Origin of the sequence: Microbacterium meiriae, from assembly GCF_025143875.1 — a bacterium.
Classification (GTDB): domain Bacteria; phylum Actinomycetota; class Actinomycetes; order Actinomycetales; family Microbacteriaceae; genus Microbacterium; species Microbacterium meiriae.
Genome location: NZ_JAMBDU010000022.1, coordinates 1 through 53,806 on the forward strand (window position 1 = coordinate 1; position 53,806 = coordinate 53,806).

The window sequence follows — 53,806 nt, forward strand, 5'->3', positions numbered from 1 at the left end:
GGGGGGGGGCGCCGCCCCCCCCCCCCCCGGGGGCGGGGGGGGGGGGGGGGGCCCCCCCCCCGGGGACCGGGGGTCGTGCGGTCAGCCCTTCGCGGTGACCTCGCCGTCGCTCCACCACAGGACGCGCCGGCGCACGACCGCGAGGAGCACGAAGAGGAGCACCCCGAGCAGGCAGAGCAGAGCGATGCTCGCCCAGGTCACGGGCAGGTTCGCCTGTGCCGCCGAGGTGGTGACGAGGGAGCCGAGACCGGCCTGCTGACCGGCCGCCACGAACTCGGCCACGGCGGCGCCGACGACGGCGAGGGGCAGTGCGATCCGCAGACCGGCGAACACGTACGGCATGCTGCCGGGGAACCGCAGCTCGCGGAAGATCTCCCACCGCGAGGCGTGCAGCGTCGTGAACACGTCGAACGCCTTCTGGTCCACGTCGCGGAGGCCGGCGAGCGAGTTCACGAGCATCGGGAAGAACACCACGAGGCCGGTGACGATGAACTTCGGCACCATGCCGAACCCGAAGGCGACGACCAGCGCCGGGGCGATCGCGACGATCGGCGTCACCATCACGATGATGACCAGCGGCATGACGGCCCGCTCGATGATCTGGAACTCGGCCATCACGACGGCCAGCAGGAAGCCCGCCAGTATGCCGGCGGAGGCCCCGACGACGACCTCCAGCAGCGTCACGAGGAAGTTCGACCAGTACATGCCCGCGTCCTCGACGAGGCTGGCGCCGATGGCCTCCAGCGTCGGCAGGACGTACGGGTTGGTCCACGCCACGATCTGCCAGAGCAGAGCCGCGATCACGAACGTGATCAGGGTCGGTCCCCACGAGCCCCAGCGGAGCCAGCCGGGGATGCCGCGGCGGGGCTGCGCCTTCAGCCGCGCCGTGGCGAGGGTGGCGGTGGTGTCTCTCATCGTCAGCTCAGACATGGGCCTTCTCCGTCTGCGCGCGCAGCGCACCGCGCACGACTGCCTCCAGGTCGCGGAACTCGTCCGTCGCATACGCCTCCTCGGTCCGGGGCCGCGGAAGGTTCACATCGATCACCTCGGCGATGCGGCCAGGGTGGGCCGCCATCACCACGATCCGGTCGGAGAGCATGATCGCCTCCGGCACCGAGTGCGTGACGAACATCACGGCCTTGCGGTTCGACTGCCAGAAGTCCAGCAGGGCGATGCGCTGCAGGTCGCGGTTCATCTCGTCGAGGGCGGAGAACGGCTCGTCCATCAGCATGATCGCCGGGTCGAACACGAAGGCCCTGGCGATGGCGGCGCGCTGCTGCATACCGCCGGAGAGCTGCCCCGGGTACTTCTTCAGCGCATGGCCGAGCCCGAAGGTCGACAGCAGCTCGGCGGGGTCGCGGAGGGCGCGGTCGCCGTTGGCCCCGCGGTTGATCCGCACGGGGAGCTCGACGTTCTCGCGCACCGTCTTCCACGGCAGGAGCGCCGGGGACTGCGGGACGAGACCGATCTTCTTGTCGCGGGAGGCCGCCGTGACGCTCTCGCCGTCGATCGTGACGGTGCCGGAGTCGGCGTCGAGGAGTCCGGCGACCACCTTGAGCAGCGTGGACTTGCCGCATCCGCTGGGACCGATGACCGACACGAACTCGCCCATGCCGATCGTGAGGCTCACATCGTCGAGCACCGTCACCTGGGCTCCGTCGACACCGAAGGACTTCGAGACGTTCCTGACCTCGACGCCCGCGCCGTGTGCCGCGGTCATCACTTCTCCGCCCAGACGAGGGTGTCGCCGTCGTACAGGTCGGCCACGAGATCCGGGTCCATCATGTCGGCGATGGCGGGGAGGTCCTTGACGTCGCCGTACTCCTGCACGATCTCGTACTCGGGCTGCCACATGTCCTCGGTCTGCACGCCGGGGTTGCCGCCCGCGCTCTCGCGCACCCAGGCCGACTCGACCTCCCACGTACGGGCGAGCTGATCGCGCGGGAACGCCGCACCCTGGCCGTTCTCCTCCGCGAGGGCCGCCAGCATGTCGATGCATTCGTCCGCCTCGTCGAGGCAGAACTGCAGGGCCTTGAGGCTCGCGCGCATGAAGTCGGCGGCGACCTCACGGTGCTCGTCGAGGAAGCGCGAGTTCACCTCCATGACGTTGTACGTGCCCTCGACGCCCAGGTCGGAGGGCAGGAACTCGCTGAACGGGAGGTCCTGTGCCTTGAGGGTCTGCGGCTGGTTGGAGGCGTAGCCGACGATCGCGTCGACCTGCTCGCGCACCACGACGGTCGGGTCGTAGTTGGTCATCTTCACCATCTCGACCTTCGAGACGTCGACCCCGGCCTCATCGAGCATGGCCGAGGCGATGGGCGTGAGGTTGATGAAGTACCCCAGCGAGCCGCCTTCGAGGTCGGTGAGATCGGTGAGCTTCTCGTTGCCGAAGATCGAGAACGGCGGGGTCGTGCCGTAGGTCGCTACCGCGGTGAGGTTCTTGCTGTTCGCCGCGGCGAGCATCACATCGGAGGCGGAGCCGAGAGCGGTGAACTGCGCCTGCCCAGAGGCGACGAGCTGCTGCCCGTTCGCACCGGACGCGTTGATCTCCACGTCGAGGCAGAGGTCGTCGAAGTAGCCCAGCTCCTTCGCCAGGAACACGTCGAGCTGCCCGGCGCTGGCGGAGTAGCCGTAGCCGGAGATGTAGGTGATGGTGCCGGCATCCTGGTTGCGCTGGCAGGCGTCGCTGCCGCCCGCGCTCGTGGGGGCGGTATCGCCGCCGGGCGCCGGCGAGGAGCATGCTCCGAGCGTCAGCGTGGCGGCGAGAACGCACGTCAGGGTGGCAGTGGTGCGGAATCGGGTTTCCGCAGAGGAAGTAGCCATGAGGGTCCCTTCTCGGCCGTTCGTCATTGATGGCTCGATGAAAGTAACATAGTCAATCTTGACTAAGCAAGATCAAACTAACTCCATCCGCACGATCCGGTGACGGATGCACGACTCCCCCGGGCCTCGGCTCGTGCGCGCGCAACACGGTCGTGCATCCGTGGCCCGGGGAGAGAACGAGAAGGAACAGTGTCCAGGACGGAACGGGACGGGACGGGCGGATTCAGACCGGGGTCGAGCGGAGCGGCCAGGCGGGCCACCAGCCGTCGTCGAGCCCGCGAAGCAGGGCGGCCGTGCGCTCTCGCGCCTCCGCGGGCATCTCCGGAGCGGGGCCTGAGCTGCTCTCCCGCCGGTCGCCGTCCGGCGACCGGATCTCGGTGTACAGCCACGCGCGGCGGCCGACGGGATACTTCTCCCGGAAGCCACCGGCGGCGACCGACAGCAGGATCCGCTCCAGCTCGTCCGCCGCCGTCTCGGCGGTCTCGTCGCAGGCATCGCAGATGCACGACGGCACGATCGCGTGGAAGTGGGCGCCCGCCTCGACGCTGACGGAGGGAACGGTCGGCGTGATGACGACTCGCGCACCGCGCGCCGGTTCGAGCACGACGCGCTCCGTCCCGTCCTCCCCCGACTCTCGCCGCGCCTCGACCTCGTACTCGCGGGAGAGGTGCTCGACGAGCGCGTCGACCACGAGAAGCAGCGGTGCGAAGCGCTCCGGGTGGCTCTCCCGAGAGTACGACTCCTCCGGCGCGATGCCATCGGGCCAGCGGCGTCCGTAACGGATGACCTCGCCGCGGTCGTCGTGGAAGGTCAGGGGCGGGAGAGCGGGCCGGACATACGCGCGCGCCGGGACGACGACGACCGCGGGAGCGGAATCCTCCGCGGACAGCGCTCTCATCTCCTCGTCATCGATGTCGTCCTGCTCCCACGACGCGAGCATCTGCAGGAACGCATCCCGCTGGTCGGGCTGCTGCACCATCCCCTGCACGAGACCCGCGACCGGGATGGAGAGGGTGTTCGTCCCGATCTCCGGCTCGCTCGTCATCCGCCAGGTCGCGGCCGGGTGCACGACCGCGATGACGTTGCCGACGAAGCGCGCGGCGGCCGCCGCGAGGTCCGGGCGGTCGAGGATCTCCGGACGCGCTGCCACCACATCCCACGTCGCCGCGAGGTCGTCGGCCAGCAGCGCGGGGTCGATCCCGAGGCCCCGCAGGAAGTCGGCGAACGGCTCGAAACCGTCGACGAAGCGGACCGGCCGCGGGGCCTCCGCCGGCGATGGCATCCACAGGATCGCGGCGGCACCCGCCTCGGGCATCGGGCCGAAGGGGCCGGGGAAGACGGCACTGCTCATCGACCGAGCGTACCGAGCGGGATCACCGGGGCGCGTGGGACTCCAGGAACTCGTACACATCGGTGGTGTCCACGCCGGGGAAGGCACCGGTGGGCAGCGTCGCCAGCAGCGTGCGCGGGGTCTTCACGTTGGGCCAGGAGTTCTCGCGCCACCGCTCCTCCAGCTCGGCGGGAGCCCGACGGCAGCACACCTCGACCGAGTGCTTCGACACACCGCGGTGCGGGGTGTCCCGGCCGACGAACCACTTCGTGTCATCGAACCGCACCCCGACGCTCACCGAGTGCAGACCCTCGCTCGATGCCTCCACACGGGCGGTGCACCAGTAGGTGCCGTTCCCGGTGTCGGTGTACTGGTAGTAGGGGTTGAAGCGGTCGTCCTCGTCGAACACCACCCGGGAGGTCCACCGGCGGCAGCACATCTGCCCCTCGATGGCGCCGAGCCGGTCGGTCGGGAAGTTCACGTCGTCGTTCTCGTACGCCTTGGTGATGGTGCCCGACTCATGCACCTTGAGGAAGTGCACGGGGATGTCGAGGTGCCGCGTCGCGAGGTTCGTGAACCGGTGCGCCGCCGTCTCATACGACACCGAGTATGCGTCACGGAGGTCTTCGATGGAGATCGCCCTCCGCTGCTTGGCATCCTGCAAAGCGGGGACGACGTGCGCCTCCGGGATGAGCAGGGCACCGGTGAGGTAGTTCGTCTCCACCCGCTGCCGGAGGAACTCGGCGTAACTGCGCGGCTCGGAGTGCCCCAGGATGCGGCTCGACAGCGCCTGCAGCACCGCGGTGCGTGCGTCTCCCTTCGCCGGGACGCTGCTCGACAGGTACAGCCGGCCGTTGGCGAGGTCGGCGACGCTGCGGGTCGTCTGCGGCAGGTCGGGAGCGTAGTGGAGGGTGAAGCCGAGATGGGCCGCGATCTCCGAGGCGGTGCGCTGGGTCAGCGGTCCCCCGGGATGGCCGACGGCCGCGAGGATCTCGGCCGCCTTCGCCTCCAGCTCGGCGAAGTGGTTGTCCTGCCGGCGCATCAGATGCCGCAGTTCGACGTTGGCGCGCCGGGCCTCCTCCGGGGTCGCGGCGCGCTCGTCCTTGAGTCGGTCGATCTCCCCCTGCAGCGCCAGCAGCGCCTTCAGCGCCTCCGTCGGCACACTCTTGGCGATGCGGAACGGCGCGATGCCCAGCGCCTGGAACGTCTGCCCCTTCATCGCGCGCTCCAGGGCGATCTCGATCGCGCTGCGCTCGTCAAGCGGCTCCCCCGTGAGCAGCGCGTCGATGGTCACCCCGAGCGCGCGGGCGATCGCCTGGAGTTGCGTGAGCTTGGGCTCGCGCTTGCCCGTCTCGATCATCGACATCTGGCTCGGCGCCCGCTCGACCGCGGCCGCGAGCTCTTCGAGCGTCAGGCCCCGCGCGGTGCGCAGCTGGCGGATGCGCCGCCCGACAGTGAGGGCGTCGGTCTCTTCCGTGGTGTCGTCCATGTCGGCTCCTCTCAGCCCACCGCCGTCCGCGTCGGTGCGGGACGGGAGAAGCTCCGCGCGAGGCCGCGCCGGGGTCTTTCCTGATCCCGCGAGGCCGCGTGAGCGGTGCGTGCGGGCCGAGTCTGTCACGAAAACAGAAATTCAGGCAAACTTCTCCTCGATTCGGCACCGGAGAGGCACAGAACTTCACACACAGTGGAGGCACGCCATCGGCACCGACGCCGATTCCCATCCGAGGAGACACCATGACGAACACCGCAGCGACCCCCACCCCGCGCCCCGCCGGCCTGCGCGCCGGCGATCAGGTCCAGACGGCGGCGGAGCTCCAGGAGATCTGGGACACCGACCCGCGCTGGGACGGTGTCGAGCGCACGTACTCCGCCGAAGACGTCGTCCGCATCCGCGGCTCGGTCCGCGAGGACGCCACCCTCGCCCACCGCGGTGCGGAGAACCTCTGGAACCTCCTGCACACGGAGGACTACATCCGGGCGCTCGGCGCCTACACCGGCGGCCAAGCCGTGCAGCAGGTGCGCGCCGGCCTGAAGGCCATCTACCTCTCCGGATGGCAGGTCGCCGCCGACGGCAACCTCGCCGGACAGACCTACCCCGACCAGTCGCTCTATCCGGCGAACTCGGTCCCGGCGGTCGTGCGTCGCATCAACAACGCCCTGCTCCGGCAGGACCAGCTCGAGCACGCCGAGGGTGAGATCACGCAGGACTGGCTCGCGCCGATCGTCGCCGACGCCGAGGCCGGCTTCGGCGGACCGCTGAACGCGTACGAACTCGCGCAGTCGCTCATCCAGTCCGGTGCCGCCGGCATCCACTGGGAGGACCAGCTCGCGAGCGAGAAGAAGTGCGGCCACCTCGGCGGCAAGGTGCTCGTGCCCACGCAGCAGCACATCCGCACTCTCAACGCGGCCCGTCTCGCGGCGGACGTCGCCGGTGTTCCGACCGTCATCATCGCCCGCACCGACGCCCTCGCCGCCGATCTGCTCACGAGCGACGTCGACGAACGCGACCGGGAGTTCACCACCGGCGAGCGCACGTCCGAGGGCTTCTACCGGGTTCGCCCCGGCATCGAGTCGGTCATCAGCCGCGGCCTCGCCTTCGCCCCGTACGCCGACCTGCTCTGGGTCGAGACCGGAGAGCCGGACATCGAGCTGGCCCGGGAGTTCGCCACGGCAATCCACGCGCAGTTCCCCGGTAAGCTCCTGGCCTACAACTGCTCCCCGAGCTTCAACTGGAAGCGCCACCTGTCGGACGCCGAGATCGCGACGTTCCAGCAGGAGCTGGCAGACCTGGGCTACAAGTTCCAGTTCATCACCCTGGCCGGGTTCCACGCCCTGAACCACTCCATGTTCTACCTCGCCCGCGGTTATGCCGAGCGCGCCATGAGCGCCTACGTCGAGCTGCAGGAGGCCGAGTTCGCCGCCGAGGCCGACGGCTACACCGCCACCAAGCACCAGCGCGAGGCGGGCACCGGCTACTTCGACGTCATCTCCACCGCGCTCAACCCCGACAGCGCGACCCTCGCCCTCGCCGGCTCCACCGAGACCGCCCAGTTCCACTGACCCCCGTTTTCTCCCCCCACTTCCCCCGAGACCCCAGGTTCTCGTCGAGACCCCGCCCCGCACACGCCGGGAGCCCGGGGTCTCGACGACAACCCGGGGGCTCGGCATAAGGCAAAGGACACCATCATGACCACCGCACCGATGCAGACGACCCGACAGGGCCCCGCGATCGAGATCGCCGGGCCCATGCGCGACCGCTACGACGAGATCCTGACCCCGGAGGCGATCGCCTTCCTCACCGAACTCCACCACCGGTTCGCCTCCCGCCGCCACGACCGGCTGGCCGACCGGATGCGTCGCCGCTTCGAGATCGGCAACGGACACGACCCGCAGTTCCGAGAGGACACCGCGCACATCCGCCAGGACACCACCTGGCGGGTCGCCGGCGCCGGACCGGGACTCGAGGACCGCCGCGTCGAGATCACCGGGCCCACCGATCCGAAGATGACCGTCAACGCCCTGAACTCCGGTGCGCGGGTGTGGCTCGCCGATCAGGAGGACGCCACGAGCCCCACCTGGAAGAACGTCATCGAGGGGCAGCTGTCCCTCCGCGACGCAATCCGCGGCGAGCTCTCCTTCACCTCCCCCGAGGGCAAGGAGTACCGGGTCACCGCTGAGCGCACGCCCACGATCGTGATGCGCCCCCGTGGCTGGCATCTGCCGGAGAAGCACCTCACCTTCATCGACCGCGCCGGCCGGCCCACGTCGGCATCCGGCTCCCTGGTCGACTTCGGTCTCTACTTCCTGCACAACGCGCAGGCGCTGATCGAGGCCGGCCGCGGACCGTACTTCTACATCGCCAAGCTCGAGTCCAGCGAAGAGGCGAAGCTGTGGGACGACGTGTTCTCCTTCAGCGAGGAGTACATCGGCATCCCGCACGGCACCATCCGCGCGACCGTGCTGATCGAGACCCTGCCGGCCGCGTTCGAGATGGATGAGATCCTGTACGAGCTGCGCGACCACTGCGCGGGCCTCAACGCCGGACGCTGGGACTACATCTTCTCCATCATCAAGAACTACCGCGGCCGCGGCGCCCGCTTCGTGCTCCCCGACCGCAGCGAGGTCACGATGACGGTGCCCTTCATGCGGGCGTACACCGAGCTCCTCGTGCAGACCTGCCACAAGCGCGGAGCCTTCGCGATCGGCGGCATGAGCGCGTTCATCCCGAACCGCCGCGACCCCGAGGTGACGGCACGCGCGGTCGAGAAGGTGTCGGCTGACAAGAAGCGCGAGGCCGGCGACGGCTTCGACGGCACCTGGGTCGCCCACCCCGACCTGATCCCGACGGCTCAGGCCGAGTTCGACGCCGTGCTCGGCGACCGCCCGGACCAGGTCGACCGTCAGCGCGACGACGTGCACGTGGAGGCGCGCGACCTGCTCGACCTGCACATCGGTCGTCCGATCACCGCGCAGGGCGTGCGGGACAACGTGTCCGTCGCCATCCGCTACCTGGAGGCGTGGCTGCGCGGACTCGGCGCCGTGGCCATCGACAACCTCATGGAGGACGCCGCGACCGCGGAGATCAGCCGCTCGCAGGTGTGGCAGTGGATCCATCAGGACCGCACCACGCAGGACGGCACGGCCATCACGGTCGAGTACGTCGAGGGGCTGATCGCGGACGTGCTCAGCGAGGTCGACAGGCGCGAGCGTGACCGCTTCGACGACGCCGCCGAGATCTTCCGCGAGGTCGCGCTCCGCGAGGAGTTCCCCACCTTCCTCACCCTGGGCGCCTACAGCCGGTTCCTGGTCGACGAGGACTGACGACGCGAGGATGCCGCAGGCCGTGGGGTCTGCGGCATCGCCGCGTCGTGCCCGGCCCGCCCGCTCCCTGCCGGGCGTAGCCTGGAGCCATGAGCGACGTATGGAGCAGCATCGCCGAGGAGTTCCTGCACCTCTATCCGCGCGGACGACGACTGCTCGCGGTCGCCGGTGCGGATGCCGAGCGCTCCCGCGCAGCCGCGGACGACCTCGCGACAGCCCTGACCACGGCGGGCCAGACCGTCGAGCGTGCGCACACCGTTGACGGGGACGAAGCCGCCCTCCGCGCCGACGTGGTGGGCCCCTTCCGTGCCACGGACAGCGGAGCTGTGCTCCTCGTGTCCGGCCCGGGCCCGATCGTGGCTCCGAGTACGCGCGGGATGTGGAACTACGTCCTCTGGCAGCTCGCGGGGGACGAGCCCCCGCACACCGCGGCGAACGCCCTGGTCGACGTGACCGATCCGGCCCATCCCACCCGGCGTTTCGCCGACTACTGCGCAGTCCCCTCCTCGTTCGAGACCTGAGTCGCCGCCCGCCGACTCAGTGGAACGACGCGGCGACCGAGTTGCGGTGGTAATCGAACACGATGCTCGTGCGGGTCGACGCCACGCTGCTCTGCGCGGACAGGTGCTCGAGCACGAACTCGCGCATCTCCGAGGAGTCGGCGACGGCGATGTGCAGGAGGAAGTCGTCGTCACCGCCGAGGAAGAACACCTGGATCACCTGCGGCAGCGCGCGCACCCGATCGGCGAACTCGACGATGCTCTCCCGTCGGGCGGCCGGACGCAGGCTGACGCCGATGATCGCCTGGAGTCCGGCGCCGAGCTCGCGTTCGTCGACGCTCGCATGGAAGCCGGTGATGACCCCGCGCTCGATCAGCCCGCGCAGCCGTGCGTGCGCCGTCGACGGCGCGACTCCCAGTCGCCCGGCGAGCTCCGCGTTCGTCATCCTCCCGTCGGCGGTGAGGAGCTGCACGATCCGCGCGTCGATGGGGTCGAGGGCGGGCGCCCGAACGCTGTTCGGCTCGGACGACGCGGAGGCGGTGGTCATACGAAGCATTATTCAGGATTCGACCCGTCGCCGAAGACTCTTCACTGATTCTGTCCATCTCGCGACGTTTCTGCGATCCTTGTCTGCACCCTGCGCCCCGACACCTGGAGGATCGATGAAGATCGGCGTCCCGACCGAAGTCAAGAACAACGAGAACCGCGTCGCCCTCACCCCGGCCGGCGCCGATCGGCTCGTGCGGGAGGGACACCGCGTGCTCGTGCAGTCGGGTGCCGGCATCGGATCGAGCATCGACGACGACGCGTACCGCGCGGCTGGTGCGGAGATCGTGGACACCGCCGCCGACGCCTGGGGAGAGGCCGACCTGCTCATCAAGGTCAAGGAACCCGTCGCCGAGGAATACGGCTTCCTCCGACCCGACCTCACGCTCTTCACCTACCTCCACCTCGCGGCGGACCGTCCGCTGACCGAGGCCCTCGTCGCCGCAGGGACGACGGCCGTCGCCTACGAGACCGTGCAGCTGCCCGACCGCACGCTGCCCCTGCTCGTGCCGATGAGCGAGATCGCCGGTCGCCTGTCCGTCATCATGGGCTCCCACTCGCTGCTGCGCTCGCAGGGCGGCCGCGGCATGCTGCTGGGCGGCATCGCCGGCACTCCCCGGGCCAAGACCGTGGTCATCGGCGGTGGCGTCGCCGGAGAGCACGCGGCCGCGAACGCGCTCGGACTCGGATCGAAGGTCACCGTCGTCGACGTGGCGCTCCCCCGGCTGCGCGAGCTCGAGCACCGCTACGGCGGCGCTCTGGAGACCCGGGCATCGAGCCGCTACGACATCGCCGAGGAGCTGACGTCGGCGGATCTCGTCATCGGCTCGGTCCTCATCCCCGGTGCCTCGGCCCCCAAGCTGGTGACCGACGACATGGTCGCCGCCATGAAGCCGGGGTCCGTGCTCGTCGACATCGCGATCGACCAGGGCGGGTGCTTCGAGGGCTCCCGTCCGACCACGCACGACGACCCGACCTTCGCGGTGCACGACTCGATCTACTACTGCGTCGCGAACATGCCGGGAGCCGTGCCGACGACCGCGACCCGGGCGCTGACGAACGCCACTCTCCCCTACGTCTCGGCCATCGCCGCCAAGGGCTGGGAGCGGGCGGCCTCCGACGACGCTGCCCTCGCGAAGGGGCTCAACGTGCAGGGCGGGCGCATCACGCTGGACGCCGTCGCGCAGGCCCACGGCCTCTCCACCGACTGACCTGTCGAACCCGAAAGAACCTCGGATCTTGGCGGCATCCCACACCTCATCCGCCGCATCGACCCGAGTACGCTCGTAACCGTGACCGAACGCGCTCCTCTCTCCCGCAAGCTGTCCGCCATCGCCGAGTCCGCGACCCTCAAGGTCGACGCCAAGGCCAAGGCCCTCAAGGCCGAGGGCAAGCCCGTCATCTCGTATGCCGCGGGCGAGCCCGACTTCGCCACCCCCCAGTTCATCGTGGACGCGGCGGCTGAGGCGCTGGCCGACCCGGCGAGCTATCGCTACACCCCTGCTCCCGGCCTCCCGGCGCTGCGCGAGGCGATCGCCGCAAAGACGCTCCGCGACTCCGGACTCGAGGTCTCCCCCGCACAGGTCATCGTCACCAACGGCGGCAAGCAGTCGGTGTACCAGGCGTTCCAGGCGGTCGTGAACCCGGGCGACGAGGTGCTGCTCCCGGCCCCGTACTGGACGACCTACCCGGAGGCGATCCGTCTCGCCGACGGCACCCCGGTCGAGGTCTTCGCGGGCGCCGACCAGGAGTACAAGGTCACCGTCGAGCAGCTCGAGGCCGCCCGGACCGACCGCACCACCGTCCTCGTCTTCGTGTCGCCGTCGAACCCCACCGGTTCCGTGTACACGGCCGAGGAGACGAAGGCCATCGGCGAGTGGGCCGTGGAGCACGGCATCTGGATCATCAGCGACGAGATCTACCAGAACCTCACCTACCCTTCGACGGGCTCAGGGACCGCGGTGACGGCGACCTCGATCGTGGATGCCGTGCCGGAGGCCGCGAACCAGACGATCCTCGTCAACGGCGTGGCCAAGACCTATGCCATGACCGGCTGGCGCGTGGGCTGGATGGTGGGCCCTGCCGACGCCATCAAGATCGCCGGCAACCTGCAGTCGCACCTCACGAGCAACGTCAACAACGTCGCGCAGAAGGCGGCGATCGCGGCGCTCAACGGTCCGCAGGACGAGGCCGAGAAGATGCGCGAGGCCTTCGACCGCCGCCGTCAGCTCATCGTGTCGGAGCTGTCGAAGATCGACGGGCTCGTGGTGCCGAACCCGCTCGGCGCGTTCTACGTCTACCCCGATGTGCAGGGCCTGCTCGGCCGCACCTGGGGCGGCGTGACCCCGACGACGTCCCTCGAGCTCGCCGACCTCATCCTCGACCAGGCCGAGGTCGCCGTCGTCCCCGGAGAGGCGTTCGGTCCGTCCGGCTACATCCGCATGTCGTATGCGCTCGGCGACGACCAGCTCCTCGAGGGCGTCCAGCGCCTCCAGCGCCTGTTCTCCTCCTCTTCCTCCTGACCCCGAGACCCCGCTTTACCGCCGAGACCCCCTCGTACCTGCGCAGGTAGGAGGGGGTCTCGGCGTGAACCCGGGGTCTCGGGTCAGTCTTCGGGGTGGAAGCCGATCAGCCAGCGGATGCCGTAGCGGTCGACGAGGGTGCCGTCGACATCTCCCCACGGGCGCTGCTGCAGCGGGTCGATGACGCGGCCGCCGCCGGAAAGCTCGTCGTACCAGCGGGTCAGCGTTCCGGGGTCGGCTGTTCCGAGGAGCGAGAGGAACATCCCGCTCATCTGGACGGCGTCGTCATCGGCTCCCGCGTCCGCTCCGGCGAGTTCGACCGGACCGCCGAGCTGTCCGTGCGCGACCGCGTCGCCCGGGCCGTCGTGGCGGCCGGCGCTTGCGTAGTCCATCAGCTGGAGCTCACCGCCGAACACATCGCGGTAATGGCCGAGTGCTTCGGCGGCGTTGCCGGGGAACAGCAGGTACGGGATCAGTCCGCTCATCCCGCGAGCGTAGTCCGCGGCGGCTCCGGTCACCACCTGCCGAGAACGACGGACGGCCGCCACCCGGAGGTGACGGCCGTTCGTGCGAGCGCGGTCAGGAGACCGGGATCACCGCGTACAGCACCCAGGTCAGCACGAATCCGGAGACCCCGAGCACCGTCGTCAGAGGCGTCCACGTGCGCAGGCCGTCCTTGACCGAGAGACCGAGGTACCGCGTGACCACCCAGAAGCCGGAGTCGTTCACGTGGCTGAGGCCGAGGCCACCGTAGCCGATGGCGACCGCGAGCAGCGCGGTGTGCACAGTGTCGAGTCCCATCGCGGAGACCGAGGGCAGGAGGAGGCCCGCGGTCGTCGCGATCGCGACGGTGGCCGACCCCTGAGCCGCACGCATGATGAGCGAGATGAGGAAGGCCGCGAGCAGCAGGGGCATCCCGCTGGAGGCGAGCACCTCGGCGACCGCGCTGCCGATCCCGGTCTCGGTGAGGACGCGGCCGAAGGCGCCACCGGCACCGGTGACGAGGATGATGACCGCAGCGGCCGGCAGCGCCGACTCCATGACCTCGCCGAGGTGCGCAGCCGACCAGCCGCGGCGCACGCCGAGCAGGTACATCGCGGCGGCGATCGCGACCATGAGCGCGAAGATCGGCTGGCCGACCATGCTGAGGAATCCGTTCCAGAACGTGCCCGCCTCGAACAGCGGCGCCACGGCGGTGCCGAGCATGATGAGCACGAGCGGCAGGAGGATGAGGCCGAGGACCGTGCCGGCGCCCGGCGCCTTCTCGCCCTCGCCGAGTCCGCCGGTGAGCGTCGACTTCTCCGTGCCGAAGTTGTCGTACATCTCCTTGGTGGCGGCGAGCATCGCGAACTCACGGGTGTTGATCCACTTCGCCACGAGGTAGGACAGGACCGCGAGCGGCACAGAGATCGCGAGCGCGAAGATCGTCACCCAGCCGATGTCGGCGCCGAGGATCGCGGACCCACCGACGATGCCCGGGTGCGGTGGCACCGCGACGTGCACGGCGAGCATGATGCCGGCGACCGGGAGACCGAACTTGATCGGGTTGAGACCGGCCACCTTCGAGAAGGCGAACACGATGGGGATGAGGATGATGAAGCCGGCGTCGAAGAACACCGGGATCGCCAGGATGCCGGCGGCGATGACGAGCGCGATGCCGACGCGCTTCGGGCCCAGCCAGCCGGTGAAGCGCCCCGCGAGCGACTCGGCACCGCCGGACAGCTCGATGATCTTGCCGAGCATCGACCCGAGGGCGACGAGTACCGCGACCGAACCGAGGGTGCCGCCGACACCGGCGATGATCGCCTGGATGACGCCGAGCTGCTCGGGGGTGTCGCCGTCGGCGGGGATCGTGGTCAGCGGCAGGCCTGCCGCGATGCCGACGATGATCGATACGAGGATGAGGGCGTAGAACGCCTGCATCTTGAACCGGATGATGAGCAGGAGCAGCAGGCCGAGGCCCGCCAGGCCGATCAGGATGAGGATCGGAAGAGGAAGCATCTCTGGATCTCTTCTTTCAGTGAGGGCGCGACGTCGCGCTCAGGACAGTCGTTCGGGTGCGACGACGCGGATGACGGCGGAGTCGTCCAGGGCGCCGAGGCCCTGCGCTTCGCCGAGGAGGAACAGCTGCTCGGCCGCGGCGGCGACCGGCGTGGACAGGTGCGCACGGCGCGCGGCGTCGCCGACGATGCCGAGGTCCTTGACGAAGATGTCGAGGCGGCTGAGCACCTCCGCGCCGTCCTCGTCGTACGCCTGCAGGGCGCGCGGGCCGCGGTTGCCGAGCATGAAGGAGTTGGCAGCCCCGGCGGTCAGCGCGTCGAGTGTGCGGGCGCGGTCCAGGCCGAGGGCGTCCGCGAGGGCGAGCGCTTCCGCGGCCGCGGCGATGTGCACGCCGCAGAGGAGCTGGTTGACGGTCTTCAGCGCCTGGCCGTCGCCGGGCTTGTCGCCGACGATGGACAGCGTGGAGGCGAGCTGGTCGAGCACTGGGCGCGCCGTCTCCAGAGCGCTCGGGGTGGCGCCGACGACGATGAGGAGGTCGCCCTCCCCCGCCCGGACCGGACCACCGGAGAGCGGGGCGTCCACGAGCTGCGCACCGTGCGCGGCGAGCTGGGTGGCGATCGCGTCGATGCCGTCCGTCCCCACCGTGCTGGTGAGGATCACGACCGCACCCTCGGCGAGGTGCGGGGCGAGCCCGTCCTCACCGAACAGCAGGGCGTCGAGCTGCGCGCCGGTGCGCACGGCGACGAGCACCGCGTCGGCACCGTCCACGGCGTCGGCTGCGGACGATGCCGGCGTCACGCCCGCCTCCGCCGCGAGAGCGATGCGTTCGGCGGCGATGTCGAAGCCGCGCACGGCGAAGCGCTCGGCGAGGCGGGTGGCCATCGGCAGCCCCATGGCGCCGAGTCCGATGACAGCGACGGTGGATGTCATGAGTGTCCTTCCGGGTTGTTTCCATCGTCGCCTGCGAGAGTGGCGACGACGGTGACGAGGGAGTCCGCGTCGCCGACGTTGCCGGCGAACACGACGTACGGGATGCCGACCGCGGGGCCGGTCTCCGGCTGCCACAGCGACACGAGGCCGGGCAGCATGGGGCCGAGCACGGTGGCCCGGCGGATCTCGAGCGCTTCACTGGCGACGTCGCTCGACGTGATGCCGCCCTTCGCGATGACGAAGCGGGGCGGCGCGATGGCGAGCACTCGACGCACGAGGTCGACCACTCCGCTGGAGATGCGGCGGGCGATCGCGAGGCTCTCGTCACCGTCGGCGCCGGTGACGAGTTCGCGGGTGGTGTGCACGATCACGGTACCCGTGGCGAGGGCGTCGGCGACCGCGTGCGCCTGCGTCTCGAGGTGGGTCTCGCGCTCGGGGCCGATGAGGGCGCGCACGTCGAGCTCGATCGTGCGGGTGTTCGGTCGAGCTGCCGTGAGGGCCTCGAGCTGGGCGGTGGTGAGCGGCACGTGGCTGCCGACGACCACGAGGCCGCCGCGGTCGTGCGCGAAGGGGATGTCCTCCGCGCGTACCGGATCGGCGATCTCCTGCCCGATGTGCGCGCGCACGTAGGGCGGGCCGACCCGGAGGAGCACGTCGCGGTCCCGCAGGCGGTGCAGCGCCAGAGCGACGACGCGCATATCGGATTCCTCGACCACGTCGACCGCGACGACCGTGCCGTCGGTCAGGGTTGCGAGGAAGCCGGCCACGGCGTCCACGCCCGCGCGGATGGTGCGGATGTCGAGGCCCGCGACCGCGGACGCCGGGATGCGGCCACCCGTCTTCTCGGCGACCCATTCGCGCAGGTCTGAGGACGCGTAGCCGAAGGTCGCGTCGGCCGCGAAGGGGGTCTCGCCCACCGGGGTCGCCTCGCCGTCGGTCACCCAGTAGTGCACGGAGTCGACCGTGATCCGGCCGGCGTCGGGGAAGGCGGGGACGAGCAGGGTCAGCGCGGGGGCGCGACCGGAGCGGGAGCCGATCTCCGCGGAGAGGACGTCGGTCTCGAGCGGGAAGTGCCCGCGCAGCGTCGAGTCGCCGCGCGAGACGAACGTGACGCGCCGCCCCTGGGCCTCGGCGGCGGCGAGAGCCACGTCGACGATCTCGCGGTTGCGGATGGCCGCGGCGTCTTCGTCGAGCGACCGGGTGTTCGTGAGCACGTATACCGCGGCGGCGCCGGTGGCGAGCGCCTCGTCCAGGTCGGCACGCTCCCACCGGGTGAGGACGGGGAGGTTCGCGACCGACTGCGTGCCGGTGGGGTCGTCGTCCAGGACGACCAGCACATCCGTGGGATCGACCTCTGCACGGACGTCGGCGGCGGTGACGGCGACAGGTGCAGGCAGGGGGGCCAGCAGGGCGTCGATGTGCACACGAACTCCTTCGTTCCGGGAGATGGTCCGTGGTGGGGGCCACGGACCAGGGGAATCTGCATCGTTATCCGATATCAGATAACGACGAGCGTACCTCACGATCATCGCGGCTCCAAACCGACGGGGAGCGCGCGGATCAGCGACCGTGGACGAAGTGCAGCAGGTCGTCGCGGGTCTGGCGCATGTGACTGCGCATGGCCTGACGAGCGGCCGCGCCGGAGCCGGTTCGCATCGCCTCCAGCACCGCCGCATGCTCGGCCAGCGCGTGCTCGCGGATCTCCGGGATGGCGCTCGTCTCACTGCGGGTCGCCTGGAGCATCGTCGTGAGGGGACGCATCGAGGCGACGAGGATGCGGTTCTCCGCCGCGCGGATGATCACGTCGTGGAAGGCGAGGTCCGCCGCGACGAACGCATCCACGTCGGCCCGCTCGTGGGCCGCCTGCATCTCCTCGAGGAGTGCGGCCATCTCGGCGAGGTGCTCCTCGGTGCGCCGACCCGCCGCGAACTCCGCTGCTCCGGTCTCGAACATCATGCGCATCTCGAGCATCTCCAGCGACGAGCGCTCACGAGCGCCCGCGCTCTGGGCGTGCCGGACGACCGCGTCGAGGCCCGTCCACTCGTCGGTCGGCGCGATGCGGTGCCGGGTGCCCGGAACGGCGACGATCACGCCCTGCGCCTGCAGGAGACGGACACCCTCGCGCATCGTGAGACGGGAGACCCCGAACTGCTCCGCCAGCTCCCCCTCGGGAGGCAGCGGCTGCCCGGCCTCGAGCCGGCCCGCGATGATGGCGTCGAGCAGTCCGTCCACGACCGCCTGCGTCCGCGACACCCGCTCGACCTTCGTCACAGGTCGACGCCCACCAGCACGGGCTCCGGCTGCAGCACGAGGCCGAACTCGGCGTGCACGCGGTTCTGGATGAAACGGGCGAGCTCGGCGACCTCGGCCGCCGTGGCACCACCCCGGTTGGTGAGCGCCAGGGCGTGCTTGGTCGAGACGGACGCCCGCGAGCGGGGCAGCTTGAACCCCTTGCGGATGCCCGCCTGCTCGATGAGCCACGCGGCGCTCACCTTCACGTCGGGGGCCTCGGTCTTCGTCGGCGGCACGTGCCCGTCGTACGAGGCGAGGGGGATGACGGTGACCGCGTCGAGGTCGGGGGCCACCGGCCACCGCGGGCACTCCGGCGGGAGGGACCGGGCCTGAGCGGCCGTGACGATCGCGTTCTGGAAGAAGGAGCCGACGCCATGCGTGTCCGGGTCGTCCGCATCGAGCAGCATGCCCTTCGATGCGCGGGTGGCGAGGATGCGCTCGCGCACCCAGGTCAGCGGCACCGGGGTGTCGTCGGTCAGGCCGAGGGCGCGACGCAGCTGCTCCCCGCGCACCACGCGCTCGCGGGCGACCAGCAGATCGACCGTGACGGACAGGATCACGGCACGACGCTGCGGCTCGCTGCCGTGGTGATGCTTGAGCACCGAGGTGCGGAATCCGAGCCCGAGCTCCGTCGCCGGCACGGTGGAGATCTCGTCGGAGCCCTCATCGATCAGCTCGACCTCGACGAGGGTCTCCTGGATCTCCTGGCCGTAGGCGCCGATGTTCTGCACGGGTGACGCGCCGACCGTGCCGGGGATGCCGCTCATCGCCTCCAGCCCGGCGTACCCGCGCTCGACCGCGTACGACACCAGGTCGTCCCAGCTGTGTCCGGCCTGCACACGCAGACGGACGCGACCGGGATGCGGCGACGGAAGCTCCTCGACGCCCCGGGTCCGGATGCGGATGACGGTGCCCTCGAACGGCTCGTCGCCGACGAAGAGGTTCGAGCCCCCTCCGAGCACCAGCCAGGGGTCGCCCTCCGCCCAGGTCTCGCGGAGGACCGAGACGAGCTCCGCCGTCGTCGTCGCCTCGCGCATGTGCGCAGGCGCAGCGCCGGTGCGGAGCGTGGTGAGCTCGGCCAGGCGGATCGGCTCGACCTCGCTCATCGGACGGCGACGCGCAGCTGCGCCTTGACGAGCACGGTGGTGTCGCCGGTCGTGACCTTGAGGTCGATGCGCGCGGACTCCTCGTCCACGGCGCCGACCGTCGCGACGACGTGCACATCGGCGCCGGTCTCGGGGTCGACCACCACCGGCTTCGTGAAGCGCACGCCGTAATCGAGGATCCGGGTCTGCGGGTCGAGCGCGGCCACGACCACCGACGAGGCGATGCCCATGGTCAGCATGCCGTGCGCGAGCACGCCGGGAAGGCCCACCGCGGCGGCGACGTCGTCGCGGTAGTGGATCGGGTTGAAGTCGCCGGAGGCTCCGGCGTAGCGGACGAGCGACTCCCTCGTCAGGTGCACGGTGCGCTCGGCGAGCACGTCTCCCACGGTGAACGCGCTCATGCGGTCTCCTCCTCGGCGCCGACGAGCAGGACGCTGGTGGCGGTCACCACGTGCGCGCCCGCTTCGTCGGTGATCTCGGCCTCGCTCGTGATCATGGCGTTCCCGCCCATCATGCGGATGCCGGTGACACGCAGCTGCGCCGTCAGCTCGTCTCCCGCGACGATCGGCCTGGTGTAGCGGAATCGCTGCTCCGCGTGGATCGTGCGCGCCAGCACGATGCCGGAGTCCGGCTCGGCCAGCAGCTGCTGGAGCGTGAGGTCCTGCAGGACCATCGCGAAGGTCGGCGGCGCGACGACGTCGGCGAAGCCGGCTGTACGGGCGGCCTCGACGTCGGTGTGCTGGGGGGCGTCGGCGAAGACGGCGCGCGCGAACTCGCGCACCTTCTCCCGCCCGACGAGGTAGGGGGCGGTCGGCGGGAACTCCCGGCCGACGAGTTCTTGGTTCACTGCCACCCGTCGATCCTACCGAGGCCCGCCGACGGCCCGCCGTGCGCGGGCCGTCCGAAACCCGGATGATATGCCACATCGCGGGGACCGGCGGGCCTCACCCCTGGGAGCGGACCACCATGTTCAACGTCATCCGACTCGGAACGACCTTCACCCGTGAGGTGTGAACGACCTCGCCGGCCCGGTCTAGCGCGCGCTTGCGGACGACGATGAGCGGATCGTGCTCCGGGCGGGCCAGCCACTCCGCGGTCTGGGCGGTGGTGAAGCCGACGTCGATCTCCCGGTACATCTCCGAGAACTCCACGCCATACACGTCGCGAAGCACCTGGTATGTGGAGGTGTCGTGGTCGATGTGCCGGTCGAAATCAGGGAAGCGCGTCAGTGAATACCGGCTGTCGTCGATGGAGAGGGGGATGCCGTCGAGAGCGAAGACGCGTACCAACCGGAAGACCGGGTCGCCGACCGGGACGCCGAGGCGCCGGGCGCGCTTCTCGTCGGCGGGGGTCGTCTCGGCGCGCATGATCCGTCGGGATTTGACCCCGTCCGCCACCACGGTGTCTGCGAAGCCACCCAGGGTCATGGCACCGATCACCTCGCGTCGCGGAGCGACGAAGGTCCCGCGGCCCTGCTGTCGGCGCACGATGCCGAGTCCTTCCAGATCGGCCACCGCCCGCCGCACGGTGATGCGGCTGACGCCGAAGCGCTCACACAACTCGGGTTCGGACGGAAGCCGTTCGCCTTCGGCATAGGTCCCGGCGTCGATCTCCCGCATCAGCAGGCTTCGCACCTGTTCGTGCAGCGGGGTCGAGCCGACGGCGGACGACAGCTGAGTCACGTCGGAGCCCTCCTCTACGTCGCCGGGTATCGTCGCAGCATCTGCGCGCGTGCGTCGTCCCCCGCATGCACAGGGTATCCGAACGCCCCGCGCAACGTGCAGGCGAGCGCTCCGCTGACGGCGGCCACATCGAGGCATCCGGCGAGATCGGCCCCACCCGCCCGTGCCGCGAGGAACCCGGTGAGGAAGGCGTCCCCGGCCCCGAGCGCATCGACGGCGTCGACCTCCCGGATACCGGTGCGCCGCACGGAAGTGGCGTCGAAGCCCACGGAGCCGCGGGCACCCCGCGTCACCACGGCCGATCCCATGCCGCAGGCCACGGCGAAGCGGCCGAGGTCGTCGATCTCGGAATCGCTGCGGTCCCCTCCCGAGAAGAACCCCACGTCGACGTGCGGAGCGGTCGCCCGGATCACGTCCGGCGACGCGTCGTCGGAATAGTCGTACGACACGCGGCTCCCCCGTTCCGCGATGGCCGGGAGCTCCGGCTCCAACGACGAATAGACCGAGGTGTGCACCCGGTCGAAGCCGGAGAGGTATTCATGATCGGCCTCGCTCAGCCGCAGCCTCAGCTCGGCCTGGACTCCCCCGCGATTCGAGGCGACGAAGCGCCGGTCGCCGTCCTCGTCCAGCGCGACGAAAGCCATGCCGTTCGCGCCGCGCACGCGTCTGACGCGGGCGCCGTCCACTCCGATCTCGTCGAGGACGCCCCGCACGTGTTCTGCGAAGCGGTCGTCCCCCATGATCCCGACGAATCCGGCGGTGCCGCCGAAGAAGAGCCTGCTGTACGCGGCGACGTTCAGTGCGTTACCCCCGGGATAGGCCAGGTCCTCATGCAGATAGCAGTCGAGCACGTTGTCCCCGACGCCGACGAGCGAGGGGGGCGGCACCGCGGCGAGTGCGGCCCTGAGCTGACCCGTATCCATCGTCATCCCTTCACACTCCCCGCCGCGACTCCGGCGACGAAGTACCGCTGCAGCGCGAGGAACACGACCACGATGGGCAGGGCCGCGATGGTCAATCCTGCCAGGAGCACACCCCACTCGGTGGAGAGCGAGTCGCGGAACGACATCAGTCCCGCGGGGATGGTGCGTAGCGCATCGGCGTCGATGTAGACGATCGCGAACAGGAACTCGTTCCAGGCGAAGTAACCGGTGAGGACGGCAGCGGTCGTCAGCACGGACGCGCTCAACGGCAGGTAGACGTGCCGGAAGACTCCGAACGAGCGGCAGCCGTCGATGGTCGCCGCGTCCTCGAGCTCACGGGGGATGCCGAGGAACACCGAACGGATCAGCAGGATCGCCATGGGCAGACGGAAGGCCACGTAAGGGAGGATCATCGCCCAGTACGTGTTCAGCAGCCCCATCGTGTCGAGAAGCCGGTAGAGCGGGATGAGGCTCACCTGGGGCGCCACCACCAGCCCGCCCATCGCCACGATCAGCACGATGTTCGCGACCCGGCTCGACAGCCTCACCATGCCGTAGGCGCACAGGGCCGCGATCGCGACGGTCGCGACGGTGGAGATGATCGTGACGATGACGGAGTTGACGAAGTAGTCGGAGATCCCGCGGTCCCAGGCGGCGGCGTAGTTCTGGACGAGCCAGACCGACGGCAGGCCCCACGGATCGGCGAAGATCTCGGACGAGGATTTGAAAGAGGAGATCACCATCCAGAGCAGGGGGTAGGCGATCACGACGGCGTAGACGGCCAGGATCACCTGGACCGGGGCACGGCGGACACGTTCCGCCGGACGAAGCCGGGTACTGCTCATGTCATTGCCTCCCGCTTCGGAACGAGACCATCTGCACGACGGACAGCACGAGGGTGATCACGAAGATCAGGCTCGCGATGGCTGAGGCGTAGCCCATCTCGTTCTGGAAGAAACCCTGGTTGTACATATAGGTCGCGAGGACCTGGGTGGTGTTTCCCGGACCGCCCTTGGTCAGGATGTAAGGCTCGTTGAACACCGTGAAAGCGCCGGAGACGGTGAGGATCATCGCGACGAAGATCATCTCCTTGGCCTGCGGGACGGTGATGCTGAAGAACTGGCGAACCCGTCCGGCGCCGTCCAGCGACGCGGCTTCGTAGTATTCCTCCGGGATCTGCTGCAGTGCGACGACGTAGAGCATGCAGACGTAGCCGATGCTCTGCCACTGGGAGACGCCGATGACCGCTCCCATCGCCGTGTCGACATCAGCCAGCCACGCCGTCTGCAGGCTGCCGAGTCCGATCGCCTCCAGCAGAGCGTTGAGGAGTCCGCCGCGGGCGTTGTACACGAACGTGAACAGCAGCGCGATCACGGTCATCGAGATCACGGCGGGAAGGAAGTACACGCTGCGCAGGAACGCGCCCATGCGCGGTCCGAGCAGCCGGGTCAGCCAGGCGGCGATCACGAGGGAGCCACCCACCTGGCAGACGATCGAGAGGACCGCGTACAGGATGTTGTTGCCCAGGGCCGTCGCGATGATCGGATCGCCGAAGAGCCGCGCGAAGTTGTCGAGGCCGACGAAGCGCATCTCCCCGCTGCCGGCGCTGAAGGAGAAGAAGCCGAAGGCCGCATTGGCGACCAGCGGGTAGTACACGAACACCCCGATCAGGATGATCGCGGGAAGCACGTAGAGCAGGTTCGACCAGGCTCGGGAGCGTGTTCTCATCACGGTGTCTCTTCCGAAGGTGGGAGGGGCTGCCGGCCACGGGTGCCGGCAGCCCCGGTGCGGATCAGGAGGCGTCGCGCACGCGCTTCGCCGCTTCCTGCACGGCGGCCATGACCCCCTCGGGGGTCTGCTGGCCGCTGAGCATCAGCTGGGTCTCGGACAGATACGCCTGCACGATCTGCGGATCGTAGGCGTTGTCGAGCCAGGTCGTCATCGCCGAGGCGTCGACGATCCCCTGGGCGAGCTCCCGTGAGATCTCGGGCACATCCGCCTCTTCCACGGCCCCCTTGACCGGGCTCAGCTCGCCCGCTCGTTCCGCGTAGGCGATACCGCTCTGCTTGCTGAGCAGGAACTCGAGGAACCGCTGGGCCTCCTCGGGATGCTCCGTGGTCTTCGAGATCGCGAAGCCCTCCGGCGCTCCGGTCAGTTCCGCCGGATCGCCCTTGCCACCCGTGACGGCGGGGAAGTTGAACGTGCCGTACTCGAACTGCGCGTCGCCGAAGTACCCCACCTCGGCGCTCTGCATGTACATGATCGGCGCCTCCCCCGCGATCCAGGCGTTGCGCGCGATCTCATGCCCGACGGCCGTGAGGTCGTCGTTCATGTACTCGGCGAGTTCCTGGAAGCGCTCCAGTGCCCGGACATATCCCTCGTCCGTGAACTCGCCGGTCGCCGGATCCTGATCCGCTGCGAACACCTCCGGATCGACGACACGCTGATTCAGCGTGCCGACGTAGTGCGCGATCGTCCACTGCTCCTGCGCACCGTACTCGATCGGGGTCATACCGGCGTCCTGGATCGTCTCCAGGACGTCGATGAACTCGTCCCACGTCGCCGGCGCCTCAAGTCCCAGCTCCTCGAAGACGTCCCTGTTGTAGAAGAACAGCTTCGACTGCATCCCCACCGGCAGGCCGTAGGAGGTGCCGTCGACCTCGAAGGCCTCCAGCTGACTCGGGTAGAAGCTGTCCCGGAAGTCCGCGTCCTCCTCGAGCCACGGCCCGAGGTCGAGCAGGGCGTCATTGGAGACGAGCTCGTCCACGAACGAACCGCTCCAGGTGAACAGGACGTCAGGAGCATTGGCGGAGCCCGCGACGACCTTCACCTTGTCCTTGTAGGCGTCGTTGAGCACGCTCTCGACGGAGACCTTGATGTCGGGGTTCTCCTTCTCGAACTCCGCCACCATGTCGTTGTAGTACGAGTTCTTCGGCTCGTTGGGCCAGCGGTGGAAGAAGCTGATCTCCACCTGGCCGTCCGACGCCTCGCTCTCGCCTCCGGCGCACGAGGCCAGGGGTAGGACGAGGGCTGCGGCGGCCGCAGCCGCCAGGCCGATCCGGGCTGATGTTCGCATCGTTGCGATCCTTTCGTTCCTAGTACTCCATGCGCCACATGTAGCGGCGCACGCTGAGGGGGTGTCCTCGGTGGTCGGCGAGTGCATCCGCGTACGCGCGGAGCACGACGTTGAAGAGGAGGTGGGCGAAGACGCCGCGCACCTCCGGAGCGACGACGTCCAGGCCGAACTCCTGGGCGTCGAGGACGAGCACCCGATCCGAGTGCTTCGTGACGAAGTCCACCGCGCGCTGCTCGACGGCCCGCGTCTCGTCGAGTCCGAGGAGGGCGATGAACGGCACGTCCTCCTCGGTGATCTCGAAGGGGCCGTGGAAGTACTCGCCGGCATGGATGGCGGCGGAGTGCACCCACTGCATCTCCTGCAGCAGGCAGATGGCGAACGAGTAGGCGGAGCCGTAGTTGGAGCCTGCCGCCATCGTGTAAATCAGGGGCTCGCGACGGTGGCGGTACCCCCAGGCATCGGCGGCAGCGGAGTGCGCTTCGCGCGCTGCCGGCACGAGGGCCGGCAGCTGGGCGACGGCCTCGTCGACTGCGCCGGCGATGCCGGCCTGTTCACGGTCGTCCAGGATGCCGGCCGCCAGGCGCAGCAGCAGCGCGGGACCGACGTGGGCCTCGCTCTTCCCCTCACCGTGCTGATACGCCACCACGTGCTCCGATGCCTCGGCGAGCGGCGACGTCGGGTCGAACGTGAAGGCGACCGTGAGCGCACCGCGCTCGCGTGCGTGCTTCGCCGCGGCCACCGTCTCCGGCGTGGTTCCGGAGTGCGAGCAGAGCAGGACGAGGGTGTCGGCGTCGACGCGCGACGAGGCGCGGCTGGTGAACTCGGCCGCATTGAGCGCGGTCGCCTCGAGCGACACCGCCTTGGTGCCGAACAGGTACTCGATGGGCTGCATGACGGCAAAGGAGCCGCCGCAGGCGGTGAGCACGACGCGCGAGATGGTGTCCCGGGTCGCGATCGCCTGGCGGGCCGCAGCGAGCTGGTTCTCGATAGCGGCGGAGTCGACGAACAGAGCGGTGGCAGACAAGATGGTCCCTTCTGATGACCTTCGATCAAACATCATGACTCGTTATATAACGTCATGTGATGACTGACGATAGCGAGCACGAAGACGCCTGTAAAGAGGTACGGCGAAAATCGTTCGGCGGAGTCACCGAAAGAGCGGGCCTCGCGCGCTTCTTCCGGCGGCGCACACCGGGTGTCCGGCGGCCGCGGGATCAGCCGCGCCGGCGGCCGCGGACGGCCTTGAGGGCCATCTGCACGGCGATCACCATGAGATACGCGGCGAAGAGGAGGTTCCCGACGGTCGGGTCGACGATGGTCGCCAGCCACGCGCCGAGGGCCGTGGTGGTGCACGCCGAGACGCCGATGAGAAGTGCGGCCAGGAGGTCGACGTTGCGGTTGCGGAGGTTGCCGACTGTGCCGGAGAGAGCCGTCGGGATCATCATGAGCAGCGAGGTGCCCTTCGCGACGAGGTCGCTCGTCCCGAACGCGAGCATGAGCACCGGGACGACGATGACGCCGCCGCCGACGCCGATGAGGCCGGCCAGGACGCCGGTGCCGATTCCGACGACCACCAGGGCGATCCCGGTCAGCCAGGTGAGCTCGAAGACGGCGTCGCGCGACGGGATCACGAGGAAGAGGCTCACGATCACGACGACGAGGAAGCCGACGAAGCCCCAGCGGAGGGCGGTCTGCGAGATCCGCGGGAGCAGGCGGGTGCCGATCTGCGCGCCGACCACGGCCCCGGCGGCGAGGATCAGCGCCGGGATCCAGGCGACGGAGCCCGATGCGGCGTAGGAGATGACGCCGACGGTCGCCGTCGGGACGATCGCCGCCAGCGAGGTTCCGGCTGCCAGCCGCTGGTCGAACGCGAGCAGGAGCACCAGCAGCGGGACGATGACCGTGCCGCCGCCGACGCCGAAGAGACCGGAGAGGAGGCCGGCGAGGAGGCCGATGCCGATGAATGCCGCGTAGGCGCGAGGCCCGCGTTTCAGGACCGTCGCATCGTTCACCGGATCAGCCTACTCCCGGCCTCTCCCCCGCTCGAATCGGTGCCGGGTCAGACCTCCGAGTCCGCTGTGACGGGCACCGCGATGGACTCCGTGAGCGCCTGCTCGTAGCGTCGCTGCCGGCGCCGCAGCCACAGCCCGCCGGCGATGAGCAGCGCGAGGATGACGTAGGCGACCGCGGAGAACGGCTGCGCGATGAGCGTCGTCAGGTCGCCCTGGCTGAGCTGCAGCGCACGACGGAGCTGCTCCTCCCCCATCGGCCCCAGGATCATGCCCACCACCAGCGGCGCCACCGGGAATCCGTACCGCCGCAGGAAGTAGCCCAGGACGCCGATGATGAGCAGGATGAGGATGTCCACGACCGCGAAGTTCAGCGCGTACGCCCCGAAGGCGGCGAACAGGAGGATGCCGGCGTACAGGTACGGCCGCGGGATCTGCAGGAGCTTCACCCACATGCCCACCAGGGGCAGATTCAGCACGAGCAGGATCACGTTGCCGATGTAGAGGCTCGCCACCAGCGCCCAGACGAGGTCCGCCTGTCCGGTGAACAGCTGCGGCCCGGGCTGCAGGCCGTAGGTCTGGAACGCGGTGAGGATGATCGCCGCCGTCGCCGTCGTCGGCAGGCCCAGCGTCAGCAGCGGCACGAGCACGCCCGCGGCGGCCGCGTTGTTCGCCGACTCCGGGCCCGCGACACCCTCGATGGCCCCGCGGCCGAACTCGTCCTTGCGGCGCGAGAGCTTGCGCTCGGCGGCGTAGGACAGGAAGGTCGCCACGTCGGCCCCGCCAGCCGGGATCGTGCCGATCGGGAAGCCGATGGCGGTGCCGCGGAGCCAGGGCTTCCACGACCGACGCCAGTCGTCCTTCGTCATCCAGCTGCGCCACCCACGGGAGACGGGGATCACGTCGATCGCGCCGTGACGCAGCCGGGCCGCGACGTAGAGCGTCTCGCCGACGGCGAAGAGCCCGACCGCCACGAGCACCACGTCGATGCCGTCCGCCAACGGGAGCAGGCCGAGCGTGTAGCGCTGCTGCCCCGAGAGCCAGTCGGTGCCGACCAGGCCGAGGAACAGACCGACGCCGAGCGACAGCAGGCCACGCGACACGGAGGACCCCATGAGCGCACCGACCGTGACGAAGGCCACGACGATGAGGGCGACGTAGTCGGCCGGCCCGAGGTTCACGGCGAACTGCGCGAGTACCGGGGCGAGCAGCGTCAGGCCGACGGTCGCCAGGGTGCCCGCGACGAACGACCCGAGCGCCGCGGTGGCCAGGGCCGCCGCTCCCCTCCCGAGCTTGGCCATCTTGTTGCCCTCGATCGCCGTCACAATCGACGACGACTCCCCCGGCGTGTTCAGGAGGATGCTCGTGGTCGACCCCCCGTACATCCCGCCGTAGTAGATCCCCGCGAACGTGATCAGCGCTGCGGCGGGTTCCAGCGTGTAGGTGAGCGGGAGGAGCAGGGCGACCGTCATCGCCGGCCCGATCCCGGGAAGGACGCCCACGGCGGTGCCGATCAGCACGCCGAAGAAGGCGAAGACGAGGTATTGGGGCTGCAGCGCGGTCGCGAACCCCTCGAGGAGCAGACTCCAGCTGTCCATCAGAACATCCTTCCCAGCCAGCCGAGCGCCGGTCCCCACGGGAGCGACAGCCCGAGCAGACCGCCGAACACGACCTGCACGACCAGCGCGACGATCACGCCGATGAGGAGCGCCGTCCACCAGCGCCGCGCACCGAGCGCCCAGGCGACGCCGCCGAACAGCAGGGCCGCGGCGGGTGCCCAGCCGAGCGGTTCGATGAGGAGCAGGTGCGCGACCACCAGCGCCACGATCTTCACGAGCGTCAGCCAGTCGGTCGGGAGGCTCTGATCGACGTCCTCTCCGTCCTCCGGCACACCGCGGTGTCCGCGGAAGATGCTCACGACGACGGCGAGCGACGAACCGAGCAGCAGCACGGAGACGAACAGCGGGAAGACCGTGGGCCCCACCTGGCCGCCTGCGGGCACATGGATGGTGAAGACACCGGCGAACGCGAACACGCCGAGGGCCACCATGAGCAGGGCGAAGACGAGCTCCCCCCGCGGGAGGGACGCGGCGAGGCGTGCGGACCGACGGGCATCGGTCCGCACCTCCTCGCCGGGTCCGGAAGACCCGGTCGTCATCTCAGCCGACCAGCCCGATGTTCTGCAGCGTCGTGGTGACCTCGGCGATGTTGCCGTCCAGGAACTCGTCGAACTCCGCGCCCGTGAGGAACGCGTCCGCCCACCCCCGCGTCCCCAGCTCGTCCTTCCACGCGTCGGACGCCTCCAGCTCGGTGACGAGGCGCTCGAGCTCCGAGCGCTCGGCGTCGCTGATCCCGCCCGGGGCGATCACACCGCGCCAGTTGGTGAGCACGACGTCGTATCCGGAGTCGGTGATCGTGTCGACGTCCGGCAGCTGTGTGACCGGCTCCTCCGACGAGACGGCGAGGGCCTTCATGGTCCCGGCCTCGATGTGCTGCAGGAACTCGCCGACACCGGAGATGCCCGCCGAGACCTTGCCGCCGAGGATCAGCGACGTCGCCTCGCCGCCGCCCGAGTTGGGCGTGTAGTTCAGCTTCTCGGCGATCTCCGCGCCGTCGAGCCCTGCCTCCTCGAGCAGCAACCCGGCGAGGATGTGATCGGCTCCTCCCGCGGAACCGCCGGTGATCGTGACCTCCTGGCCCTTGTCCACGACATCCTCGACGAGGTCTTCCAGCGTGTCGTACTCCGAGTCGGCGGGCACGACCACGACGAGCGGTTCATCCGTGAGCCGGGCGATCGGTGTCATGTCCTCGATGCGCACGGCGGAGGTGTTGGTCTCCACCGCTCCCACCATCACGAGGCCCATGACCATGAGCGTGGCCGGGTCCTTCTCGTTGGCGAGCTGTGCGAGGCCGACCGTGCCGCCCGCGCCGCCGACGTTGGTGACGGGCGCCGAGCCGACGATGTCCTCCTGCGTGAGCAGCTGCGACAGGGCCCGGCCCGTCTGGTCCCACCCTCCGCCCGGGTCGGCGGGGACGACGATGTTCACGTCGGTGATGGCGACCGCCTCATCGCCGCCGTCTGAGCCGGCGGCTCCGCCGTCGGTCGTCGAGCACGAGGTGAGGACGAGGGCGGTCGCGGCGACGGCCGCGGCGAGGGTCCCGATGCGGGCATGATTCATGGCGCTCCTCCTTGAGCGTTCGGATGCAATCCGTCCACTGTCGAGGCGCAGATGCGCACGCTCAACCTTCGGAAACCATTGGTCGCGTTCCGTAACTATTGGTCGCGAACACCTCTGCCGGCGGCTCGCGGCCCGGGAACCCAGCCGGGAGAATGGACCCGTGGCCTCGAAGATGACGCTCCGCGTGCAGCTGCTCGCGCTGCAGGCGCTGATCGTGTTCCTGGTGACCCTCGGCACCGGCATCGCCGCCGGAGCGTTCCAGGAGAACGCGCTCCGCGAGGCCTACAAGGACCGCATGCAGGCGGTCGCCCAGTCCGTCGCCGCACTCCCCGTCGTCCTCGATGCGTTCGACGACGAGGATCCGGCCGCCGCCATCCAGCCGGTCGCCGAGGTCATCCGCGAGGCCTCCGACCTCGCCTACGTGGTGGTCGCCAACGACGAGGGCATCCGATACTCGCATCCGAACACCGACCGCATCGGGGAGCGGGTGTCCACCGACCCGTCGATCCCGCTGGGCGGGGAGATCTTCGTGGGCACGCAGACCGGCACGCTCGGGACGTCGTGGCGGGTGAAGGTGCCCATCCGCGACGAGGACGGCGCGGTGATCGGCACAGCCTCGGTCGGCATCCTGGAGTCGGAGCTGAACGAGGAGTTCACCAGCAACCTCGTGGGACTCATCTCCGCCATGCTCGCTGCGGCGGTGCTCGGGGTCTTCGGCGCCGCGTGGGTGACGTCGTTCATCCGTCGCCGCATCTACCGTCTCGAGCCGCACCAGATCGCGGCGCTCGTCAAGAACCAGGAGACGACCCTGCACGGGCTGAGCGAAGGCGTCGTGACGGTGGACGGGGCCGGGCGGATCACCCTGGTCAACGACGCGGCCGCACGATTCCTCGGTCGCGATGCCGCCGACCTCGACGGCGCTCCCGCGGACGAGGTCCTCGGCACCGAGCTCGCCACGGTGCTCCGCGAGGGCGAGGCCGCGGGACGCCCCGTGATCGTCGGCTCGCATGTGCTCGTCGCCCGGAGCACGGCGTCCGGGAACGGCTCCGCCGATGTGGGGGCGACGCTCCTGCTCCGCGACCACACCGAGCTGCACGACGTCGTTCGCCGGGTCGAGGCGGCCGACGCCATCATCGCCTTCCGGGAGCGCTACGGCCTCCCGAAGGGTCTGAGCGCGGAGACGCTGGAGCGGGTCTCTGCGGCCCTCGCGGCCCGGCCCGACGCCTCGGCGACCGAGATCGGCGACGACCTGGCCATCTCCCGCGTCAGTGCCCGCCGCTACCTGGAGCACCTCGCGGCGACCGGACAGGCGGTGCGCTCGCTGGACTACTCCACGAAGGGACGGCCGGGGGCACGCTACCGGATCACCGCCCCTCGATGAACGACGAAGCCCGCCACCCCGGAAGGGGCGGCGGGCTTCGTGGGGAGAGAGGTCCTTACTCGGACTTCTTCTCGACAGCGTCCTCGGCGGCGGCCTCAGCGGCCTCGCCCTCGGCCTGCGACTCGGCGCCGGCCTCGGCAGCCGTGTCGTCGGCAGCGGTCTCGTCCGCGGGAGCCTCGACGGTCTCCTCGGCGGGAGCCTCCTCGGCGGCGGGCTTCTCGTCCTTCGGAGCCGCGGCGGCCTTCTTGGTCGACTTCGCCTTCGGGGTGACAGGCTCGAGGACGAGCTCGATCACGGCCATGGGAGCGTTGTCGCCCTTGCGGTTGCCGACCTTGGTGATGCGCGTGTAGCCACCCTCGCGGTCCGCGACGAGCGGAGCGATCTCGTTGAACAGGACGTGCACGACTTCCTTGTCACCGATGACCGACAGCACGCGACGGCGGGCGTGCAGGTCGCCGCGCTTGGCGAAGGTGATGAGGCGCTCGGCGAGCGGACGCAGGCGCTTGGCCTTCGTCTCGGTCGTCTTGATCGACTTGTGGGTGTACAGCGCAGCGGCGAGGTTGGCAAGCAGCAGGCGCTCGTGGGCGGGGCCGCCTCCGAGGCGGGGACCCTTGGTGGGCTTGGGCATAATCGTCTAACTCCTGGTCAGAAAGGGTCGGGTATCAGAAGGACTCGTCTTCGCTGCCGCCGTAGAAGTGGGCGCCGTCGAAACCGGGCACCGAATCCTTGAGCGACAGACCGAGCGAGATGAGCTTGTCGCGCACCTCGTCGACCGACTTCTGGCCGAAATTGCGGATGTTCATGAGCTGCGTCTCCGACAGGGCGACGAGCTCAGAAACGGTGTTGATGCCCTCACGCTTCAGGCAGTTGTACGAGCGGACCGACAGGTCGAGGTCCTCGATCGGCATCGACAGCTCGCTGGAGTTCACAGCCTCCACCGGCGCCGGGCCGATCTCGATGCCCTCGGCCTCGACGTTCAGCTCGCGGGCGAGACCGAACAGCTCGGTGAGCGTCTTGGCAGCCGAGGCGACGGCGTCGCGCGGGCTGATCGCCGACTTGGTCTCGACGTCGAGGATGAGCTTGTCGAAGTCGGTGCGCTCACCGGCACGGGTGGCGTCGACGCGGTAGCTGACCTTGAGCACGGGCGAGTAGATCGAGTCGATCGGGATCTGACCGGCCTCGGCGTACTCGTTGCGGTTCTGCGTCGCGGAGACGTAGCCACGGCCGCGCTCGATGGTGAGCTCGAGCTCGAACTTGGCGGTGTCGTTGAGCGTCGCGATGACGAGCTCGGGGTTGTGCACCTCGACACCGGCCGGAGCCGAGATGTCGGCGGCGGTCACTTCACCGGCACCGGTCTTGCGGAGGTACGCGGTGATGGGCTCGTCGCGCTCGCTGGAGACGACCAGCTGCTTGATGTTGAGGATGATCTCGGTGACATCCTCCTTCACGCCGGGGATCGTGCTGAACTCGTGCAGCACACCGTCGATGCGGACGCTGGTGACAGCGGCACCGGGGATCGACGACAGCAGGCTGCGGCGCAGCGCGTTGCCGATCGTGTAGCCGAAGCCGGGCTCCAGAGGCTCGATGATGAACCGGCTCCGGTTCTCGACGATCTTTTCCTCGGTCAGTGTGGGACGCTGTGCAATAAGCACTCTGTGTTCCTTTCGATCACATGCCCGCTATATGACATGTGGTGGGGTGAGGTCTTGAGTTGTGGAAGTCGATGCCCCACGCGGGGCGCCGAGCCGCTCGACCCGAAGGACGAGCGGCTCGGCACACGCATCAGACGCGGCGGCGCTTCGGCGGACGGCAGCCGTTGTGCGCCTGCGGGGTGACGTCCTGGATCGAACCCACCTCGAGGCCGGCGGCCTGCAGCGAGCGGATCGCGGTCTCGCGGCCGGAGCCCGGACCCTTCACGAGGACGTCGACCTTCTTCACGCCGTGCTCCGCAGCCTGGCGGGCAGCGGACTCCGCTGCCATGCCGGCGGCGTACGGGGTCGACTTGCGGGAGCCCTTGAAGCCCACGCCACCCGACGAGGCCCAGGCGATGACGGCGCCGGACGGGTCGGTGATCGAAACGATGGTGTTGTTGAACGTCGACTTGATGTGGGCCTGGCCCAGCGCGATGTTCTTCTTTTCCTTGCGGCGCGGCTTGCGCGCGGCGGCCTTGGGTGCAGCCATGAAAGTGTTCTCCTAGTCCCTGGCCGCTGCTTAGCGGGCCTTCTTCTTGCCGGCGACGGTGCGCTTCGGGCCCTTGCGGGTACGGGCGTTGGTCTTGGTGCGCTGACCGCGGACCGGGAGACCACGACGGTGGCGGATGCCCTCGTAGGAGCCGATCTCGACCTTGCGGCGGATGTCTGCGGCCACCTCGCGGCGCAGGTCACCCTCCACCTTGTAGTTGCCTTCGATGTAGTCGCGGAGGGCGACGAGCTGGTCGTCGCTGAGGTCCTTCACGCGGATGCTCTCGTCGATGTCGGTCGCCTTGAGGATCTCGACGGAGCGGGTACGGCCGACGCCGTAGATGTAGGTAAGGGCGATCACCACGCGCTTGTCGCGCGGGATGTCAACGCCGGCAAGACGTGCCATGCGGTTCTCCTGGGTGTTGTGGAGGTGTGGAGCAGGATCGGTGCCCGGGCCTCCGCCCCGAGGTGTCAGCTCCGCGTCGTCCGACAGGCGGGAACCTGGGTTCCTGAGCCTGTCGAAGGATCGAAGCGTCTGATCCTGCCGTTTCGTGTTGAGTTATGAGATTGCGAGAGCGGCGCTCACGCAGCGGGGGCGCTCAGCCCTGGCGCTGCTTGTGACGCGGGTTGCTCTTGCAGATCACCATGACGCGGCCGTGGCGGCGGATCACCTTGCAGTGGTCGCAGATCGGCTTGACGCTGGGGTTGACCTTCATGATGTTTCCTGTTCGCTGTCTTCACCGGGCAGGCGCGAAGCCTGGGGTGTTACTTCTCGACCGATCAGCGGTAGCGGTAGACGATGCGGCCGCGGGTCAGGTCGTAGGGGCTGAGTTCCACGACCACACGGTCCTCGGGGATGATGCGGATGTAGTTCTGCCGCATCTTTCCGGAGATCGTTGCCAGGACCTTGTGTCCGTTGCTGAGCTCAACGCGGAACATCGCGTTGGGGAGAGCCTCGGAGATCACGCCCTCGATCTCGATGACACCGTCTTTCTTAGCCATAGCCTCGCTGACGCTTCTGCAGATCGGTCGATCTGCGGTGGGTGGGTGGTGTGCGGTACCGGGCCGGATCGGACACGCCGAACGCATGGCACAAGGCACCAAAGATCTATGTTATCCGACGACGCCCCATCCGGCAACTTGGCCGGACGGGGCGTCGAGCGGATGGGCGGGTGTCAGCCGAGCAGGTCGGTGAACCGCTTCATGTCTTCCTGGTTCTGCAGGTCGAGGCGCTCTCCGTCGATCTCGACGGTCGGCGTGCCCTGGATGTCGTTGCTCTTCGCCTGTGCGGCGCCGAACTTGCGGTACGTCTCGTCCGTGATGCAGGACACGACGTCGTCGCCCGCGCCGACCTGGGTGGCGAACTCGGCGAGCTGTTCGTTCGTCAGGCCGGGGGTGTTCTCCGCCGGCTGGTTCTCGAACAGGACCTTGGCGTAGTCGAAGTACAGGTCGGAGTCCGACTCGGCGACGCAGAACGCCGCGCCGGCCGAACGGGAGGAGAACTCGGTGCCCTGCGAGAAGCGGTCGAGGATCGCGATGGGGTGCTGCTCGAGCGTGATCTCCCCGCTCTGGGCCTTCGCCTCGAGCGCCGCACCGAACTGGTCCTCGAAGGACTTGCAGACCGGGCACTGGAAGTCGAGGAAGACCGACACGGTCGTGTCGCCGTCGCCCATGGAGACGGAGCCGGCCTCGGCGTCGAAGTTGTCGCTGGCGGACGGGGTGGCGCCGGGAGACGTCGCCTGGTTGTTGAGGAACACCACGAGTCCGCCGAGGGCCACCAGGACCACGACGACGGCGATGGAGACGCCGATCGCGAACCAGTTGGTGTTGCTCTTCGCCGCTGCCATTACTTTCCGATCTCTCGAGGCTCGACCCCGAACGGGGCGAGTCCGGCTCTTCCACCATCGGGCGCGGTGAGCACCCAGATGCCCCCATCATGCAGGGCGACGCTATGTTCCCAATGTGAGCCGTCGGTGCCGTCGACCGTGGTGACCGTCCAGTCGTCGTCCTCCACGAACGTCGCCTCACCCCCGGCGGTGACCATCGGCTCGATGGCGAGCACGAGTCCTGGCTTCACGTCCGCGCCGCGGTCTGGTGTCCGGTAGTTGAAGACGCTGGGCGCCTCGTGCATCTTCCGACCGATGCCGTGACCGACGTACTCGCGGAGGATGCCGTAGGGCTCGCCGCTCACGGCGGACGGCCCCTGCGCCTCGATGTAGTCCTGGATCGCGGCGCCGATCTCGTCGATCGAGGACGCCGAGGCCATCGCGGCGATCCCCGCCCACATCGACCCCTCCGTCACACGCGAGAGCTCCTCACGGCGGGCCACGAGCTCAGGGTGTTCGGGATCCGGGACGACGACGGTGATCGCGCTGTCGCCGTTCCAGCCCTCGAACTGGGCTCCGCAGTCGACCGAGACGATGTCGCCGGGCTGGAGGACCCGCTCCCCCGGGATGCCGTGCACGACCTGCTCGTTGACCGAGACGCAGATCGTGTGGTGATAGCCCTTGACGAGCTGGAAGTTCGACTCCGCACCCCGCTGCAGGATGGCGCGGTTCGCGGCGGCGTCGAGCTCGATCGTCTTCACCCCCGGCTTGATGAGGGCGCGGACGGCGTCCAGGGCCTCGGCGGTGATGAGGCCGGGTTCGACCATGGCTCGTAGCTGAGCCGGGGTCTTGTAGATCGAGCGGCGGAACATCTCAGGCGGCGGAGGCGGGGGAACGCAGCCCGCGAGCGGCCAGAGCGGCGGCGATGCGCTCCGTGATCTCCTCGAGCGAGCCCACACCGTCGATGCGGTCGACGATGCCGCGGCTGCTGTAGACCTCGATGATCGGCGCCGTCTCCTTCTCGTAGATGTCGAGTCGGTGCGCGATGGCTTCGTCGGTGTCGTCGGAACGCCCCTGCTCCGCAGCGCGAAGGGCGAGGCGGGCGATGCTCTCCTCCCGCGGGACGTCGAGGAGGATCACCGCGTCCAGCGCCTCGCCGCGTCCTTCGAGGAACGCATCGAGGTGCGCCACCTGCGCGGTGTTGCGGGGGTAGCCGTCGAGGAGGAAGCCGTTCTCCGCGTCCTCCTGGCTCAGCCGGTCGCGCACGATCTCGCTGGTCAGCTCGTCCGGCACCAGGTCGCCCTTGTCGAGGATCGCGGTGACCTGCTGGCCGAGCGGCGTCCCCTCCTTGATGTTCGCGCGGAAGATGTCGCCGGTCGAGACGACCGGGATGCCGTAGGACTCGGCGATGCGCACACCCTGGGTGCCCTTGCCGGAACCCTGGGGGCCGACGATGAGCAAACGGGCAGTGGGTCGGTGCCCTTCGACGGGCTCAGGGACCAGGTGGGGCACTGTCATCGGAGAAGTCCTTCGTAGTGTCGCTGCTGCAGCTGGGCGTCGATCTGCTTGACCGTCTCGAGACCCACGCCGACGATGATGAGGATCGACGCGCCACCGAACGGGAAGTTCTGGTTGGCACCGACCGTCGCGAGCGCGATGAGCGGGATCAGGGCGATCAGGCCCAGGTAGAGGGAACCGGGGAGCGTGATGCGGGTGAGCACGTAGTCCAGGTACTCCGCGGTCGGACGGCCGGCCCGGATCCCGGGGATGAAGCCGCCGTACTTCTTCATGTTGTCGGCGACCTCGACCGGGTTGAACGTGATCGCGACGTAGAAGTAGGTGAACCCGATGATCAGCAGGAAGTATGCCGCCATGTAGATCGGGCTGTTGCCGGTGGTGAAGTTCGCGCTGACCCAGCTGACCCACGCGGGCGGGGTGGAGCCGTCCTGCGGGGTGTTGAACTGGGCGATGAGCGCGGGGATGTACAGCAGCGACGAGGCGAAGATGACGGGGATCACACCGGCCATGTTCACCTTGATCGGGATGTACGTGTTCGTGCCGCCGTAGGTGCGACGGCCCACCATGCGCTTCGCGTACTGCACGGGGATGCGCCGCTGCGACTGCTCGACGAACACCACGAGTCCCATCACGATGATGCCGACGAGCAGCACGAGGAGGAAGACCTCGAAGCCCCGGGTCTGCCAGATGATCGACATCGCGCCGGGGAACGTCGCGGCGATCGAGGTGAAGATCAGCAGCGACATGCCGTTGCCGATGCCGCGCTCGGTGACGAGTTCGGCGAACCACATGATCAGACCGGTACCGGCCGTCATCGCCATGATGATGAGCACCTGCGCCCACCAGACGTCGTTCGTGAGGAGCTGGGTACACGCGCCGATGTCGGTCGTACCGAAGAGCTGGCCGGTGCGGGCCACGGTGACGAGCGTCGTGGACTGCAGGAGCGCGAGGGCGATCGTGAGGTACCGCGTGTACTGGGTCAGCTTGGCCTGCCCGGCCTGGCCTTCCTTGTGCAGCGCCTCGAAGTGCGGGATGACGACGCGCAGGAGCTGGGTGATGATCGTCGCGGTGATGTACGGCATGACGCCGAGCGCGAAGATCGACAGCTGCAGCAGCGCGCCTCCGGAGAAGAGGTTGACGAGTCCGAGCAGACCCTCGGTGCCGGCGTTGGCCGCGAGACACTGCTCGACGTTCGGGAAGTTGACGAACGGCGCGGGGACGTTCGAGCCGAGGCGGTAGATCGCGATGATCGCGAGAGTGAAACCGATCTTCCGACGCAGGTCGGGCGTGCGGAAGATCCGCGCGATGGCGCTAAACAAGAACGTTCCTCCTGAAAAGGTGGCCGAACCCCCGAGGGGCGGCTGAAACACCAGGGTAACCCACTCCGAGGCCGGGGGAATGCGTGCGGTCGGCTTCTCCCCCGCCGAACCAGAAGAGGGGCCGGAGAATCTCCGACCCCTCTTCCTCAGTGGTTACTTGACGGATCCGCCCGCAGCCACGATCTTCTGCTCGGCAGAACCCGAGACCTTGTCGACCGCGACGGTGAGCTTCACGGCGATGTCGCCGTTGCCGAGAACCTTGACCTTCTCGTTCTTGCGAACCGCACCCTTGGCGACCAGGTCGCTGACGGTGACGTCGCCACCCTGGGGGTAGAGCTCCGCGAGCTTCTCCAGGTTCACGACCTGGTACTCGACGCGGAACGGGTTCTTGAAGCCACGCAGCTTCGGCGTGCGCATGTGCAGCGGCATCTGGCCACCCTCGAAGCCGACGCGCACGGTGTTGCGGGCCTTGGTGCCCTTCGTGCCGCGACCGGCCGTCTTGCCCTTCGAGCCCTCACCGCGACCGACACGGGTCTTCGCGGTGTTGGACCCGGGGACGGGACGCAGGTGGTGGACCTTCAGCACACCGGGGCGGGACGCCGGGGCGTCCTTCTTCGGCGCAGCCTTCGCGGAGCCGTCAGCCTTGGCGTCGGCGGCACTGGTCTTGGCCGGTGCCTTCTTCGCGGCGGGCTTCTTGGCAGCGTCGGCCTTGGGAGCCGCCGCCTTCTTGGTGGCCTTCTCGGCCTCGACGGCCTCGTTCTTCTCAGCCATTAGTCGATCTCCTCAACCTTGACGAGGTGGGCGACGGTCTTGACGTAGCCGCGCGTCTGCGCGTCGTCGGGGCGGACGGTGGTGTCACCGATCCGCTTGAGACCGAGGCTGCGCAGCGTGTCGCGCTGGTTCTGCTTCTCGCTCACCTTGGACTTGATCTGCGTGACCTTGAGTCGCGCGGCCATCAGGCACCTACCTTCTGTGCGGCGATGGCCTCGGCCTCGGCGCGGACGAGCCGGGCCGGGGCGACCTGGTCGAACTCGAGACCACGGCGTGCGGCGACGGCGCGGGGCTCCTCGAGCTCCTTCAGGGCGGTGACCGTCGCGTGCACGATGTTGATCGTGTTCGACGAGCCGAGCGACTTGGACAGCACGTCGTGGATGCCGGCGCACTCGAGCACGGCGCGGACCGGACCACCGGCGATGACACCGGTACCGGCGGCGGCGGGGCGCAGGAGCACCACACCGGCGGCCGACTCACCCTGCACGGGGTGCGGGATGGTGCTGCCGACGCGCGGGACGCGGAAGAAGTTGCGCTTGGCCTCTTCGACACCCTTCGAGATCGCCAGGGGGACCTCACGGGCCTTGCCGTAGCCGACGCCCACCAGACCGTTGCCGTCACCGACGACCACGAGAGCGGTGAAGCTGAAGCGACGACCACCCTTCACGACCTTCGAGACGCGGTTGATGGTGACGACGCGCTCCAGGAACTGGTTGTCGCCGCGGTCGCGCGAGTTGCGGTCGCGGCCGCCCTGGTTACGGTCACGTCCGCCGCGGCGGCCGTCCCGCTGGTCGCGAGAGGGCTCAGCCTGCGTGGTGCCGGCGGCCGTCTCGGAAGTGGCAGCAGCCGCTTCGGTCACTTCGTTCTCCTTGTTGTCACTCACAGTGCCAGACCCCCTTCACGGGCGCCGTCGGCGATGGCGGCGACACGACCCGCGTAGCGGTTGCCGCCACGGTCGAACACTGCCTCGGAAACGCCTGCGGCCTTCGCGCGCTCGGCGAGGAGCTCGCCGACCTTGCGAGCCTTGGCGGTCTTGTCGCCATCCAGCGAACGCAGGTCGGTCTCGAGCGTCGAGGCCGAGGCGACCGTGTGGCCCTTGCTGTCGTCGACGAGCTGCACGAAGACGTGACGCGCCGAACGGTTGACGACGAGGCGCGGACGCACCTCGGTGCCCACGATCTTCTTGCGAAGACGGGCGTGACGACGCGCGCGGGCGTCAGACTTTGACTTGAGAGCCATGGTTACTTACCACTCTTTCCGGCCTTGCGACGCACGTTCTCGCCGGCGTAGCGCACACCCTTGCCCTTGTACGGTTCGGGCTTGCGGATCTTGCGGATGTTCGCAGCCGCCTCACCGACGGCCTGCTTGTCGATCCCGCTGACGGTGAGCTTGTTCGTGCCCTCGACCGTGAGCGTGATGCCGGCGGGCGGGTCGATCAGGACCGGGTGCGAGAAGCCGAGGGCGAACTCGACCGAGTTCCCCTTCTGCTGCACGCGGTAACCGGTGCCGACGACCTCGAGACCCTTGGTGTAGCCCTGGGTCACGCCGATGATGTTGTTGTTGATGAGCGTGCGGGTCAGGCCGTGGAGAGACCGGGACTCGCGCTCGTCGTCGGGGCGGGTGACGAGAACCTGGTTCTCCTCGACCGACACCTCGATGGGGCTGGCCACCGTGAGGGTGAGCTCACCCTTGGGGCCCTTCACCGCGACCTCACGGCCGTCGACCGAAACGGTCACGCCCGCGGGAACGTCGATGGGAAGTCGTCCAATACGCGACATTTCGGATTACCACACGTAGGCGAGAACTTCTCCGCCCACGCCCTTCTGCTCAGCCTGGCGGTCCGTGAGGAGACCGGAGGAGGTGGACAGGATGGCCACGCCGAGGCCGCCGAGGACCGTGGGGATCTCGGTCGACTTCGCGTACACGCGCAGGCCGGGCTTCGACACGCGCTTGATGCCCGCGATCGAGCGCTCGCGGTTCGGACCGTACTTCAGCGTCAGCGTGAGGTTCTTGCCCACGCGAGCGTCGGAGGTCTCCCAACCGGCGATGTAGCCCTCCTGCTGGAGGATCTCTGCGATGTGCGTCTTGAGCTTGCTCGACGGCAGCGTCACGGTGTCGTGGTGCGCCGAGTTCGCGTTGCGCAGACGGGTCAGCATGTCTGCGACCGGGTCTGTCATTGTCATTGTTGTCTACTTTCGATCATGAGGTTCCGGCTGCCGTTACACGACAGACGGCCTGCGATGAGCACGCAATCTTCAATTGTACGTGCACATCGACGGGCTCAGTGACACGGAGACCACTGAGCCCGTCGAAGGGTCACGCCTGGGCGTCGTCCGCGCGGAACGGGAAGCCGAGGTGACGCAGCAGCGCGCGTCCCTCGTCGTCCGTCTTCGCCGAGGTCACGACAGTGATGTCGAAACCACGGACGCGGTCGATCTTGTCCTGATCGATCTCGTGGAACACGCTCTGCTCCTGGAGACCGAAGGTGTAGTTGCCGTTGCCGTCGAACTGCTTGCCCGACAGACCGCGGAAGTCGCGGATGCGGGGCAGCGCGAGCGACACCAGGCGGTCCACGAACTCCCACGCACGGTCGCCACGGAGGGTGACGTGCGCGCCGATGGCCTGGCCCTCACGCAGCTTGAACTGCGCGATGGACTTGCGGGCCTTGGTGACGATCGGCTTCTGGCCGGTGATCTTGGTGAGGTCGTCGACCGCCCCATCGATCACCTTGCTGTCGCGAGCAGCCTCGCCGACACCGGTGTTCACGACGACCTTGACCAGGCCGGGGATCTGCATGACGTTCTCGTAGCCGAACTCGTCCTGCAGAGCCTTCTTGATCTCGGCGTTGTACTTCGCCTTCAGGCGGGGCTGGATCTTGCCAGCCACCGCAGCGTCGGTCGTTGCCATCAGAGGTCCTTACCGCTCTTCTTCGCGAAGCGCACGCGGACGGTGCGCTTCACGCCGTCCTTGGTCTGCTCCTCGACCCGGTGGCCGACCTTGGTCGGCTTCTTGGTCGAGGGGTCGACGAGTGCGACGTTCGAGATGTGGATGGGCGCCTCGACGGTCTCGAGGCCACCCGTCTTGGTGCCACGCTGCGTCTGACCGACGCGCGTGTGCTTGGTGACGTAGTTGACGCCTTCGACGACGACACGGTTCTGCCCGACGAGGACGTCGAGGACCTTGCCCTGCTTGCCGCGGTCGCCACCACGCTCGGGCTTGGCGCCCGAGATGACCTGAACCAGGTCGCCCTTCTTGATCTTCGCCATGATCAGATGACCTCCGGTGCCAGCGAGACGATCTTCATGAACTTCTTGTCGCGAAGCTCACGGCCGACCGGCCCGAAGATACGGGTGCCGCGGGGCTCCCCGTCGTTCTTCAGGATGACGGCGGCGTTCTCGTCGAACTTGATGTAGGAGCCGTCGGGACGACGGGTCTCCTTCTTGGTGCGGACGATGACCGCCTTGACGACGTCGCCCTTCTTGACGTTGCCACCGGGGATCGCGTCCTTGACGGTCGCGACGATGGTGTCGCCCAGACCGGCGTAGCGGCGGCGCGAGCCACCGAGGACGCGGATCGTGAGCAGCTCCTTGGCGCCGGTGTTGTCGGCGACCTTGAGGCGGGACTCCTGCTGAATCACTTGGCCTTCTCCAGAATCTCCACCAGACGCCAGCGCTTGGTGGCGCTCAGCGGGCGGGTCTCGTTGATCAGGACCAGGTCGCCGATGCCGGCGGAGTTCGCCTCATCGTGCGCCTTGACCTTCGACGTCCGGCGGATGACCTTGCCGTAAAGCGGGTGCTTCACGCGGTCCTCGACCTCGACGACGATCGTCTTGTCCATCTTGTCGCTGACGACATAGCCACGGCGGGCCTTGCGGTAGCCGCGGGCAGCGGAGTCGCGGACGTCGTGCTCGGACGACTCGTGTCCTGCGGCCTGCGTCTCCACAGTCGCTTCCTTCTTGGTGGCCATCACTCAGCCTCTTCCTTCGGGGCGTCCTCGGCGGCGTCCGCCTTCTTCGCCTTCGACTTGGTCGCCTTCTTCGCGGGAGCCTCGACCGGAGCGGGCGTCGCACGGATGCCCAGCTCGCGCTCGCGGATCACCGTGTAGAGGCGCGCGATGTCGCGCTTGACGGCGCGGATGCGGCCGTGGCTCTCCAGCTGGCCGGTGGCCGACTGGAAACGGAGGTTGAACAGCTCCTCCTTGGCCTTGCGCAGCTCCTCAACGAGGCGCTGGTCTTCGAACGTGTCGAGCTCTGCCGGAGCGAGCTCCTTGGTGCCGATCGCCATTACGCGTCGCCCTCCTCGCGCTTGATGATGCGTGCCTTGAGCGGCAGCTTGTGGATTGCACGGGTCAGTGCCTCGCGAGCGAGCTGCTCGTCGACACCCGCGACCTCGAAGAGGACGCGGCCCGGCTTGACGTTGGCGACCCACCACTCGGGGGAACCCTTACCGGAACCCATGCGGGTCTCGGCCGGCTTCTTCGTGAGCGGACGGTCCGGGTAGATGTTGATCCACACCTTGCCGCCACGCTTGATGTGACGGGTCATCGCGATACGAGCGGACTCGATCTGACGGTTCGTCACGTACGCGGGGGTGAGGGCCTGGATACCGTACTCGCCGAAGGAGACCTTCGTGCCGCCGGTGGCCTGACCCGAGCGCCCCGGGTGGTGCTGCTTGCGGTACTTGACCTTACGGGGGATGAGCATTATGCCGACGCTCCTTCTGCAACAGGTGCCTCGTTGCGCGGGGCACGGCGGCGGTCACCACGGTCGTCACGGCGCGACTTCGGCGCGTTGGCCTGCTCGCGCGCGAGCTCCTTGGCGGTGAGGTCGCCCTTGTAGATCCACACCTTCACGCCGATGCGGCCGAAGGTGGTCTTGGCCTCGTAGAAGCCGTAGTCGATGTTCGCGCGCAGCGTGTGCAGCGGCACACGACCCTCGCGGTAGAACTCCGACCGGCTCATCTCGGCGCCGCCGAGACGGCCCGAGACCTGGATGCGGATGCCCTTGGCGCCGGCGCGCTGCGCGCCCTGCAGACCCTTGCGCATCGCGCGGCGGAACGCCACACGAGCCGAGAGCTGCTCGGCGATGCCCTGGGCGACCAGCTGAGCGTCGGCCTCGGGGTTCTTGACCTCGAGGATGTTCAGCTGGATCTGCTTGCCCGTGAGCTTCTCGAGGTCGCCGCGGATGCGCTCGGCCTCTGCACCACGACGACCGATCACGATGCCCGGACGGGCGGTGTGGATGTCGACGCGGACGCGGTCACGGGTGCGCTCGATCTCGATGTTCGAGACGCCGGCACGGTCGAGCTGCGTCTGCAGCAGGCGACGGATCTTGATGTCCTCGGCCACGTAGTCGGCGTAACGCTGACCCGGCTTCGTCGAGTCGGAGAACCAGCGCGACACGTGGTCCGTGGTGATGCCGAGGCGGAAGCCGTACGGGTTGACCTTCTGTCCCATTACTTGCTCGCCTTCTTGTTGCTGTCGCCGGCCGCGGCAGGAGCCGCCTCCGGCGTCGAGAGCACGACCGTGATGTGGCTCGTGCGCTTCTTGATCTGGAAAGCGCGACCCTGTGCACGGGGCTGGAAACGCTTGAGCGTCGTGCCCTCGTCGACGTAGGCGTTAGCCACGTACAGGTCCTGCTCGTCGAGGTACTCGCCGTCACGATCCGCCTTGACCTGCGCGTTGGCCATGGCCGACGCGACAAGCTTGTAGATCGGCTCACTGGCGGACTGCTGAGCGAACTTCAGGATCGCCAGAGCCTCCTGGGCCTGCTTGCCCTTGATGAGCGCGACGACACGACGAGCCTTCTGAGGGGTCACGCGGATGTGTCGCACGCGTGCGATGGACTCCACCATTTCTCTCTCCTCTATCGCCACCGCGTCAGCGGCGGCGGCCCTTCTTGTCGTCCTTCTCGTGGCCGCGGAAGGTGCGGGTGGGCGCGAACTCGCCCAGCTTGTGACCGACCATGGTCTCGGAGACAAACACAGGGATGTGCTTGCGACCGTCGTGGACCGCGATCGTGTGACCCAGCATGGCCGGGATGATCATGGACCGGCGGGACCAGGTCTTGATGACGTTCTTCGTGCCGGCTTCGTTCTGCACGACCACCTTGCGAAGCAGGTGCTCGTCGACGAAGGGGCCCTTCTTGAGACTGCGAGGCATCTTCTCTTACTCCTACTTGCGCTTCTTGCCGGCGTTGCGACGACGCACGATGTACTTGTCGCTTTCCTTGTTGGCGTGGCGGGTGCGGCCCTCGGCCTGACCCCACGGGGAGACGGGGTGACGTCCACCGGACGTCTTGCCCTCACCACCACCGTGCGGGTGGTCGACCGGGTTCATCGCGACACCGCGGACGGTCGGGCGGACGCCCTTCCAGCGCATGCGGCCGGCCTTGCCCCAGTTGATGTTCGACTGCTCGGCGTTGCCGACCTCGCCGATGGTCGCGCGGCAGCGCGCATCGACGTTGCGGATCTCACCGGAGGGCAGACGCAGCTGGGCGTAGGGGCCGTCCTTGGCGACGAGGCGGACCGATGCACCGGCCGAGCGCGCCATCTTCGCGCCGCCGCCGGGGCGGAGCTCGATGGCGTGGATGACGGTACCCGTGGGGATGTTCTTCAGCGGGAGGTTGTTTCCCGGCTTGATGTCCGCCGCGGGGCCCGACTCGACGATGTCGCCCTGCTTCAGCTTCGCCGGCGCGAGGATGTAGCGCTTCTCGCCGTCGAAGTAGTGCAGCAGCGCGATGCGCGCGGTGCGGTTGGGGTCGTACTCGATGTGAGCGACCTTGGCGTTCACGCCGTCCTTGTCATTGCGACGGAAGTCGATGACGCGGTACTGGCGCTTGTGGCCACCACCGATGTGACGGGTCGTGATGCGGCCCTGGTTGTTGCGACCACCGGTCTTCGAGATCGGGCGCAGCAGCGACTTCTCCGGCGTCGATCGGGTGATCTCGGCGAAGTCAGCCACCGACGAGCCGCGACGGCCCGGGGTCGTGGGCTTGTACTTGCGAATAGCCATGATTGTCCTTTATCCCCCGGATCAGCCGATTGCCGTGAAGATGTCGATGGTGCCCGACTTCAGGCTCACGATGGCGCGCTTGGTGTCCTTGCGCTTACCGGTGCCGAAGCGGGTGCGACGGGCCTTGCCGACGCGGTTGATCGTGTTGACGGACGCGACCTTGACGCCGAAGATCTTCTCGATGGCGAGCTTGATCTCGGTCTTCGAAGCGCGCGGGTCGACGAGGAAGGTGTACTTGCCCTCGTCGATCAGGCCGTAGCTCTTCTCGGACACGACCGGCTTCAGGATGATGTCGCGCGGGTCCTTGTTCAGGGCCGTCTGGAGAACAGATGCCTGCTCGCTCATGCGGAGACCTCCTGGTTGGCGCCGGACTTGGAGGCGATGAAGCCCTCGAGCGCGGCCTGGGTGAAGACGATGTCGTCGGAGACGAGCACGTCGTAGGCGTTGAGCTGGTCGTACGACAGCAGGTGCACGTTGCCGAGGTTGCGCAGGCTCTTGAGCGCGAGCTCGTCGCCGCGCTCGATGACCACGAGGACGTTCTTCGACGTGGCGACCTGGGCGAGGAAGCCCGCAGCAGCCTTGGTCGACGGCGCGCCGTCGGTGCCGAACGTGTCGATCGCGTGCAGGCGGTCGCCGCGGAAGCGGTCGCTGAGCGCGCCCAGCAGGGCGGCCGCGATCATCTTCTTGGGGGTGCGCTGCGAGTAGTCGCGCGGCTTCGGGCCGTGCACGATGCCACCGCCGGTCATGTGCGGCGCGCGGATCGAGCCCTGACGGGCGTTACCCGTGCCCTTCTGCTTGAAGGGCTTGCGGCCGGCACCGGAGACCTCACCACGACGCTTGGTCGAGTGCGTGCCCTGGCGAGCCGCCGCGAGCTGCGCGACGACGACCTGGTGGATGAGCGGGATGTTCGTCTTGACGTCGAACAGAGCGGCGGGAAGCTCGACGGAGCCTGCCTTCTTGCCGTCTGCCTTGAGGACGTCGAGCGCGAGAGTGGAGTCAGCCATGATCAGGCACCCTTCACTGCGTTGCGGACGTAGACGATGCGGCCGCGAGCACCGGGGACGGCGCCCTTGACGAGCATGAGTCCCTTCTCGATGTCGATGGCGTGCACCGTGAGGTTGAGGACGGTCACGCGCTCGCCACCCATACGGCCGGCCATGCGCATGCCCTTGAAGACGCGGCTCGGGGTCGACGATGCGCCGATGGAGCCGGGCTTGCGGTGGTTGCGGTGTGCACCGTGCGATGCCGAGACGCCCTTGAAGTTGTGGCGCTTCATGACACCGGCGGTGCCCTTGCCCTTGCTCGTGCCGACGACGTCGACGAGCTGGCCGGCCTCGAACGTGCCGTCCACCGTGAGCTCCTGGCCCAGGGTGTAGTCGGCGGCGTCGGCCGTGCGGACCTCGGTCACGTGGCGACGCGGCGTGACGCCGGCAGCCTCGAAGTGAGCCGAAAGGGGCTTGTTCACCTTGCGGGGGTCGATCTGGCCGTACGCGATCTGCACGGCGTTGTAGCCGTCCTTCTCGGGGGTACGGATCTGGGTGACCACGTTCGGGGCGAGCTCGATGACGGTGACGGGAACGAGCTTGCCGTTCTCGTTCCAGACCTGGGTCATGCCGAGCTTGGTGCCGAGCATGCCCTTGGAAACCTTGGAGTTGATGTCAACCATGGCGGACCTCAGAGCTTGATCTCGATGTTGACGTCAGCCGGCAGGTCGAGACGCATCAGCGAGTCGACGGCCTTGGGCGTCGGGTCGACGATGTCGATCAGACGCTTGTGGGTGCGCATCTCGAAGTGCTCGCGGCTGTCCTTGTACTTGTGGGGCGACCGGATGACGCACACGACGTTCTTCTCGGTCGGAAGGGGCACGGGGCCGACGACGGTCGCGCCCGCACGGGTCACGGTGTCGACGATCTTGCGTGCGGACGTGTCGATGACCTCGTGGTCATACGACTTCAGGCGAATGCGGATCTTCTGTCCCGCCATTGTCTGCTCTCTCTCTTTCAGCGTCTTACCGTCCTGGACCGGGTGGCCCTGGGGCATTGGACGCACGTCGGCGCTGTTCGCGCCTCGGCACTCGTCTTCTCGGACTCCTCGACCTCGCGGCCCGGGAGCCTGTCGAAGAGGCTGCACCACTGTTCTGCTGTCAGCCGCCCACCCGAAGGTGAACGGATGTCCGACCCCCGCCGCGCACGGCAGTGCCCTCGATGATGAAGGTGTCGGATTGTGTTCTGCTACCCGCGGCCTAGAACCCTGCAGCCTCCCGGAGGAGGCGCCGTCTATGCACTGCCCTGGCAGTGATCCGGCGCACGCACAGCGGCGACGGAATATCGAACCTGTCTATTCTGCCACGGCGGATTTCACTTCTGCAAACCCGGGCGTGTCGCGCTCACCGGACTCCCAGCGAACCTCGTCGCCGCGGGGCCTCAGCGCGCAGAGGAGCGCGGGGCGAGGCATCCCCATGCCTCGCCCCGCTTGGGGAGGGCGTCCGGTGCGAGGGGGCACACCGAACGCGAGGAATCCGGCGTGAAGGGACGCCGGACGCCTCGACCGAGGGCACGGCGGAAGACCCGCCGCGCAGGCGGGGAGACGCTCAGGCGCACGGAGTGCGCGCGTCGCACGATGATCCCCAAGATCGCTTTCCCCAGTGTGAACGCGGAAGACCCGCGTGATTCGGAAGCCGAACCCCTTCGGCGCCCCGACCGCAAGATCCCCAGGCGGTCGAGACGATCCTACTCGATCCCTCGGAGAATCCGCCACATCCGAGGGCGCCGCGCTTCTCCCCGACGCGGAAGAGCGGCGGTCCCGGGTGCGGGGACCGCCGCTCTTCGCGGAGACGTCCGGCTCTACTCGTTGCCGATGCTCTTGTCAGCGCTCTCGCGGATCTCGTCGATCTTGTCGGCGGCGCCGGGTGCGATCTTCTTCGCGAAGTCGGCGACGCCGTCGAGGACCTTGTCGCTGATGTCCTCGGCCTGCTCGCTCTTGACCGCTTCGGCGAGCTTGTCCTTGTTCTGCTCGTACAGGCCCTTGCCCTTGTTGACGGCGTCCTCGATACCCATGTGAATCCCCTTCGGAGGTGTGTGCGTCCGGCGATCCCGCCGGACCACCTCATTGTGCAGGGCAGAGCCGAGCGACGGAACCCTCGATGCGGAAAACGACAGAGGGGCCGAGCCCGAAGGCTCGACCCCTCTGCGAGGAAGCGGATGCTTACTTGATGATCTTCGTCACCGTACCGGCGCCGACCGTACGACCACCCTCACGGATGGCGAAGCCGAGGCCCTCCTCCATGGCGATCGGCTGGATCAGCTCGACCGTCATGTCGGTGGTGTCGCCGGGCATGACCATCTCGGTGCCCTCGGGCAGCGAGATGACGCCGGTGACGTCCGTGGTGCGGAAGTAGAACTGCGGACGGTAGTTCGTGTAGAAGGGGTTGTGGCGGCCACCCTCGTCCTTGGACAGGATGTAGGCCGTGCCCTCGAAGTTGGTGTGCGGCGTGACCGAACCCGGCTTCACGATGACCTGACCGCGCTCCACGTCCTCGCGCTTGGTGCCGCGGAGGAGCAGACCACAGTTCTCGCCGGCCCATGCCTCGTCGAGCTGCTTGTGGAACATCTCGATACCGGTGACGGTCGTCTTCTGCGTCGGGCGCAGACCCACGATCTCGACCTCGGAGTTGATGGCCAGGGTGCCACGCTCGGCGCGACCCGTGACGACGGTGCCACGACCGGTGATCGTGAAGACGTCCTCGACGGGCATGAGGAACGGCTTGTCGCGGTCACGCTCCGGGTCCGGAACGCTGTCGTCGACAGCCTGCATGAGCTCGAGGATCGCGTCGACCCACTTCTCGTCGCCCTCGAGGGCCTTGAGAGCGGAGACACGGACGACGGGAGCGTTGTCGCCGTCGAAGCCCTGGCTCGAGAGCAGCTCGCGGACCTCGAGCTCGACGAGCTCCAGGATCTCCTCGTCGTCGACCGCGTCGGACTTGTTCAGCGCGACGAGCAGGTAGGGGACGCCGACCTGCTTGGCGAGCAGAACGTGCTCGCGCGTCTGCGCCATCGGGCCGTCGGTGGCCGCGACGACGAGGATCGCGCCGTCCATCTGCGCCGCACCCGTGATCATGTTCTTGACGTAGTCGGCGTGGCCGGGGGCGTCGACGTGTGCGTAGTGGCGCTTCGGGGTCTCGTACTCGATGTGCGAGATGTTGATCGTGATACCGCGCTGGCGCTCTTCCGGCGCCGAGTCGATGGAAGCGAAGTCGCGCTGCACGTTCGTGTCGGACGGGTACTTGTCGGCAAGCACCTTCGAGATCGCTGCGGAGAGCGTGGTCTTGCCGTGGTCGACGTGACCGATCGTTCCGATGTTGACGTGCGGCTTGGTCCGCTCGAACTTGGCCTTAGCCACTGGGTCCTCCTCAGGACGTCGTTGTAGAGGTGCCGGGCACTGGTTTGCGACCGGTTCTCTACGGGTTAGGTTCTCAGTTTAGTAGAGAGGGAATGTGAAGTTGTAGGTGACCTGGGAACCCCGGGTGCGTCGACAGGCTCAGCGACCCAGGGCTCCCAGAAGAATTACTCGCCCTTGGCCTTCTGGACGATCTCGTCGGCCACCGCGCGCGGGACCTCGGCGTAGCTGTCGAACTCCATGGAGTAGACGGCACGGCCCGAGGTCTTCGAGCGCAGGTCGCCGATGTAGCCGAACATCTCGGACAGCGGCACCGCGGCGCGCACGACCTTGACGCCGGCGGCGTCCTCCATCGACTGGATCTGGCCACGACGCGAGTTCAGGTCGCCGATGACGTCGCCCATGTACTCCTCCGGAGTACGGACCTCGACGGCCATCAGCGGCTCGAGCAGCACGGGGTTGGCACGGCGAGCGGCCTCCTTGAAGCCCATGGAGCCCGCGATCTTGAACGCCATCTCCGAGGAGTCGACGTCGTGCGCCGCACCGTCGACGATGGTCGCCTTGACGCCCACCATCGGGTAGCCCGCGAGGACACCGACGTTCATGGCGTCCTGGAAACCGGCGTCGATCGAGCCGATGTACTCGCGCGGGATACGGCCACCGGTGACCGCGTTCACGAACTCGTACGTCTTCTCGCCGTCGAGCTCGAGCGGCTCGATGTTGAACTGGATCTTGGCGAACTGGCCCGATCCACCGGTCTGCTTCTTGTGCGTGTAGTCGTGCTTCTCGACGGCCTTGCGGATCGTCTCGCGGTACGCGACCTGCGGCTTGCCGACGTTCGCCTCGACGCGGAACTCGCGCTTCATGCGGTCCACGAGGATGTCGAGGTGCAGCTCGCCCATACCCTTGATGGTCGTCTGACCGGTCTCGGGGTTGAGCTCCGTGCGGAAGGTCGGGTCCTCCTCAGCGAGCTTCTGGATCGCGAGACCCAGCTTCTCCTGGTCGGCCTTGGTCTTCGGCTCGATGGCGACCTCGATCACCGGCTCCGGGAACGTCATCGACTCGAGGACGACCGGCTGCGCGATGTCGGCGAGGGTGTCACCGGTGGTGGTGTCCTTCAGGCCGATGACGGCGTAGATGTTGCCGGCGGTCAGCTTGTCGACCGGGTTCTCCTTGTTGGCGTGCATCTGGAAGATCTTCCCGATGCGCTCCTTCTTGCCCTTGGTCGAGTTGATGACCTGGGCACCCGACTCGAGCTCGCCCGAGTAGACGCGCACGTACGTCAGACGACCGAAGAACGGGTGCACGGCGACCTTGAAGGCCAGGGCCGCGAACGGGTCCTTCGCGTCGGGGTGACGCTCGATGATCTTCTCCTCGTCCTTCGGGTCGTGCGCCTCGATGGCGGGCACGTCCAGCGGGGACGGGAGGTAGTCGACGACGGCGTCCAGCATCGGCTGCACACCGCGGTTCTTGAAGGCGGAGCCGCAGAGGACCGGGTAGATCTCGCTGGCGACGACCATCTTGCGGATGGCGCCCTTGATCTCCGCGACGGTGAGCTCCTCGCCGCCGAAGAACTTCTCGAGAAGCTCCTCGTCGGTCTCGGCGACCGTCTCCAGCAGCTGCTGGCGGTAGTCCTCGGCCTTGTCCTTGAGGTCGGCCGGGATCTCCTGCACCTCGTAGGAGGCGCCCATGGTCACGTCACCCTTGGCGTCGCCGGGCCAGACCAGAGCACGCATCTCGACGAGGTCGATGACGCCGACGAAGTCGTTCTCGGCACCGATCGGGAGCTGCAGCACCAGCGGCTTCGCGCCGAGGCGGTTGATGATCGTGTCGACCGTGAAGTAGAAGTCCGCGCCGAGCTTGTCCATCTTGTTGACGAAGCAGATGCGGGGGACGTTGTACTTGTCGGCCTGACGCCACACGGTCTCGGACTGGGGCTCGACGCCCTCCTTGCCGTCGAACACGGCGACCGCGCCGTCGAGGACGCGGAGCGAGCGCTCCACCTCGACCGTGAAGTCCACGTGACCGGGGGTGTCGATGATGTTGATCTGGTTCTTGTTCCAGAAGCAGGTCACGGCGGCAGACGTGATCGTGATGCCGCGCTCCTTCTCCTGCTCCATCCAGTCGGTGGTCGACGCGCCGTCGTGCGTCTCGCCGAGCTTGTGGTTGACGCCCGTGTAGAACAGGATGCGCTCGGTCGTCGTGGTCTTGCCGGCATCGATGTGCGCCATGATGCCGATGTTGCGGACCTTGCTCAGGTCCGTGAGCACGTCTTGTGCCACAGGAGTGTCCTTATCTATTGGAGCAGCAGGTGTACTGCGAAGAGGGGGTGCGACGGGCCCAGGAACGCGGAAGGGTCCCTGAGCCCGTCGAAGGGGTTACCAGCGGTAGTGAGCGAACGCGCGGTTCGACTCGGCCATCTTGTGGGTGTCCTCACGGCGCTTGACCGCGGCACCCAGGCCGTTCGACGCGTCCAGGATCTCGTTCTGGAGACGCTCGGTCATCGTCTTCTCACGACGACCCTTGGCGTAGCTCACGAGCCAGCGCAGCGCGAGGGTGTTCGCACGGTGCGGCTTGACCTCGACCGGAACCTGGTAGGTCGAGCCACCGACACGGCGGCTGCGGACCTCGAGCGTGGGGCGCACGTTGTCGAGCGCCTTCTTCAGGGTGGCGACGGCGTCCTGGCCGTTCTTCGCCTCGACGCCGCGGAGGGCGCCGTAGACGATCGACTCGGCCAGCGACTTCTTGCCGTCGACGAGGATCTTGTTCACCAGCGAGGTGACGATCGGTGCGCCGTAGACCGGGTCGTTGACGACGGGGCGCTTGGGGGCGGGACCCTTACGAGGCATCTAACTCAACCCTTCTTCGCGCCGTAGCGGGAACGAGCCTGCTTACGGTTCTTGACGGCCTGGGTGTCCAGGGCACCACGGACGATCTTGTAACGCACACCGGGGAGGTCCTTCACACGACCGCCGCGGACGAGCACCAGGGAGTGCTCCTGCAGGTTGTGGCCCTCACCGGGGATGTACGCGGTGACCTCGGTCCCGTTGCGGAGCTTCACACGAGCGACCTTGCGCATCGCCGAGTTCGGCTTCTTCGGGGTGGTGGTGTAGACGCGGGTGCAGACCCCGGCCTGCTGCGGGTTCGCCTTGAGCGCGGGTGCCTTGGTCTTCGTGACCTTGGGCGAGCGACCCTTGCGAACCAACTGCTGAATGGTTGGCACGTTCTCTCCTCATAGTGCTGCACGGTGACAGCGTGATGGGTTTCACATCATGACCCACCGGCACGCCGGAACCGACGAGCTTTTGGTGTGGTGGGTATGCCGTGGGGGCGGACCGGCGAGGTGCCGACGCCCAGCGCGCACGTCAGGACGTGCACACACCTGATCAAGTGTAATGCCGCGTAACCTGACGGTCAAATGACGGTCGCGCTCCGCGGCGCCGCCTGAAGTCAGGGGATGTCGGGGTCGAACGGCGAGTCCAGCGACTCCGTGAGCTCGGCCAGGAGCGCTTCGATCTGCGGCTCGACGTGCCGCGACACCGCCGCCTGGATCGTGATCCGGTGTCGGAGCAGGATCCCGCAGATCTCGCGCCCGACGAGGTTCGCGTATTCGTCCGCCAAGGCGACTTCCTGTCGCAGAGCGGTCTTCGCCTCGTCCGACAGCG

General features: G+C 68.3%; 66 protein-coding genes (1 of these 66 cut by a window edge). 6 read left to right on the forward strand and 60 right to left on the reverse strand.

What is annotated here, in order from left to right; translation table 11 throughout:
• Positions 1–81: 81 nt before the first annotated feature.
• From M4D53_RS13010 to M4D53_RS13030, 5 genes are all read right to left on the reverse strand, one after another.
• Entirely contained in the window at positions 82–930 is an 849-nt protein-coding gene (locus M4D53_RS13010; protein WP_259954411.1) for an ABC transporter permease, read from the reverse strand.
• Complete coding sequence (locus M4D53_RS13015) at positions 923–1,720, reverse strand: ABC transporter ATP-binding protein (protein WP_187662214.1); 798 nt, start codon at positions 1,718–1,720, stop codon at positions 923–925. The genes M4D53_RS13010 and M4D53_RS13015 overlap by 8 nt, the downstream gene beginning before the upstream one ends.
• Positions 1,720–2,823: an ABC transporter substrate-binding protein gene (locus M4D53_RS13020; RefSeq protein ID WP_259954413.1), complete on the reverse strand. Its 1,104-nt coding sequence runs from the start codon at positions 2,821–2,823 to the stop codon at positions 1,720–1,722. The genes M4D53_RS13015 and M4D53_RS13020 overlap by 1 nt, the downstream gene beginning before the upstream one ends.
• Positions 2,824–3,046: 223 nt before the next feature.
• Positions 3,047–4,174, reverse strand: a complete 1,128-nt coding sequence (locus tag M4D53_RS13025) for a DUF6226 family protein (protein WP_259954415.1) — start codon at positions 4,172–4,174, stop codon at positions 3,047–3,049.
• 22 nt (positions 4,175–4,196) lie between these two features.
• Positions 4,197–5,642: a helix-turn-helix transcriptional regulator gene (locus M4D53_RS13030; RefSeq protein ID WP_259954416.1), complete on the reverse strand. Its 1,446-nt coding sequence runs from the start codon at positions 5,640–5,642 to the stop codon at positions 4,197–4,199.
• A gap of 245 nt (positions 5,643–5,887) precedes the next feature.
• On the opposite strand from M4D53_RS13030, the gene aceA reads away from it, so the two are divergent.
• The 3 genes from aceA (at position 5,888) to M4D53_RS13045 (ending at position 9,495) form a co-directional block, all read left to right on the forward strand.
• Complete coding sequence (aceA, locus tag M4D53_RS13035; protein WP_259954417.1) at positions 5,888–7,213, forward strand: isocitrate lyase; 1,326 nt, start codon at positions 5,888–5,890, stop codon at positions 7,211–7,213.
• Positions 7,214–7,339: 126 nt separating this feature from the next.
• Positions 7,340–8,974, forward strand: a complete 1,635-nt coding sequence (aceB, locus tag M4D53_RS13040; RefSeq protein ID WP_259954418.1) for a malate synthase A — start codon at positions 7,340–7,342, stop codon at positions 8,972–8,974.
• Positions 8,975–9,063: 89 nt separating this feature from the next.
• Positions 9,064–9,495 (forward strand): hypothetical protein, encoded by a 432-nt coding sequence (locus M4D53_RS13045; protein WP_259954419.1) that lies wholly within the window; start codon positions 9,064–9,066, stop codon positions 9,493–9,495.
• A 16-nt stretch (positions 9,496–9,511) separates the two neighbouring features.
• Here the strand turns inward: M4D53_RS13045 and M4D53_RS13050 are convergent, their stop codons facing one another.
• Positions 9,512–10,030, reverse strand: coding sequence for an Lrp/AsnC family transcriptional regulator (locus tag M4D53_RS13050; protein ID WP_187662221.1), 519 nt, complete (start codon positions 10,028–10,030; stop codon positions 9,512–9,514).
• Between the two features lie 106 nt (positions 10,031–10,136).
• Here M4D53_RS13050 and ald point away from each other — a divergent pair, with 106 nt between their 5' ends.
• Both ald and M4D53_RS13060 read left to right on the forward strand, forming a co-directional pair.
• Positions 10,137–11,231, forward strand: coding sequence for an alanine dehydrogenase (gene ald / locus M4D53_RS13055; protein ID WP_259954420.1), 1,095 nt, complete (start codon positions 10,137–10,139; stop codon positions 11,229–11,231).
• An 81-nt stretch (positions 11,232–11,312) separates the two neighbouring features.
• The gene (locus tag M4D53_RS13060) at positions 11,313–12,542 is read left to right on the forward strand and encodes a pyridoxal phosphate-dependent aminotransferase (RefSeq protein ID WP_259954421.1); all 1,230 of its coding nucleotides are present in this window, start codon (positions 11,313–11,315) and stop codon (positions 12,540–12,542) included.
• A gap of 83 nt (positions 12,543–12,625) precedes the next feature.
• On the opposite strand, the gene M4D53_RS13065 is transcribed toward M4D53_RS13060, so the two are convergent.
• The 18 genes from M4D53_RS13065 to M4D53_RS13150 all read right to left on the reverse strand — a co-directional run bounded on the left by M4D53_RS13065 (position 12,626) and on the right by M4D53_RS13150 (position 29,740).
• Positions 12,626–13,027 carry a VOC family protein gene (locus M4D53_RS13065; protein ID WP_187662224.1) on the reverse strand — a complete coding sequence of 134 codons (402 nt, stop codon included), beginning with the start codon at positions 13,025–13,027 and terminating at the stop codon, positions 12,626–12,628.
• 94 nt (positions 13,028–13,121) lie between these two features.
• The gene (locus M4D53_RS13070; protein WP_187662225.1) at positions 13,122–14,543 is read right to left on the reverse strand and encodes a GntP family transporter; all 1,422 of its coding nucleotides are present in this window, start codon (positions 14,541–14,543) and stop codon (positions 13,122–13,124) included.
• Between the two features lie 39 nt (positions 14,544–14,582).
• Positions 14,583–15,473 carry an NAD(P)-dependent oxidoreductase gene (locus M4D53_RS13075; protein WP_259954422.1) on the reverse strand — a complete coding sequence of 297 codons (891 nt, stop codon included), beginning with the start codon at positions 15,471–15,473 and terminating at the stop codon, positions 14,583–14,585.
• Positions 15,470–16,897, reverse strand: a complete 1,428-nt coding sequence (locus M4D53_RS13080; protein WP_259954424.1) for a four-carbon acid sugar kinase family protein — start codon at positions 16,895–16,897, stop codon at positions 15,470–15,472. The genes M4D53_RS13075 and M4D53_RS13080 overlap by 4 nt, the downstream gene beginning before the upstream one ends.
• A 136-nt stretch (positions 16,898–17,033) precedes the next feature.
• Positions 17,034–17,744 carry a FadR/GntR family transcriptional regulator gene (locus M4D53_RS13085; protein WP_187662228.1) on the reverse strand — a complete coding sequence of 237 codons (711 nt, stop codon included), beginning with the start codon at positions 17,742–17,744 and terminating at the stop codon, positions 17,034–17,036.
• Entirely contained in the window at positions 17,741–18,871 is a 1,131-nt protein-coding gene (locus tag M4D53_RS13090) for a UDP-N-acetylmuramate dehydrogenase (RefSeq protein WP_187662229.1), read from the reverse strand. The genes M4D53_RS13085 and M4D53_RS13090 overlap by 4 nt, the downstream gene beginning before the upstream one ends.
• A complete protein-coding gene (locus M4D53_RS13095) occupies positions 18,868–19,272 on the reverse strand; it encodes a MaoC/PaaZ C-terminal domain-containing protein (protein WP_062632840.1) in 405 nt (134 codons plus the stop codon). Before M4D53_RS13095 ends, M4D53_RS13090 begins: the two co-directional genes overlap by 4 nt.
• On the reverse strand, positions 19,269–19,724 hold the full coding sequence (locus M4D53_RS13100) for an FAS1-like dehydratase domain-containing protein (protein WP_259954427.1): 456 nt from the start codon (positions 19,722–19,724) through the stop codon (positions 19,269–19,271). Before M4D53_RS13100 ends, M4D53_RS13095 begins: the two co-directional genes overlap by 4 nt.
• Before the next feature lie 91 nt (positions 19,725–19,815).
• On the reverse strand, positions 19,816–20,553 hold the full coding sequence (locus M4D53_RS13105) for a GntR family transcriptional regulator (protein ID WP_025102374.1): 738 nt from the start codon (positions 20,551–20,553) through the stop codon (positions 19,816–19,818).
• A 14-nt stretch (positions 20,554–20,567) separates the two neighbouring features.
• Positions 20,568–21,482, reverse strand: a complete 915-nt coding sequence (locus M4D53_RS13110; protein WP_259954429.1) for a PfkB family carbohydrate kinase — start codon at positions 21,480–21,482, stop codon at positions 20,568–20,570.
• Positions 21,479–22,321, reverse strand: coding sequence for a carbohydrate ABC transporter permease (locus M4D53_RS13115; RefSeq protein WP_187662232.1), 843 nt, complete (start codon positions 22,319–22,321; stop codon positions 21,479–21,481). Before M4D53_RS13115 ends, M4D53_RS13110 begins: the two co-directional genes overlap by 4 nt.
• Before the next feature lies 1 nt (position 22,322).
• On the reverse strand, positions 22,323–23,204 hold the full coding sequence (locus M4D53_RS13120) for a carbohydrate ABC transporter permease (RefSeq protein ID WP_259954431.1): 882 nt from the start codon (positions 23,202–23,204) through the stop codon (positions 22,323–22,325).
• A 64-nt stretch (positions 23,205–23,268) separates the two neighbouring features.
• Positions 23,269–24,552 (reverse strand): ABC transporter substrate-binding protein, encoded by a 1,284-nt coding sequence (locus M4D53_RS13125; RefSeq protein WP_187662234.1) that lies wholly within the window; start codon positions 24,550–24,552, stop codon positions 23,269–23,271.
• Between the two features lie 19 nt (positions 24,553–24,571).
• Positions 24,572–25,576, reverse strand: coding sequence for an SIS domain-containing protein (locus M4D53_RS13130; protein ID WP_259954432.1), 1,005 nt, complete (start codon positions 25,574–25,576; stop codon positions 24,572–24,574).
• Positions 25,577–25,766: 190 nt separating this feature from the next.
• Positions 25,767–26,564, reverse strand: a complete 798-nt coding sequence (locus M4D53_RS13135; protein ID WP_259954433.1) for a sulfite exporter TauE/SafE family protein — start codon at positions 26,562–26,564, stop codon at positions 25,767–25,769.
• Between the two features lie 47 nt (positions 26,565–26,611).
• A complete protein-coding gene (locus tag M4D53_RS13140) occupies positions 26,612–28,159 on the reverse strand; it encodes a tripartite tricarboxylate transporter permease (protein WP_259954434.1) in 1,548 nt (515 codons plus the stop codon).
• A complete protein-coding gene (locus tag M4D53_RS13145) occupies positions 28,159–28,719 on the reverse strand; it encodes a tripartite tricarboxylate transporter TctB family protein (RefSeq protein ID WP_259954435.1) in 561 nt (186 codons plus the stop codon). Before M4D53_RS13145 ends, M4D53_RS13140 begins: the two co-directional genes overlap by 1 nt.
• A gap of 1 nt (position 28,720) precedes the next feature.
• A complete protein-coding gene (locus tag M4D53_RS13150) occupies positions 28,721–29,740 on the reverse strand; it encodes a Bug family tripartite tricarboxylate transporter substrate binding protein (RefSeq protein ID WP_259954436.1) in 1,020 nt (339 codons plus the stop codon).
• 160 nt (positions 29,741–29,900) lie between these two features.
• Here M4D53_RS13150 and M4D53_RS13155 point away from each other — a divergent pair, with 160 nt between their 5' ends.
• Positions 29,901–31,121 (forward strand): PAS domain-containing protein, encoded by a 1,221-nt coding sequence (locus M4D53_RS13155; protein ID WP_259954437.1) that lies wholly within the window; start codon positions 29,901–29,903, stop codon positions 31,119–31,121.
• 55 nt (positions 31,122–31,176) lie between these two features.
• Here M4D53_RS13155 and rplQ read toward each other — a convergent pair whose 3' ends face one another.
• The 36 genes from rplQ to M4D53_RS13335 all read right to left on the reverse strand — a co-directional run.
• Complete coding sequence (rplQ, locus tag M4D53_RS13160) at positions 31,177–31,749, reverse strand: 50S ribosomal protein L17 (protein WP_071328950.1); 573 nt, start codon at positions 31,747–31,749, stop codon at positions 31,177–31,179.
• 34 nt (positions 31,750–31,783) lie between these two features.
• Complete coding sequence (locus tag M4D53_RS13165; RefSeq protein ID WP_025102386.1) at positions 31,784–32,773, reverse strand: DNA-directed RNA polymerase subunit alpha; 990 nt, start codon at positions 32,771–32,773, stop codon at positions 31,784–31,786.
• A 130-nt stretch (positions 32,774–32,903) separates the two neighbouring features.
• Positions 32,904–33,302, reverse strand: a complete 399-nt coding sequence (rpsK, locus tag M4D53_RS13170) for a 30S ribosomal protein S11 (RefSeq protein ID WP_017829189.1) — start codon at positions 33,300–33,302, stop codon at positions 32,904–32,906.
• A gap of 30 nt (positions 33,303–33,332) precedes the next feature.
• Positions 33,333–33,707 carry a 30S ribosomal protein S13 gene (rpsM, locus tag M4D53_RS13175; protein WP_187662242.1) on the reverse strand — a complete coding sequence of 125 codons (375 nt, stop codon included), beginning with the start codon at positions 33,705–33,707 and terminating at the stop codon, positions 33,333–33,335.
• Between the two features lie 193 nt (positions 33,708–33,900).
• The gene (rpmJ, locus tag M4D53_RS13180; RefSeq protein WP_005050492.1) at positions 33,901–34,017 is read right to left on the reverse strand and encodes a 50S ribosomal protein L36; all 117 of its coding nucleotides are present in this window, start codon (positions 34,015–34,017) and stop codon (positions 33,901–33,903) included.
• Positions 34,018–34,081: 64 nt separating this feature from the next.
• A complete protein-coding gene (infA, locus tag M4D53_RS13185) occupies positions 34,082–34,303 on the reverse strand; it encodes a translation initiation factor IF-1 (RefSeq protein ID WP_017201569.1) in 222 nt (73 codons plus the stop codon).
• 173 nt (positions 34,304–34,476) lie between these two features.
• Positions 34,477–35,148: a DsbA family protein gene (locus M4D53_RS13190; RefSeq protein WP_187662243.1), complete on the reverse strand. Its 672-nt coding sequence runs from the start codon at positions 35,146–35,148 to the stop codon at positions 34,477–34,479.
• A complete protein-coding gene (gene map / locus M4D53_RS13195) occupies positions 35,148–35,999 on the reverse strand; it encodes a type I methionyl aminopeptidase (RefSeq protein WP_187662244.1) in 852 nt (283 codons plus the stop codon). Before map ends, M4D53_RS13190 begins: the two co-directional genes overlap by 1 nt.
• 1 nt (position 36,000) lies before the next feature.
• The gene (locus M4D53_RS13200) at positions 36,001–36,645 is read right to left on the reverse strand and encodes an adenylate kinase (protein WP_187662245.1); all 645 of its coding nucleotides are present in this window, start codon (positions 36,643–36,645) and stop codon (positions 36,001–36,003) included.
• Positions 36,642–37,964 (reverse strand): preprotein translocase subunit SecY, encoded by a 1,323-nt coding sequence (secY, locus tag M4D53_RS13205; RefSeq protein ID WP_187662246.1) that lies wholly within the window; start codon positions 37,962–37,964, stop codon positions 36,642–36,644. Before secY ends, M4D53_RS13200 begins: the two co-directional genes overlap by 4 nt.
• Positions 37,965–38,117: 153 nt before the next feature.
• The gene (rplO, locus tag M4D53_RS13210; protein ID WP_259954467.1) at positions 38,118–38,735 is read right to left on the reverse strand and encodes a 50S ribosomal protein L15; all 618 of its coding nucleotides are present in this window, start codon (positions 38,733–38,735) and stop codon (positions 38,118–38,120) included.
• Positions 38,735–38,920: a 50S ribosomal protein L30 gene (gene rpmD, locus M4D53_RS13215; RefSeq protein WP_017201575.1), complete on the reverse strand. Its 186-nt coding sequence runs from the start codon at positions 38,918–38,920 to the stop codon at positions 38,735–38,737. Before rpmD ends, rplO begins: the two co-directional genes overlap by 1 nt.
• Complete coding sequence (gene rpsE / locus M4D53_RS13220) at positions 38,920–39,594, reverse strand: 30S ribosomal protein S5 (protein ID WP_269474805.1); 675 nt, start codon at positions 39,592–39,594, stop codon at positions 38,920–38,922. Before rpsE ends, rpmD begins: the two co-directional genes overlap by 1 nt.
• A 20-nt stretch (positions 39,595–39,614) precedes the next feature.
• Entirely contained in the window at positions 39,615–39,974 is a 360-nt protein-coding gene (rplR, locus tag M4D53_RS13225; protein ID WP_187662248.1) for a 50S ribosomal protein L18, read from the reverse strand.
• A 2-nt stretch (positions 39,975–39,976) separates the two neighbouring features.
• The gene (gene rplF, locus M4D53_RS13230; protein ID WP_187662249.1) at positions 39,977–40,513 is read right to left on the reverse strand and encodes a 50S ribosomal protein L6; all 537 of its coding nucleotides are present in this window, start codon (positions 40,511–40,513) and stop codon (positions 39,977–39,979) included.
• 6 nt (positions 40,514–40,519) lie between these two features.
• The gene (rpsH, locus tag M4D53_RS13235; RefSeq protein WP_025102396.1) at positions 40,520–40,918 is read right to left on the reverse strand and encodes a 30S ribosomal protein S8; all 399 of its coding nucleotides are present in this window, start codon (positions 40,916–40,918) and stop codon (positions 40,520–40,522) included.
• 133 nt (positions 40,919–41,051) lie between these two features.
• Positions 41,052–41,642, reverse strand: coding sequence for a 50S ribosomal protein L5 (gene rplE, locus M4D53_RS13240; RefSeq protein WP_187662250.1), 591 nt, complete (start codon positions 41,640–41,642; stop codon positions 41,052–41,054).
• Complete coding sequence (gene rplX, locus M4D53_RS13245; RefSeq protein WP_187662251.1) at positions 41,642–42,001, reverse strand: 50S ribosomal protein L24; 360 nt, start codon at positions 41,999–42,001, stop codon at positions 41,642–41,644. The genes rplE and rplX overlap by 1 nt, the downstream gene beginning before the upstream one ends.
• Before the next feature lie 2 nt (positions 42,002–42,003).
• The gene (rplN, locus tag M4D53_RS13250; protein WP_025102399.1) at positions 42,004–42,372 is read right to left on the reverse strand and encodes a 50S ribosomal protein L14; all 369 of its coding nucleotides are present in this window, start codon (positions 42,370–42,372) and stop codon (positions 42,004–42,006) included.
• Complete coding sequence (gene rpsQ, locus M4D53_RS13255; RefSeq protein ID WP_021201120.1) at positions 42,369–42,701, reverse strand: 30S ribosomal protein S17; 333 nt, start codon at positions 42,699–42,701, stop codon at positions 42,369–42,371. The genes rplN and rpsQ overlap by 4 nt, the downstream gene beginning before the upstream one ends.
• Positions 42,701–43,018: a 50S ribosomal protein L29 gene (gene rpmC / locus M4D53_RS13260; protein WP_025102401.1), complete on the reverse strand. Its 318-nt coding sequence runs from the start codon at positions 43,016–43,018 to the stop codon at positions 42,701–42,703. The genes rpsQ and rpmC overlap by 1 nt, the downstream gene beginning before the upstream one ends.
• Positions 43,018–43,437: a 50S ribosomal protein L16 gene (gene rplP / locus M4D53_RS13265; protein ID WP_187662252.1), complete on the reverse strand. Its 420-nt coding sequence runs from the start codon at positions 43,435–43,437 to the stop codon at positions 43,018–43,020. Before rplP ends, rpmC begins: the two co-directional genes overlap by 1 nt.
• A complete protein-coding gene (rpsC, locus tag M4D53_RS13270) occupies positions 43,437–44,189 on the reverse strand; it encodes a 30S ribosomal protein S3 (protein WP_025102403.1) in 753 nt (250 codons plus the stop codon). The genes rplP and rpsC overlap by 1 nt, the downstream gene beginning before the upstream one ends.
• Entirely contained in the window at positions 44,189–44,587 is a 399-nt protein-coding gene (gene rplV / locus M4D53_RS13275) for a 50S ribosomal protein L22 (protein WP_060927232.1), read from the reverse strand. The genes rpsC and rplV overlap by 1 nt, the downstream gene beginning before the upstream one ends.
• A 25-nt stretch (positions 44,588–44,612) precedes the next feature.
• Positions 44,613–44,894, reverse strand: a complete 282-nt coding sequence (gene rpsS, locus M4D53_RS13280) for a 30S ribosomal protein S19 (protein ID WP_017201589.1) — start codon at positions 44,892–44,894, stop codon at positions 44,613–44,615.
• A gap of 12 nt (positions 44,895–44,906) precedes the next feature.
• On the reverse strand, positions 44,907–45,746 hold the full coding sequence (gene rplB, locus M4D53_RS13285; RefSeq protein ID WP_025102405.1) for a 50S ribosomal protein L2: 840 nt from the start codon (positions 45,744–45,746) through the stop codon (positions 44,907–44,909).
• Positions 45,747–45,767: 21 nt separating this feature from the next.
• The gene (rplW, locus tag M4D53_RS13290) at positions 45,768–46,091 is read right to left on the reverse strand and encodes a 50S ribosomal protein L23 (protein WP_025102406.1); all 324 of its coding nucleotides are present in this window, start codon (positions 46,089–46,091) and stop codon (positions 45,768–45,770) included.
• On the reverse strand, positions 46,088–46,750 hold the full coding sequence (gene rplD, locus M4D53_RS13295; protein WP_187662253.1) for a 50S ribosomal protein L4: 663 nt from the start codon (positions 46,748–46,750) through the stop codon (positions 46,088–46,090). The genes rplW and rplD overlap by 4 nt, the downstream gene beginning before the upstream one ends.
• 2 nt (positions 46,751–46,752) lie before the next feature.
• Entirely contained in the window at positions 46,753–47,412 is a 660-nt protein-coding gene (gene rplC, locus M4D53_RS13300) for a 50S ribosomal protein L3 (protein WP_025102408.1), read from the reverse strand.
• Positions 47,413–47,420: 8 nt separating this feature from the next.
• On the reverse strand, positions 47,421–47,729 hold the full coding sequence (gene rpsJ / locus M4D53_RS13305) for a 30S ribosomal protein S10 (RefSeq protein WP_017201594.1): 309 nt from the start codon (positions 47,727–47,729) through the stop codon (positions 47,421–47,423).
• 860 nt (positions 47,730–48,589) lie between these two features.
• Positions 48,590–48,802: a hypothetical protein gene (locus M4D53_RS13310; RefSeq protein WP_259954476.1), complete on the reverse strand. Its 213-nt coding sequence runs from the start codon at positions 48,800–48,802 to the stop codon at positions 48,590–48,592.
• Between the two features lie 148 nt (positions 48,803–48,950).
• Positions 48,951–50,144: an elongation factor Tu gene (tuf, locus tag M4D53_RS13315; protein ID WP_025102410.1), complete on the reverse strand. Its 1,194-nt coding sequence runs from the start codon at positions 50,142–50,144 to the stop codon at positions 48,951–48,953.
• Between the two features lie 164 nt (positions 50,145–50,308).
• A complete protein-coding gene (gene fusA / locus M4D53_RS13320; RefSeq protein ID WP_025102411.1) occupies positions 50,309–52,423 on the reverse strand; it encodes an elongation factor G in 2,115 nt (704 codons plus the stop codon).
• 96 nt (positions 52,424–52,519) lie between these two features.
• The gene (gene rpsG / locus M4D53_RS13325) at positions 52,520–52,990 is read right to left on the reverse strand and encodes a 30S ribosomal protein S7 (protein WP_017201608.1); all 471 of its coding nucleotides are present in this window, start codon (positions 52,988–52,990) and stop codon (positions 52,520–52,522) included.
• A 5-nt stretch (positions 52,991–52,995) separates the two neighbouring features.
• The gene (gene rpsL / locus M4D53_RS13330; RefSeq protein WP_018187369.1) at positions 52,996–53,364 is read right to left on the reverse strand and encodes a 30S ribosomal protein S12; all 369 of its coding nucleotides are present in this window, start codon (positions 53,362–53,364) and stop codon (positions 52,996–52,998) included.
• 227 nt (positions 53,365–53,591) lie between these two features.
• A protein-coding gene (locus M4D53_RS13335) for a hypothetical protein (RefSeq protein WP_062765222.1) crosses the window boundary here: on the reverse strand, positions 53,592–53,806 show its end. 433 nt of this gene lie beyond the right edge of the window; 215 of the gene's 648 nt are visible here — the last part of the coding sequence; the start codon falls outside the window, past its right edge; it ends in the stop codon at positions 53,592–53,594.

What these genes read in the sequence shown, in the direction of transcription:
- rpsM (WP_187662242.1), bottom strand. Translation starts at nt 33,707, where the DNA reads ATGGCACGTCTTGCCGGCGTTGACATCCCGCGCGACAAGCGCGTGGTG.
- M4D53_RS13070 (WP_187662225.1), bottom strand. Translation starts at nt 14,543, where the DNA reads ATGCTTCCTCTTCCGATCCTCATCCTGATCGGCCTGGCGGGCCTCGGC.
- rplX (WP_187662251.1), bottom strand. Translation starts at nt 42,001, where the DNA reads ATGGCGAAGATCAAGAAGGGCGACCTGGTTCAGGTCATCTCGGGCGCC.
- rpsQ (WP_021201120.1), bottom strand. Translation starts at nt 42,701, where the DNA reads ATGGCCACCAAGAAGGAAGCGACTGTGGAGACGCAGGCCGCAGGACAC.
- M4D53_RS13125 (WP_187662234.1), bottom strand. Translation starts at nt 24,552, where the DNA reads ATGCGAACATCAGCCCGGATCGGCCTGGCGGCTGCGGCCGCCGCAGCC.
- rpsG (WP_017201608.1), bottom strand. Translation starts at nt 52,990, where the DNA reads ATGCCTCGTAAGGGTCCCGCCCCCAAGCGCCCCGTCGTCAACGACCCG.
- M4D53_RS13050 (WP_187662221.1), bottom strand. Translation starts at nt 10,030, where the DNA reads ATGCTTCGTATGACCACCGCCTCCGCGTCGTCCGAGCCGAACAGCGTT.
- rplC (WP_025102408.1), bottom strand. Translation starts at nt 47,412, where the DNA reads ATGGTTGACATCAACTCCAAGGTTTCCAAGGGCATGCTCGGCACCAAG.
- M4D53_RS13010 (WP_259954411.1), bottom strand. Translation starts at nt 930, where the DNA reads ATGTCTGAGCTGACGATGAGAGACACCACCGCCACCCTCGCCACGGCG.
- M4D53_RS13045 (WP_259954419.1), top strand. Translation starts at nt 9,064, where the DNA reads ATGAGCGACGTATGGAGCAGCATCGCCGAGGAGTTCCTGCACCTCTAT.
- rplP (WP_187662252.1), bottom strand. Translation starts at nt 43,437, where the DNA reads ATGCTCATCCCCCGTAAGGTCAAGTACCGCAAGCAGCACCACCCGGGG.
- rpsS (WP_017201589.1), bottom strand. Translation starts at nt 44,894, where the DNA reads ATGCCTCGCAGTCTCAAGAAGGGCCCCTTCGTCGACGAGCACCTGCTT.
- rpmC (WP_025102401.1), bottom strand. Translation starts at nt 43,018, where the DNA reads ATGGCGATCGGCACCAAGGAGCTCGCTCCGGCAGAGCTCGACACGTTC.
- M4D53_RS13145 (WP_259954435.1), bottom strand. Translation starts at nt 28,719, where the DNA reads ATGACGACCGGGTCTTCCGGACCCGGCGAGGAGGTGCGGACCGATGCC.
- M4D53_RS13030 (WP_259954416.1), bottom strand. Translation starts at nt 5,642, where the DNA reads ATGGACGACACCACGGAAGAGACCGACGCCCTCACTGTCGGGCGGCGC.
- rplB (WP_025102405.1), bottom strand. Translation starts at nt 45,746, where the DNA reads ATGGCTATTCGCAAGTACAAGCCCACGACCCCGGGCCGTCGCGGCTCG.
- rplQ (WP_071328950.1), bottom strand. Translation starts at nt 31,749, where the DNA reads ATGCCCAAGCCCACCAAGGGTCCCCGCCTCGGAGGCGGCCCCGCCCAC.
- M4D53_RS13025 (WP_259954415.1), bottom strand. Translation starts at nt 4,174, where the DNA reads ATGAGCAGTGCCGTCTTCCCCGGCCCCTTCGGCCCGATGCCCGAGGCG.
- aceB (WP_259954418.1), top strand. Translation starts at nt 7,340, where the DNA reads ATGACCACCGCACCGATGCAGACGACCCGACAGGGCCCCGCGATCGAG.
- M4D53_RS13015 (WP_187662214.1), bottom strand. Translation starts at nt 1,720, where the DNA reads ATGACCGCGGCACACGGCGCGGGCGTCGAGGTCAGGAACGTCTCGAAG.
- M4D53_RS13110 (WP_259954429.1), bottom strand. Translation starts at nt 21,482, where the DNA reads ATGACGATGGATACGGGTCAGCTCAGGGCCGCACTCGCCGCGGTGCCG.
- rplD (WP_187662253.1), bottom strand. Translation starts at nt 46,750, where the DNA reads ATGGCTGACTCCACTCTCGCGCTCGACGTCCTCAAGGCAGACGGCAAG.
- M4D53_RS13140 (WP_259954434.1), bottom strand. Translation starts at nt 28,159, where the DNA reads ATGGACAGCTGGAGTCTGCTCCTCGAGGGGTTCGCGACCGCGCTGCAG.
- ald (WP_259954420.1), top strand. Translation starts at nt 10,137, where the DNA reads ATGAAGATCGGCGTCCCGACCGAAGTCAAGAACAACGAGAACCGCGTC.
- M4D53_RS13090 (WP_187662229.1), bottom strand. Translation starts at nt 18,871, where the DNA reads ATGAGCGAGGTCGAGCCGATCCGCCTGGCCGAGCTCACCACGCTCCGC.
- rpsH (WP_025102396.1), bottom strand. Translation starts at nt 40,918, where the DNA reads ATGACAATGACAGACCCGGTCGCAGACATGCTGACCCGTCTGCGCAAC.
- aceA (WP_259954417.1), top strand. Translation starts at nt 5,888, where the DNA reads ATGACGAACACCGCAGCGACCCCCACCCCGCGCCCCGCCGGCCTGCGC.
- M4D53_RS13310 (WP_259954476.1), bottom strand. Translation starts at nt 48,802, where the DNA reads ATGGGTATCGAGGACGCCGTCAACAAGGGCAAGGGCCTGTACGAGCAG.
- M4D53_RS13150 (WP_259954436.1), bottom strand. Translation starts at nt 29,740, where the DNA reads ATGAATCATGCCCGCATCGGGACCCTCGCCGCGGCCGTCGCCGCGACC.
- rplE (WP_187662250.1), bottom strand. Translation starts at nt 41,642, where the DNA reads ATGGCAACGACCGACGCTGCGGTGGCTGGCAAGATCCAGCCCCGCCTG.
- rpmD (WP_017201575.1), bottom strand. Translation starts at nt 38,920, where the DNA reads ATGGCCGCGCGACTCAAGGTCACGCAGATCAAGTCCAAGGTGAGCGAG.
- rpsJ (WP_017201594.1), bottom strand. Translation starts at nt 47,729, where the DNA reads ATGGCGGGACAGAAGATCCGCATTCGCCTGAAGTCGTATGACCACGAG.
- M4D53_RS13095 (WP_062632840.1), bottom strand. Translation starts at nt 19,272, where the DNA reads ATGAGCGCGTTCACCGTGGGAGACGTGCTCGCCGAGCGCACCGTGCAC.
- rplW (WP_025102406.1), bottom strand. Translation starts at nt 46,091, where the DNA reads ATGAGCGAGCAGGCATCTGTTCTCCAGACGGCCCTGAACAAGGACCCG.
- infA (WP_017201569.1), bottom strand. Translation starts at nt 34,303, where the DNA reads ATGGCTAAGAAAGACGGTGTCATCGAGATCGAGGGCGTGATCTCCGAG.
- M4D53_RS13020 (WP_259954413.1), bottom strand. Translation starts at nt 2,823, where the DNA reads ATGGCTACTTCCTCTGCGGAAACCCGATTCCGCACCACTGCCACCCTG.
- rpsC (WP_025102403.1), bottom strand. Translation starts at nt 44,189, where the DNA reads ATGGGACAGAAGGTCAACCCGTACGGCTTCCGCCTCGGCATCACCACG.
- M4D53_RS13115 (WP_187662232.1), bottom strand. Translation starts at nt 22,321, where the DNA reads ATGAGCAGTACCCGGCTTCGTCCGGCGGAACGTGTCCGCCGTGCCCCG.
- rpsK (WP_017829189.1), bottom strand. Translation starts at nt 33,302, where the DNA reads ATGGCTGCACCCAAGGCCGCCGCGCGCAAGCCGCGCCGCAAGGAAAAG.
- M4D53_RS13200 (WP_187662245.1), bottom strand. Translation starts at nt 36,645, where the DNA reads ATGACAGTGCCCCACCTGGTCCCTGAGCCCGTCGAAGGGCACCGACCC.
- rplV (WP_060927232.1), bottom strand. Translation starts at nt 44,587, where the DNA reads ATGGTGGAGTCCATCGCACGCGTGCGACACATCCGCGTGACCCCTCAG.
- rplO (WP_259954467.1), bottom strand. Translation starts at nt 38,735, where the DNA reads ATGGCTGAGAAGAACGAGGCCGTCGAGGCCGAGAAGGCCACCAAGAAG.
- M4D53_RS13120 (WP_259954431.1), bottom strand. Translation starts at nt 23,204, where the DNA reads ATGAGAACACGCTCCCGAGCCTGGTCGAACCTGCTCTACGTGCTTCCC.
- M4D53_RS13190 (WP_187662243.1), bottom strand. Translation starts at nt 35,148, where the DNA reads ATGGCAGCGGCGAAGAGCAACACCAACTGGTTCGCGATCGGCGTCTCC.
- M4D53_RS13075 (WP_259954422.1), bottom strand. Translation starts at nt 15,473, where the DNA reads ATGACATCCACCGTCGCTGTCATCGGACTCGGCGCCATGGGGCTGCCG.
- rplR (WP_187662248.1), bottom strand. Translation starts at nt 39,974, where the DNA reads ATGGCTCTCAAGTCAAAGTCTGACGCCCGCGCGCGTCGTCACGCCCGT.
- map (WP_187662244.1), bottom strand. Translation starts at nt 35,999, where the DNA reads ATGTTCCGCCGCTCGATCTACAAGACCCCGGCTCAGCTACGAGCCATG.
- rpmJ (WP_005050492.1), bottom strand. Translation starts at nt 34,017, where the DNA reads ATGAAGGTCAACCCCAGCGTCAAGCCGATCTGCGACCACTGCAAGGTG.
- M4D53_RS13065 (WP_187662224.1), bottom strand. Translation starts at nt 13,027, where the DNA reads ATGAGCGGACTGATCCCGTACCTGCTGTTCCCCGGCAACGCCGCCGAA.
- rplF (WP_187662249.1), bottom strand. Translation starts at nt 40,513, where the DNA reads ATGTCGCGTATTGGACGACTTCCCATCGACGTTCCCGCGGGCGTGACC.